This window comes from Streptomyces sp. NPDC050704 (genome assembly GCF_040654355.1).
Lineage (GTDB): Bacteria > Actinomycetota > Actinomycetes > Streptomycetales > Streptomycetaceae > Streptomyces.
Window position 1 is genome coordinate 1 of the sequence record NZ_JBFAHW010000041.1, and the last position, 57,671, is coordinate 57,671.

Sequence of the window (57,671 nt, forward strand, 5' to 3'; positions counted from 1 at the left end):
TCTACCAGGGGCGCCGTGCCTGGGCGTCCGGCCGGCGGGAGGGCTGAGGGGGTTAGGGGCGCGGGGCTGTGACATCTGCGGCTCCGCCGCGGGGCGCGCCCAGCCCCCACCCACCCGCACCCGACGCAACACACCCCGCGGGGTCTGGGGCGAAGCCCCAGGGGACGGGACGGGTAGGGGCGGCGGGGGCAAGGAAAGTCCGGTCTCAACCCTCCCTCGCGCGCCTAGAACACCACCAACGCCCGTCCCCCCTTCCCCGCCAGCATGTTCTCGAAGGCCCCCGGAATCCCCTCCAGAGCGATCCGTTCGGTCACCAGCGCGCTCAAGTCCAGCCGCCCCGCCCGGACATGCTCGGCGAGGACCGGCAGGTCCCGGGACGGGTCCGAGTTGCCGTACACGCAACCCGCCAGGGTCCGGCCCCAGTGGAAGATCTCCAGCGCGTTGAAGGAGACCTGCTGATCCTTGCCGCCGATGCCGACGACAGTCGTCCGGCCACCCCGCCGGGTGGACTCCCAGGCGGCACGGATCGTGACGGCACGGCCCACGCACTCGACGGCCACGTCGACACCCTGCTTGCCAGTGAGACCACGGATCTCACGGGCGGTGTTCTCGGAGGCGACCACGTACTCGGTCGCCCCGGCCTCGCGGGCGAGGGACTCCTTCTCGGGCGACACGTCGACCGCGACGATCGTCGAGGCACCGGCGATCCGCGCCGCCTGAAGCGCGGCGAGACCCACCCCGCCGACCCCGAACACCGCGACGGTCTCGCCGCGTTGGACCCGGGCGGAGTGGTGGACGGCCCCGTACCCGGTGAGCACGGCGCAGCCGAGCAGGGCCGCCTCGGGCAGCGGAATCCCGGCCGGCGCGGGCAACACACACGCGTCGGCCACCACGGTCTCCTCGGCGAACGCGGCGACGTTGAGACCGGGGTACAGGTCGCTGCCGTCGGAGGAGCGCCGGGCGTACACGTTCCCGGCCCCGACCAGCGCGTTGGCGCAGAGCCAGACCTCGCCCAGCGAGCAGGCGTGGCAACTCCCGCAGGAGGGCGCCCAGTTCAGCACCACCGCGTCGCCGGGCGCGACCTGCGTGACCCCCTCTCCCACCGAGACGACCGTGCCCGCTCCCTCGTGCCCGAGGACGGCCGGCACCGGCACCCGCATGGTGCCGTCGGACAGGGAGAGGTCGGAGTGGCAGACCCCGGCGGCGGCAAGGCGCACCCGCACCTGACCGGGGCCGGGCTCCGGCAGCTCGATCCCGGTGATCTCCAGCGGAGCCCCGACGGCGGGCAGGACAGCGGCACGAATACGAGCCATGACGTATGACGCTCCCTTGTCGGCTGGAACTGTCGGCTAGAACTGGAGGGACTTGGTCTGCAGGTACTCCGACAACCCGTGCGAGCCGAGCTCACGGCCCACCCCGGACTGCTTGTAACCGCCGAAGGGGGCAAGGGGGTTGAAGCGTCCGCCGTTGATGTCGACCTGACCGGTGTCGAGGCGCCGCGCGAAGGCGACGGCTTCCGCCTCCTCGCCGGCCCAGACCGCGCCGGCGAGCCCGTACACCGTGCCGTTCGCGATCCGCAGGGCGTCCGCCTCGTCCTCGTAGCGGAGGATCGAGAGCACCGGCCCGAAGATCTCCTCCTGGGCGACGGTCATCTCGGGGGTGACATCGGCGAGGACAGTGGGGCTGACGAAGTACCCCTGCTCGCGCGGGACTTCGGGTCCGCCCGCGACCAGCCGCGCCCCCTCGGCCACGCCCTTCTCGATGTAACCCCGCACGCGCCGCTGCTGCTTGGCGTTGACGAGAGGGCCGATGCGCTCGCCGTACTTGCCCGCGGCGGCCGCGGCCAGCTCGACCGCCTCCTCGTACTGCGACGTGTGCACCAGCATGCGGGTCCACGCGCTGCACGTCTGGCCGGAGTTGGACATCACGTTGGCCACGCCGACGTTGACCGCCCTGGCGAGGTCGGCGCTCGGCAGGATGACGTTGGCGGACTTGCCGCCCAGTTCCAGGGCCACCCGCTTGACGGCCGCGCCGGCCGTCGCGCCGATCTGCCTGCCGACGGCCGTCGAGCCGGTGAAGGAGACCAGGTCCACGCCCTCGTGGGCGGCGAGCGCCTGGCCCGCGACCGGGCCGAGACCGGTGACGAGGTTGAACACCCCTGCCGGGACCCCGGCTTCATGCACCGCCTCGGCGAAGAGCTGGGCGGTCAGCGGAGTGTCCTCGGCCGGCTTGAGGACGACCGTGCAGCCCGCCGCGAGAGCCGGGGCGACCTTGGCGACGATCTGGTGCAGGGGGTAGTTCCAGGGCGTGATCGCGCCGACGACGCCGACCGGCTCCAGGTAGACGGTCGAGCTCCCGGCCTTCTCCTCGAAGGCGTACGAGGCGGCGAGGTCCGCGTACGTACCCGCGACCGCGATCGGCAGTCCGACGTGCACCGCCTGCGAGAGCTTCAGCGGTGAGCCGAGTTCGGCGGTGACGGTCTCGGCGATCTCGTCCTTGCGGGCGACGAGGACGTCCCGCAGGGCGGCGATCCGCGCGGCGCGGTCGGCGGGCGGGGTCGCGGCCCAGGCCGGGAAGGCGGCGCGGGCGGCCCGTACGGCGGCGTCGACGTCCTCGACGGTACCGGCCGGTACGTGGGCGATCACCTGCTCGTCGGCCGGGTTCACGACAGCGATCGTGTCCGTCCCGGCGGCGGGGCGCCAGTCGCCGTCGATGTACATGCCGTCGTGTGCCTTCATGCGTTCCTCCCGGGAGGGGCGTCGTCGTCCGCCACCCAAACTAGCTGTCGTCCGGCCCCCAAACTAGCGGTGTTAGTTTTTCGACACCAGGCCCGGGAGGAACACCGGCACAGTCACACGGGCGAAGCCGCCGGGCTTCAGAAGTCCGCGCGTGTCCGCTCGTCCAGCCTCGCCACGGACTCCTGTCCGAACTCCTTCTTGTAGGCGTTCCGGATCCGTTCGATCCCGGGGTCGGCCGCCCGCGCCCGCCCGGCGGGATACAGCAGGATCAGCTCGTACGACCGCTCGCGCTCGATGGTGCCGTGCGTGTCCCGCCACTGCCCGCGCCCGTCCTGCACGGTGAGCCCGTCCGGGAAGGCGGGGGTGACCTGCCGGTCGACGAAGGCCAGGAACTGCCGGTCGGTGACGGCCGGGCCGCCGTCGGGGCGCTCTGTGCCGAAGAAGAGCCGGGTCTCGACGTACGCCTCGCCCCGGGCCGCCTGCTGGGCGGGACGGGTCTGGCGGGGCATCTCGTCGGTGAGCGCGGCGTACGCGGCCGGGGTGCCGGCGAACAGCAGGGCGGAGGCCGTCGCGACGGCGAGGCGGGTGCGGGTGGTGGTGTCCGTGATCATGACCGCATGCCTAGTGGGACTCTCCCCCGGCTCCGGCAGGCGCGCCGGGACCGGGCGGCGTCGTTCACCGGGCTGGTCGAAGAACGGCCCGGTTCGGCCCGGTTCGGCCCCGTTCAGCGTCGTTCAGCGCCGTTCGGGGTCCGGTGCCGACGCCTTACGTCCGTCGCTCTCGACCTGTTCCGCCGGATCCGCCAGGCCTTCCGGGTCTTCCCGGTCCTCCGGGTCCGACTCAGCACCCGTACGACCCTGGCGCAGCCCGAGCCCCGAAGCAATGAGCAGCAGCGCCCCGAGCATCACGAACGGTGCGGCCACGCCCGCGACTCCGGCGATCAGGCCGGCGGCGGCGGGGGCGGCGACCTGGCCGAGCCGGTTGCCGGTCAGGCGCAGGGCGAGGGCCGTGGAGCGGGCGTCGTCGGGGGCGGCCTGGACGACCGTGGTCATGGACAGGGGCTGGCCGACGCCCAGGCAGAAGCCGAGCAGGGCGAGCATCACGGCGAGGGCCCAGACCGGCACGGGCAGCGCGATGCCGGCGCACAGGACGGCCGCCAGCAGACAGGTCGTGGTGAGCAGCGCGGCCCGGCCGAGCAGCCGCAGCATGGGTGTCATCACCAGGCGGCACGCGATGGTCGCCGCCGCGCGCAGGCTGAGCAGCAGGCCGATCACGGCCGGCGAGATGCCCCGGTGCTCGCCGACCACCGGCAGGTAGGCGGTGAGGATGTCCGTCGCGGACAGCACGGCGAGGCTGATGAAGATGCCCGCGGGTACGCCCCGGGTACGCAGGATGCGGTGCACGGGGATGCGGTCGCCTTGCCCTGTACGGGACTTGGGCGGCGTGCGGTGCTCGATGCGCCAGAGGGAGACGAACGAGAAGGCGGCCACCGCGCCCGCGACCAGCAGGGCGAGGGCGCTGGTGCCCGCCATGTCGGGGCCGCCGATCAGGGCGCCCGCGGCGATCGGTCCGACCAGTTGGCCGAGCGAGGCACCGATGGTGAAGTGGCCGAAGTTGCGGTCCTGTTCGTCCGGTGCGGACTGGCGGGCCACCAGCGACTGGGCGCCGATCACGAAGGACAGGTGCCCGAGGCCCATCACACCGCTCCAGGCCGCCATCGCGGCGAGGGAGTCGGCCGTACCGCTGAGGGCGCAGCCGCCGGCTATCAGGACGACGCCGGCCGGGAGCAGCGGGGCGCACCTGCCGTGGTCGGTGCGGCGGCCGAGCGGTACGGCCGCGAACAGCGGCAGCAGCGCGTACACGCCCGCGATCACACCGATCGCGCGCTCGTCCGCGCCCAGCGCGAGGGCCCGGTAGGAGACGGCGGGCCGCGCCATCGACACCGCCCCCTGCGCGAAGCTGAAGGCGATGACGAGGCGGAGCAGCCAGCCGCGGTTCCCACCGGGCCTCACAGTGACACCCTTCGTCGGATGAAGCCGAACTCCCAGGAGCCGGGGCTCAGATGATGCCGAACAGGATTCCCGCACCGAGGATCACGAGCGAGGTGAGCGCGGCCCACTTGACCACGAACTTGGTGTGGTCGCCGAACTCGACCTTGGCCATGCCGACCAGTACGTACACGGCCGGGACCAGCGGGCTCGACATGTGCAGCGGCTGGCCGACGAGTGAGGCGCGGGCGATCTCCAGCGGCGAGACGCCGTGCGCGGCTCCCGCCTCCGCGAGGACCGGCAGGACACCGAAGTAGAAGCCGTCGTTCGACATGAAGTAGGTGAGCGGGAGGCTCAGGAATCCGGTGACGATGGCCATGTGCGGGCCCATGCCGGTCGGGATGCCGTCGACGAGCCATTTCGCCATCGAGTCGACCATGCCGGTGCCCTGCAGGACTCCGGTGAAGACGGCGGCGGCGAAGACCATGCCGGAGACGTTGAGGACGTTCTCGGCGTGGGCGCCGAGGCGTTCCTTCTGGTCGGGCATGTGCGGGAAGTTGACGGTGAGCGCGAGCGCGGCGCCGAGGATGAACAGGACCGGGATCGGCAGCAGCTCCATGATCATGGCGGTCAGGAGGGCCACCGTGAGCAGTGCGTTGAACCAGTACAGCTTGGGGCGCAGCGTCGGGCGGTTGGGGTCCAGGCCCTGGAGGCGTACGTCGTCGTTGTCTTCGTCGGCCTCGTCGTCGGAGGCGTCCGTGCCGGAGCCCGCGCCGCCGGTGGCCTTGGTGGTACGGCCCTTCGCGTCACCGGAGCCGCCGGAGGCACCCGCACCGGCGCCGACCAGCACCGTCTCGGTCACCGTCTCGGTCTCGACCTCGGCCTTCTCGGTGGTCTCCTGCTTCTTCTCCTCCTCCAGGACCTCGGCGAGGCTCAGCACGCCGAGCCGCTTGCGCTCGCGGCGGCCGAGGACGTACGAGAGGCAGAAGACGAAGACCAGGCCGACGGCGAGCGCCGGGATCATCGGGACGAAGATGTCGCCGGCGTCCAGCTTGAGCGCGGTGGCGGCGCGGGCGGTGGGGCCGCCCCAGGGGAGGGTGTTCATGACGCCGTTGGCGGTGGCGGCGACGCCGGTCATCACCACGAGGCTCATCTTCAGGCGCTTGTACAGCGGGTACATCGCCGAGACCGTGATCATGAAGGTGGTCGAGCCGTCGCCGTCGAGCGAGACGATCGCGGCGAGCACGGCCGTACCGACGACGATCCGCAGCGGGTCGGCCTTGCAGAACTTCAGGATGCCCCGGACGATCGGGTCGAAGAGGCCGACGTCGATCATGACGCCGAAGTAGACGATGGCGAACATCAGCATCGCGGCGGTGGGCGCCAGGTTGCCCACCCCCTCGATGACGTAGTCGCCGAGATTCGCACCCTTTCCGACGAACACACAGAAGAGTGCCGGGATCAGTACGAGCGCCGCGATCGGCGACATCTTCTTCATCATGATCAGGACCAGGAAGGTCGCGATCATGGCGAAGCCGAGGATGGTCAGCATGAATGGATACCTAACGTTCGCCTTTGAACAGCCACCAGGGCCGGCGGTTCGAGTGACGTTAGGGCGGCCACGCAAGTCTTAACAAGATGTTGACACGCGAGCAATAAGCGCAAAACTCCTGGTCAAAGCATTGTGCCTGTTGGCGCGATATCGATGGGTACGCCATTGAGGACCGCCGTGCCCGACAGCGGGTCGAGCAGGCTGCCGTCCAGGAGCTGGTTGACGTTGACTCCCGGGTCCGCGGCGGCGTGGGTCAGCCGGGTGCCGGGCCGGTCGTGTCCCCAGCCGTGCGGCAGACTCACGACCCCGCGCCGTACGGCGTCCGTCACCTCGGCGGGGGCGACGACCTCTCCCCCGGCGCCCTTGATCCGCACCGGCGCCCCGTCGGTGACGCCGAGACGTTCGGCGTCGTCGGGGTGGATGTGCAGGGTGCAGCGGTTGGTGCCGCCGGTGAGGGCGGGGATGTTGTGCATCCAGCTGTTGTTGGAGCGCAGGTGCCGGCGGCCGACGAGGACGAGGCCTTCCGGGCGTCGGCGCAGCGCGTCCCGGAGGCGCGGGAGGTCGTCGGCGAGCGGCCGCGGCAGCAGTTCGACGCGGCCGCTGCGGGTCTTGAGCGGCTGCGGGAGGCGCGACTGGAGCGGCCCGAGGTCGATGCCGTGCGGGGTGTCCAGCAGCTTCTCCAGGGTCAGGCCTTCGCGGCGTACGCCGAATCCTTCGCCGTACGGGCCCAGGCGCAGCATCATGTCGAGGCGCCGCTCGGGGCCGCTCTCGCCGGTGAGCTGTGCGGCGAGTTCGCTCGGGTCGCGGCCGTGGACCGGGGAGTGCGGTTCCTTGACGGCCTTGCCGAGGGTCTGGCCGATGACCAGGTCGTCGACCGCCGAGGGGTCGGCGCCGTGCATGCCGGTCGCGGCGAGGACGAGCCGGGCGAGGATCTCGGTCTCGGCCATCCGGCCGGGCTCCAGCGGGACGGCGGCGCGGGTGTAGCGGACCTGGTTGCGTACGGCGAGGGTGTTGAAGGCGAAGTCGTGGTGCGGGCTCTGCGAGGGCGGGGGCGGCGGCAGCACGACGTGGGCGTGGCGCGAGGTCTCGTTGAGGTACGGGTCGACGCTGACCATGAAGTCGAGCGAGCCGAGGGCTTTGTCGAGGCGGTCGCCGTCCGGTGTGGACAGGACGGGGTTGGCGGCGACGGCGATGAGGGCGCGGATGGGTTCGCCCTCGGCGGTGGCGGTGTCGATCTCCTCGGCGAGGGCGGCGATCGGGAGCTCGCCCTTGGCCTCCGGGTGGCGGCTCACGCGGCTGTGCCAGCGGCCGAGCGCGAAGCCGCGGCCCGGTCCGGCGGGGCGGGGCGTCTTGTCGGTGGCGGCCTGCGGGAAGAGGGCGCCGCCCGGCCGGTCGAGGTTGCCGGTGAGGATGTTCAGGATGTCGACCAGCCAGCTGGCCAGGGTGCCGTGTTCGACCGTGCAGCTGCCGATGCGACCGTAGACGGCGGCGGTGGGCGCGGCGGCCAGCTCACGGGCGAGCGCCCGGATCGTGCCGGCGTCGACGTCGCAGGCCTCGGCGGCGGCCTCGGGTGTGAAGTCCCGTACCGCCTCGGCGAGTTCGTCCAGTCCCTGCACCAGCTCGGTGAGCTCGCCGAGGTCGGTGAGCTTCTCCTCGAAGAGGACGTACGCCATCGCCGCGAGCAGCAGCGCGTCGGTGCCCGGGCGGATGGCGACGTGCCGGTCGGCGAGCTTGGCGGTGCGGGTGCGGCGCGGGTCGATGACCGTGAGGGTGCCGCCGCGCGCCTTGAGCGCCTTGAGCTTGCCGGGGAAGTCGGGTGCCGTGCACAGGCTGCCGTTGGATTCGAGGGGGTTGGCGCCGATCAGCAGCAGGTGGTCGGTGCGGTCGAGGTCGGGTACGGGGATCGCGAGCGCGTCGCCGTAGAGCAGGCCGCTGGAGACGTGCTTGGGCATCTGGTCGACGGTGGACGCGGTGAAGATGCTGTGGGTGCCGAGTCCGGCGAGCAGGACGGGCGGATAGAGACCGCCGGCCATGGTGTGCACGTTCGGGTTGCCGAGGACGGCTCCGACGGCGTGCGGCCCGTGCCGCTCGACGATCGGCCGCAGTCCGGCGGCGACCGCGTCGAAGGCCTCTTCCCAGGTGGCCTCGCGCAGCTCGCCGTCCTTGCGGACGAGTGGCGTACGCAGCCGGTCGGGGTCGGAGTCGGCCGCCCCGAAGGAGGCGCCCTTCGGGCAGATGAACCCCTGGCTGAACACGTCGTCGCGGTCCCCGCGGGCGCTGGTGACCCGCGTGCCCTCGATGGTGAGCGTCAACCCGCACGTGGCCTCGCAGAGGGGGCAGATGCGCAGGGCCGTACGGGAGTCTGTGCTGGTGGACACGGGTCCTCCGGAGGGGGGCGGCGACGGTGACGCGCGGACTGGGCTCCGAGCATACCGACCGGTATGCCCGGAGGGGAGGGGCGCGGAGGGTCACGTCGGAAATTCGCCGGTCGTTCGGCCGCGGGTCCGTCGTTCGACTGCGGCCGGTTCAGCCGCGGGCTTGTTCGTTCGGCCGCGGGTCGGTCCAGCCATGGTCGGTCCGTTCAGCCGTGGTCGGTCCGTTCAGCCATGGGCCGGGTTCGGCTTCGGGATCAGTCGAGCGACCGTGCCAGGTACGCCCGGAGCAGTTGTCGCGTCTCCTCTATGACCTGTTCGTCACCCGCCGGATCGAGGCGGAAGGCGAGCTGGACGAGGGAGTCGGAGGCCTCGACCGCGATGAGGAAGGTGCGGCGGAGGTCGTCGTCGGGTTCGCGGTTCAGGAACGCGGAGAGCAGGTCGGTGAGGCGGTCGGCGACGCGGGTGTTGGGTTCGGCGTCGCGGTTGCGGGTGCCGACGGGGATCTGGTTGCCGAAGTCGACGAGGGAGAAGCCGGGGGCGGTGCGCTTCATGGCGAGGTACTCGTCGAGTACGGCGTCCATGGCCACCCGCCAGCCCGCTCCGCCCGCGGTCTCCTGGAGGCGCTGGGTGACGCGCTCGGCGTATCGGTCGAGGTTGCGCTGGGCCAGCGCGTCGGCCATGGCGCGCTTGTTGCCGAAGAAGCGGTAGACGGAACCTATGGGCACGCCGGCGCGCAGGGCGACCGCGCGGGTGCTCAGGTCGTCGTAGCCGACCTCGTCGAGGAGGTCGGCGCAGGCGTCGAGGATACGGGTCAGTCGTTCCGCGCTACGGCGCTGGACAGGCGCACGGCGCAGCGATGTCGCGTTGGGCACAGGCTTCATGATGCCTTTCCGCCGGGATCCGGTGAACCTCGCCCACCAGTACGAATGTCGGTGCCCATGACACTCATCCGGAACGTGGATCCGGTCAGGGTGTGCGTCGTGTACGTCGGCCCGCTCGACTCCGCGGAAGTCGGCACAGTCGGCTCCTTGGAGGTCGGCCCGGGCGACTCCGTGGAGGTCGGCCCGGGCTCGGACGCGGTGATGTCCGCGGTGCTGCCGACGGGTTTGCCGTCGACGGCCCACACCGTGTCGTCGTCGGCATGCAGGCGCACGGTGATCTGGTGCGTGCCGCGCGGGACGAGGTCGCCGGCGATGTGGTGGATCCGGTCGCGGAGCGTGGCGAGGGGGCGGCCGTCCAGGCGGAGGAGTGCGTAGCCCCGGCCGGGCTCGGCCGTCTTCTTCGTACCGGCCGGCGAGAAGCGGAAGTCGTGGACGGTCAGCCGGACGTCCCAGCCGTTGTCGCCTGCGTCGGGGTGTATCTCGATCGCGACGTCCGGTGCGTCCTGCTCGTCGATCTCACGGTAGTTCCGCCCTTCCTCGTCCGTGTCCTCCAGCACCTTGCCCACCGGCGACGGTTTCACTCCGTCGCCCTCACCCTCCCGCGCGTCGCCGGAACCGCAACTCGTCGCTCCGACGAACAGAGCACCGAGCAGGGCACAGACCGCGAGCGCAACGAGGAATCCGCGCGTCCACGACATGCCGGGGAGATTAGAGCACCGCACTGACAGTCGGATCCCCCTGGAGGCGGGTTCTTGGCCGGTACAGCGGTCTTGGCGCGATCCGCGGTCCTGGCGCGATCGCGTGGTTCCCCTCTCGTGCACGTCTTGCGCGCGGAAAAACTGAATCCTACGGTGATGCATAGGAATCAGGGACAAGGGAGCGATCATGAGCGGGGACGTGCGGAAGACCGCCGAGGAATCGCGGAAGACCGCCGAGGCACTGACGTATCTTTCCGGTTTCGGCAACGAGCACAGCTCGGAGGCGGTGCCCGGCGCGCTGCCGCACGGCCGCAACTCTCCGCAGCGCGCCCCGCTCGGGCTGTACGCGGAGCAGCTGAGCGGTACGGCGTTCACCGAGCCGAGGGCGCAGAACCGCCGCTCGTGGCTCTACCGGATCCGCCCGTCGGCCGCCCATCCCGCGTTCGGCCGCACCGGTAACGGCGCCCTTCGCACGGCGCCCTTCACGGAGACGGTGTCCGACCCGAACCGGCTGCGCTGGAACCCGCTGCCGGAGCCGCCGGCCGGCACGGACTTCGTCGCCGGCCTCTGGACGCTCGGCGGCAACGGCGACGCGGCCCAGCGCACCGGCATGGCCGTGCACCTGTATCACGCCAACTCCTCGATGCGGCGGGTGTTCAGCGACGCGGACGGCGAGCTGCTGATCGTGCCGGAGCGCGGTGGGCTGCTGCTGCGCACCGAGTTCGGGCTGCTGCATGTGGAGCCAGGACATGTGGCGTTGATTCCTCGTGGGGTGCGCTTCCGTGTGGAGCTGCTGGACGCCTCGGCCCGGGGTTATGTGTGCGAGAACTACGGGGCGCCCTTCCAGCTCCCCGACCTCGGCCCGATCGGCGCCAACGGCCTCGCGAACGCCCGGGATTTCAGGGCTCCGGTCGCCGCCTACGAGGACGATGAGGACACTGCGGGGCCGGTCGAGGTCGTCAACAAGTTCTGCGGCAACCTCTGGACGGCGACGTACGACCACTCGCCGCTGGATGTCGTCGCCTGGCACGGCAACCATGTGCCGTACGTCTATGACCTGCGCCGGTTCAATGTGATCGGCACCATCAGCTACGACCACCCGGACCCGTCGATCTTCACGGTGCTGACCTCGCCGACCGACACCCCGGGGCTGGCCGGCGTCGACTTCGTGGTGTTCGCGCCGCGCTGGCTGGTGGGCGAGGACACGTTCCGGCCGCCGTACTTCCACCGGAACGTGATGAGCGAGTACATGGGACTCATCGAGGGCGCGTACGACGCGAAGACGGCCGGTGAAGGGGGATTCGTGCCCGGCGGGGGCTCGCTGCACAACATGATGTCGGCGCACGGTCCCGACCGGGAGACCTTCGACCGGGCAAGCGCCGCCGAGCTGCGGCCGCAGAAGGTCGACGAGGGTCTGGCCTTCATGTTCGAGACGCGCTGGCCGGTCACCGCCACCCCGCAGGCGGCCCGTGCCGAGCATCTGCAGCCGGCGTACGACGAGGTGTGGCGGGGCCTCCAGCGGCACTTCCGGCCGGCCGACCGGGCCTGACCGCCGGTGACGGCCCGTTGCACTGAACGCCCGCGACCGGTACGGATACCCTCGTGACCTCCTTCGCCCCGGACTCGATCGTCCTGAACCGCAAACTGCCGCTCTGGTATCAGGTGTCGCAGTCCCTGCGCGCCTCGATACTCGGGCGGTCGCCGCAGGATCCGCTGCGGCTGCCCACCGAGGAACAGCTGGCCGGGCACTACGGGGTGAGTGTGCTGACCATGCGGCAGGCGCTCAAGGAGCTGGAGGACGAGGGGCTGATCACCCGCCATCGCAGACGCGGCACGTTCATCGAACCGGGCGCCACGCGGGGTGCGCCGGTCCGGCTGCTCGGCTCGGTGGACGCGATCGTGGCCCAGCAGTCGGGCATGACCACGAAGCTGCTGGACCACGGGAGGGAAGCCGTGTCGGGCGAACTCGCCGAGTACTTTCCGGACCTGGCGGAGGTGGCGACGTACCACCGGCTGCGCAGCGACGAGAAGACGGGCGAGCCGACCAACCACGCCCGCAACTACGTCCGTCCCGAGCTGGCGGCGCTGATCGACCCCGAGGACCTGGTCCGCTGGCCCATGACCAAGGTGCTGCGCGATGTCGTGGGGGCGCGGATCAGCCAGATCACCGACACCGTCGAGGCGCGGCTCGCGGACCCGGAGACCGCGCGGCTGCTCCAGGTCCCGCTGCTGAGCCCGATCCTGCACTACACGGGCATCGTGCACGGCGAGGACGGCCGAGCGCTCGACGTGGCCCGCATCCAGTACCGGGGCGACCGCTTCTCCTTCACGGTCACCCTCGACGCCCACTGAGAGCCTGTGTCTGAACCCCCGTCGTCCGCGCGGAGCGCGGGCGCAGCGGCGGTCGGTGCGTGCCCTCGGCGTCCTGCGGCGCCGTGCGGCGAGGGCACGCACCGGGCGTCGGGGCGCAGGCGGGGGTTCAGACACAGGCTCTCAGCATGGGGGACGAGATCGCCGCTCCTACGCCGGGAGCCGGCCCACGTCGTACGATGCCGAGCGTGACGCACGACGACGCTCCGCTGCTCGCGGACCTCATGCCGTGGTCCGTCGCACCGCCCCGGCTGGGCCGCGGGTGGCCGACGGCACCCGACCCGGCGTCCCTGAAAGCGCGGTGGGACGCCTTCGTGAAGGCCGAAGGGCCCGAGCGCGAGGCGCTGTTCGGCGTCACGCGCGCGCGGACCCTGCACTCGGCGGTGGCGCAACTGCCGGGCCAGTCCTCCGGAACGGGCCGGCTGGCCCGCGCGTCGGGCCCCTGCGCCGAGCCGGTACGGGTCCTGCACGGTCCGTTCGACGAACAGTGGCTGATCCCCGACAACCGGCTGATCGACGCGGCCCGGCCGGAGTTGTGGCGGGTGGCGGACGAGCGGCAGGTGTTCGCGGTGGAGCAGCCGCCCGCACCCGAAGGGCCCGTGCTGCTCGCCGTGTCGGTCCTGCCGGTGATCACGCCCCCGTCGAAGACCGTCCCCGCCGCCCGCCCCGGCCGCGTCCGCCCCCTGTACCGACGTCCCGGCGGCCTCGAACCCAACCTGGCGCCCGGCCTCACCGACCACCTGGCCAAGCGCCTGGGCCACTCCCCCGCCCCGCTCGACATCCTCGCCTGGACCGTCGCGACGGCACGGCCCGGGCCCGCCGGACACGCCGTCCCGCTCACCGCCGACCCGGGACTCTGGGCGCGCGGCACCGAGTTGGGCCACCGTCTGCTGCGGCTGACGCGCCGCGACGGCGAACGCCCCAAGCTCCCGGGCGGCCGCCGGCCCTACGTCCGGGCCCCGCTCCCGTCCCGCCCGCTGGAGCTGCGCTACGACCGCGACGAGGAGACCCTCCACCTGGACGAGGGCCTGATCTCCCCCGTACCGCCCACGGCCTGGGACTTCGAGGTGGGCGGCGTACGTGTACTGGACCAGTGGTTCACCGCGCGAGCCGGTCAGGCGGAGCCGGGCACCCTGGAGGCCGTCCGCCCCACCGGCTGGCCGCAGGGCTGGACCTCGGAGCTGCTCGAACTCATCACGGTGCTCGCGCTACTGGCCGAACTCAGGCCCGAACAAGCCGAGTTGACCATGGAGACACCGATCACCGCGGCCGAGCTGCGCAAGGCGGGCGTACTTCCGGTGCCGGACGCCGCACGTCGGCCCGCCTCGGTGCTCGACCACCACGAGGAAGGCCCGGAGGGGCAGTTCGCGCTGCTCTAGTGCCGCGGCACCGGCCGCCGGGGTCAGCGCCTGGGATCGAAGCCGTCCAGCACGCGCTCCAGGGCCTGCCGGAACACCGCCTCCAGGTCGATCGGCCCGGCGTCCTCCGTGAACGCCGCGGCCATGTGCGGATACGCACCGGTCGCCACCTGGCTGCCGAGATAGGCGAGGCGGACCGCGTTCTCCTGCTCCTCCGACCAGGGCAGCGAGCGGGTGCGCTCGGCGGTGGCCAGCTCGTTCCCGACGTATGTCGTCACGACGCCGTTGAGCATCGCGATCAGCTGGAACTTCGTGCCGTAAGGCCCTTCGAACGAGTCCAGGCAGGCCAGACAGTGCTCCAGATAGCGCAGGGCGTTGGGGCTGAAGCCGTACACCGGTGACATCAGTGCCGGCATCCAGGGGTGGCGGAGCATGAGCGCACGGGTCTGCCGGGCGACCCGGAGCATGTCGGCACGCCAGTCCCCCGAGGGCTCCCACAGCTCGTGCTCACCGCCGACGGCGTCGACCATCAGCTCGTACAGGTCCTCCTTGCGCGGCACGTAGTTGTAGAGCGACATCGTGCCGCAGCCCAGTTCGGCCGCCACCTGCCGCATCGACACCGCTTCCAGCCCCCGCGCGTCCGCGATCCGCACCGCGGCCACCGCGATGTCGGCGCGGGTGTACGCGGGCCGCGGTCCACGGCCCGTTCGCTCGGGGCGGGCCCAGATCACTTCGGGTACGTCCGCATGTGCTGCCATCGGTGTCGCCAGCCTGCCTTCGGTGGATCCGTGTCGCCACCATCCTAGTTACGTACAGCGTACGTAGTGCGGTATGGTCACGCCATGACTACTACGTACGCTGTACTTAGTGAGGGTCTGGAGAAGCGCTACGGCTCCCGAGGGGGTGTGGTCCGTGCCCTGCGAGGGCTGGACCTGGCGGTGGCGCAGGGCACGGTCTGCGGGTTGCTCGGGCCGAACGGCGCGGGCAAGACCACCGCGGTCGGACTGCTCACCACGCTGCTGCGACCCGACGCGGGGTCCGCGCGCGTCGCCGGGCACGATCTCGTACGCGAGCCGGACGCCGTGCGCCGCGCGATCGGTGTCACCGGGCAGAACACCTCGGTCGACGGCGACCTCACCGGGCGCCAGAACCTGCGGCTGTTCGCGAGGCTGCACCGGATGCGCGGTCCGACGGGCCGGGCTCGCGCCGACGAACTCCTCGACCGTTACGGGCTCACCGAAGCGGCGGACCGGCCCGCGTCCACCTACTCCGGCGGTATGCGGCGCCGCCTCGACCTGGCGGCGAGCCTGCTCACCCGCCCCGCGGTGCTGTTCCTCGACGAGCCGACGACGGGGCTCGACCCGCACAGCCGCAACCAGATCTGGGACACCGTGCGCGCGCTCAAGGCCGAGGGCACGACCGTCCTGCTCACCACGCAGTATCTGGAGGAGGCCGACCAACTCGCCGACGACATCGTGCTCGTGGACCGGGGCAGGGTCGCGCACACGGGCGCGCCCGCCGAACTCAAGGCGCTGATCGGCTCGTACGCGGAAGCGGTCGTCGCCCACCCGGACGCGATGGCCGGTGCCGCCGCCGTCCTGGATCAACTGACCGGCGCCGAACCCGACTTCGACCGGGAGCGGCGTGCCGTCGGCGTGGTCACCACCGACCCGACGCTCACCCTTCCCCGCCTCGTACGCGAACTCGACGCCGCCGGTGTGCCGTTGCTCGACGTGAGCCTGCGCCCGCCGACGCTGGACGACGTCTTCCTCCGCCTGACCGGAGGCCGGACCGAAGGCCCGACCGACCGCAAGGAGCTTGTCCCATGAGTCACATGAGTCCCATGAGCACGTTGGCGTACGACGGCACGGCGATGCTGGGCCGCCATCTGCGGCGGATCCGGCACAACCCCGGGCTGCTCATCCTGACCCAGACCATGCCGATCACGATGCTGCTGTTCTTCGGCTACGTCTTCGGCAGCGCCCTCGCGACGCCCGGCCCGGAGTACCGCTCCTTCCTCGTGCCTGGGCTGCTGGTGGCGACGGCCGCCAACGGGATCATGACCGGGATGTTCCAGGCCGCCCAGGACTCGCACCGGGGCGTGATGAACCGCTTCCGTACGCTGCCGATGAGCCGGGCCGCCGTGCCGTTCGGACAGGTGGCCGCCGACCTGGTCGTCACCTTCGGCGGCATGATGCCGCTGATGCTGGTCGGGCTCGCGGTGGGCTGGCGGATCGAGGGGTCGGCGCTCGAAGCGGCGGGCGCCGTCGGGCTGTTGCTGCTCTTCCGGTTCGCCACGACGTGGATCGGGATCCTGCTGGGGCTCGCCTCGGGGAGCGAGGAGGCGGCCGGTCAGCTGGGCGGGGCGACGTTCATCCTGCCGCTGCTGTCGAACGCGTACATCCCCACGGACAATCTGCCCGGCTGGCTGCGCACGACGGCCGAGTGGAATCCGATCAGCGCGGTGACCACCGCGATGCGGGACCTGTTCGGGAACGCGCCGGTGCCGGCGGACGGCGCCTGGCCGGTGACGCACCCCGTCGCCGGGTCGCTGGCCTGGTGCGCGGTTCTCATCGCGGTGTTCCTGCCGCTCGCCGTCCGCCGGTACGCGCGCGGCGGACGGTGAGCGGCGCCGTCACAACCCTCGTAACCCCTGACCCTCGTAACTCCTACTTCTGCGGGGACAGTTCGGGTCCGAGTGAGGAGAACTTCTCCTGGGACACCACCCGCTTCGGCGGCCAGGTGATGTTCTCCGGCGGCCACTGCTGGCCGGTCTTCCTCAGGAACCACTCCGGCGGCTCGTACATGGGCGGTTCATAGCCGTCGGGCAGTGCCGTCTTCCACTCGACGCCCTTCGTACGGTTCGCGAACTCGTCCTTGATCGCCTTGAGCCGGGCGGGCTGGGTGAGCAGGTCGACGGCGGTGGCCGCGAGGTACTTCGCGGCGGCGACGACGGCGGCCTGGCCGGGAGCCGCGGCCGCGCAGGCGGCCGTGGACCAGGTGTGCATCTTGGTGCCGATGGGGGCGAGGGCGGCGCCCATGGACACGGTCGGCACGTTCCAGCTGATGTCGGCGACGTCCGTGGAGCCGCCGCCCATGAACACCGGGTTGGGCGCGGTGAGTTCGGCGATCTCGGTGTGCATGCCCTTCTGCGGCAGGCCCAGGGACTCCTGGAGCTCCTTCGCCAACGTGTGGGCCTCGTCGGTGAATTCGGGCGGCCCGAGCTGTTTCATGTTGGCGTGCAGCAGCTCGGCGAAGGACTTGGACGGCAGCTGGTTCCAGCAGGCCGAGGTGACCCGGTGCCGCACCTTCGTCTGCGAGGCCATGGCCGCGGCCTGCGAGACGGCGACGACCTTGTCGAGCAGCACCTGGACGCGGGCGGGGCTGCCCTCGCGTACGTAGTAGGAGATCTCGGCTATCTCGGGGGTCACGTTCGGGATGTCGCCGCCGTTGTTGATCACCCAGTGCAGGCGGCCCGACGGGGCCAGGTTCTCCTCGCGCAGGAACTCGGACATCGTTGCCATCATCACGGCGGCGTCCAGCGCGCTCTTGTTGCCGAGCGGGGTGCCGCCGTGTCCGGCGACGCCGAGGAAGGTGAAGGTGACCGCGGTCATCGCCGAGTTGGAGCCCCAGCCGGTGGCGTTCGAGGTCGACGGGTGCCAGTCGAGGAACGCGTCGAGGCCCTCGTACACGCCCTTGCTGACCGCGTACGTCTTGCCGATCAGGGTCTCCTCGGCGGTCGAGCCGAAGAACTTCACCGTGACGGGGAGCTTGTGCTTCTTCGCGGTCTGAGCGACGGCCGCGGCGGCTGCCGCGGCCGCCGTGCCGAGCGCGCTGTGTCCGCAGCCGTGGCCGGGCCCGTAGCTGGGTGCGAACGGATCATGGATGTACTCGCGGGGGTCGTGGTGGCCGACGCCCTTGCTCTGCGAGAGGCCGGGCAGCGCGTCGTACTCGCCGCTGAAGCCGAGGACGGGTCCGCCCTCGCCGTACGAGAAGGTCGCGGTGAAGGCCGTCGGGAAGCCCGCCGTGCCGAACTCCACGTCGAATCCGGCCCGTTCGAGGAAGTCGGCCTCGGCGATCGACGACTTCCACTCGCGCAGGCTGAGCTCGGCGTTCTCCCAGATCTCGGAGTTGAGTCCGGTGATCCGGCCGCTCTGGGACTCGATCCAGTCCAGTGCGGCCGTCTTGGCCGGGCTGTCCTCGGCGAGGCCCTCGGGGGCTTCGTACGTGCCGTCGGCCGCGTCGGCCTCGTCGGCCGATGCGGCCATCGCGGGATCGGCCTCGGCCGTCATCACGGCCGTCGTCACACCCGCCGCACCCAGCAACTGCATGATGCGGCGGCGGCTCAGGGCCTGGCCGTTCGGGGTCGCCGTCTCGTGTTCATGATGATCGTGCAGGTCACACACGCGCACCTCCGGGGGTGAGGATCGCTGTATCAACCACAGGGAACGTGCAAACGATCAGCAACCCTGGCCCCGAAAGATTGCCCCGTCAACATCCGTGTATGACAAAGCTGTTACGCACGGGCCATGATCCGTCGCATGGAACCACTCCCGCTGCCTCCGGAAGCCCTTCCCCTGCCGCTGGAAGGCATCACCGTCGTCTCCGTCGAGCAGGCCGTCGCGGCGCCCTTCGCCACCCGGCAGCTGGCCGACCTCGGCGCCAGGGTGATCAAGGTCGAGCGCGTCGACGGCGGTGACTTCGCCCGCGGTTACGACACCGCGGCGGCCGGACTCGCCTCGCACTTCGTGTGGTGCAACCGCGGCAAGGAGTCCCTCGCCCTCGACCTGAAGGACCCGCGCGGCCTGGACGTCGTACGCCGTCTCGTCGCCGGCGCCGACGTCTTCGTGCAGAACCTCGCGCAGGGCGCGGCCGCCCGGCTCGGCCTGGACGCGGCCACCCTGTGCGCGCGGCACCCGAGGCTGATCGCCGTGGACATCTCGGGCTACGGGGCCTCGGGTCCGTACGCCGACAAGCGGGCGTACGACATGCTCGTGCAGTGCGAGGCGGGTCTGGTGTCCGTGACCGGGACAGCCGACCAGCCGGTGAAGGCGGGGATTCCGGCGGCCGACATCGCGGCGGCGATGTACGCGTTCTCCGGGGTCCTCGCGGCGCTGGTGCGGCGCGGGACGACGGGCCGCGGCGGGCCCGTGGAGGTGTCGATGCTGGACGCGCTCGCCGAATGGATGGGGCATCCGCTGCACCATGCGATGCACGGCGGAACTCCCCCGGCGCGCACGGGTCTCGCGCACGCCGTCATCGCACCGTACGACGCCTATCCGACGGCGGACGGCGGCCGGGTGCTGCTGTCGGTGCAGAACGACCGGGAGTGGCGGCGGCTGGCCGAACAGGTCGTGGGACGGCCGGAGCTGGCGGCCGATCCGGCGTACGCGACGAACGCGGCCCGGGTCGAACACCGGGAGCGTACCGATGAGTTGGTCGGGAAGGCTCTGGCGGCGCTGACCGCGGACGAGGCGGTGGCGCGGCTCGAGGCGGCCGGGATCGCGTGTGCGCGGCTGCGGGACGTACGGGAGGTGGCGGAGCATCCTCAGCTGGCGGCCAGGGACCGGTGGCGGGAGGTGGACTCGCCGGTGGGGCCGCTCAGGGCGTTGCTGCCGCCGATCACGCTGCCGGGCGGGGGCGAGGCGCGGATGGGGCCCGTACCCGCGCTCGGGGAACACACCGGGGCGCTGCTGCGTGCCGTGGGGATGACGGACGATGAGATCGCAGCACTGCGCCGGGACGGTGTGGCCGCCTGAGCGCGAGTCGGGCTCCTGTTCGGTGTCGGTCGCCTCTCAGCGACCGGGGCCGCTTCTCAGCGGCCGCCGAACAGGGAACGACGCAGCCGGCGCAGCGGTGCGAAGAGCGAGACCCGCCTCACTCGCGCGCCCCTGCCGGTGCGGTCGTGCGCGGTGTCACGCGTGGTGAGCTCGCGCATCAGGTCCGTCGCCTCGGCCGACTCGCGCTGAGGGATGGCGGGGCCACCCATCACCGAGAGATGGCGGTCGAGGCGCGAGCTTGTCGCGCTGCTGCCACACGTGATCGCAGGGACTCGCGCCCTGCCACGCACTGTTATCTGTTCCATGTCACTCCCCACCCATACGAGGGCACCCGGCCCGGGCAGGTTAACCCTATCGCTCCCTCATCACACTCGTGTATCCCGGGCGCAGGATTCACCTCCCCTGCAAGGCTGTTGACGATTACTCTCCGAATCCGACTGATTCCAGGGCGAGTTGGACAACTGGTGCGGTTGTGGGCTGCGTGGAGCCGCCAGGCGGTTCGACGGTGACAGCGAGTGAGGTCGCGTCCGTATTCAGTTCGGCGGCGACCAAGGGCGTGTCGCCGTCGAGGAGTCCCAGGGAGCGCGGTTTCACCTCTGGTCGCATGAGCCACAGTTGATGAACCCTTCCGTTCGAAGGTGCGCCCAGGCCCGCGGCGGTCACCACGGCGGTGCGCTGCGAGGCGGACGCGACGACGCCGATGCCCTGGCCGCCGGCGTCCCGGCCGGCGGTCGCCCGGGCGTCCGGAGCGGCGAGAACGTGTGCGATCTCACGTGCCTGGGCCTGCTGTTGGTCGAGCTGGTCCTGGGTGCGGGAGGCCTGCATCCCGAAGAGGGCGGCGACGACGAGCGCCGCGGCGGCCGTGGTGGAGGCGAGCGGGACGAGGAACGGCGAGAAGCCGGAGCGACGCGCCCGCGACTGCGGCCGCTGTGCGTGTGCGCGCGGCTGCGGTTCCCCGAAGGCCGTCTCCTGCGGGGTCTGCCGCACGGCCATGAGGACCCGGTCGCGCATCGCGGCCGGGGCCGGGGCGGCCGTGGACCAGGCGAGCCTGACCGCGTCCTCGCGCAGGGCGCGCACCTCGGCGGCGCAGCTGCCGCAGCGCTTCAGGTGCTTCTCGAAACGCTTGTGCTCACGGGGCTCCAGGGCGTCGAGTGCGTAGGGGGCGGCCAGCGAGTGCAGGGCGCGGCGCCGGAAGACGGTGGTCATGCGACACCTCCCAGGCAGTCGCGCAGCCGCGTGAGTCCGTCGCGCATCCGCGTCTTGACGGTGCCGAGCGGTAAGGAGAGCCGTTCGGCCACTTCACGGTACGTGTAGCCGTCGTAGTAGGCGAGGGTGACGGACTGGCGTTGCAGTGCGGTGAGCCGGTCCAGGCAGCGGCGGACCCATTCGCGTTCGAGGCCCGCCTCCACCTCCTCGGCGACCTGGTCGAAGGCGGGGCCGTTGGCGCGCCGGGCCATCTTCAGCTCGCGTTCACCGGCCGCGCGGGCGCTGCGCACCCGGTCGACCGCCCGGCGGTGGGCGAGGGTGAGGACCCATGCGAGGGCGCTGCCCCGGCCGGGGTCGTAGCGTGCGGCGGAGCGCCAGAGTTCGAGGAGCACCTCCTGGGCGACCTCCTCCGACTGGGCCGGGTCCCGCACCACGCGACGCACCAGTCCGAAGACCGGCCCGGACACCAGTCCGTACAGATCCTCGAAGGCCTTCTGGTCGCCTCCGGCCACGAGCACCAGGAGTTCGTCCGCCTCCACCACCCGTTTCCCCCCTCTCCGGCCTGAACGGCCCGTCGTATCCCCACGTATTCGGCGCAGGAACGTCTTCGGATGGGGTTACGGATCAACTGCTTGAAAACGCGGGTGAATCCGAGACCAATCCGTTCCCCCACCGGCTCCGAATGACGTGCATCAGGCAACAGGCTCCGACGCGGCACGAGCGCGAAGGCAGACCACTCGACAGGTCGCTTCCCGCACACATCTCCGCCCGGACAACAGCTTTGGGACAGAGGACGGACGGCATGACACCTAAAACCAGCAGGATCGTGGGACGCAGGAGCCTCGCGACCCTTGTCTGCGGTGCGCTGGCCACCGGTGGGCTAGCGGCCGCCGGCGTGACCGCGCTCGGACCGGTATCGGCGAGCGCCTCAAGCCACCGGGAGGCCCCGCTGATCTCGGGGACACCACAGTTCGACAACACGGACCTGTACGCGTTCGTGAGCCCCGACCATCCGGACACGACGACCCTCGTGGCGAACGTGATCCCGTTCGAGGAACCGGCGGGCGGGCCGAACTTCTACACGTTCGCGGAGGACGCCCAGTACGACATCCACATCGACAACGACGGGGACGCGCAGGGCGATCTGCTGTTCCGCTACACGTTCAAGACACAGGTCAAGAACGACAAGAGCTTCCTGTACAACACGGGGCCGGTCGAGAGCCTCGACGACCCGGACCTCAACATCACGCAGACGTACGACATCGAGCTGCTCAAGCTCAAGGACCAGAAGCTCGTCAAGCGGACGTACATCGCGGACGACGTGCCGGTCGCGCCGTCGAACGTCGGCCAGGCGTCGATGCCGGACTACGGCAAGCTGCGCGACCAGGCGATCCATGAACTCGCCGGTGGCACCAAGACGTTCGCGGGGCAGGCGGACGATCCGTTCTTCGCGGATCTGCGGGTATTCGACCTCCTGTACGGCGGGAACCTGTCGGAGGTCGGCAACGACACGCTCAAGGAATACAACGTCAACTCCATCGCCCTGCAGGTGCCGAACGACCTGATCCAGGAGTCGGCCGAGCAGCCGATCGTCGGTATCTGGTCGACGACGCAGCGCAAGAGCGCCTCGGGTGAGTACCGGCAGGTCTCGCGGCTCGGCATGCCGCTGGTGAACGAGGTCGTCAACCCGATCAAGGACAAGGACAAGTTCAACGCGTCCGCGCCGTGGAACGACGCCGACTTCCTGAAGAACGTCACCGAGCCGGAGCTGCCGAAGCTCATCGAGGCGATCTACAAGATCCCGGCCCCGGACGAGCCCAGGAACGACCTGGTGGACGTCTTCCTGAAGGGCGTACCGGACCTCAACCAGCCGCCGCACGTCACGCCTTCGGAGATGCTGCGCCTCAACACCTCGATCAAGCCGGCGGCCAAGCCCAAGCGGCTCGGCGTGCTGGACGGCGACACCGCGGGCTTCCCCAACGGGCGTCGGCTCACCGACGACGTGATCGACGCGTCGCTGCAGGTCGTCGAGGGTGAACTGCTGGGCGCCAAGAACGACTTGGGCGACGCGGTCGACAAGAACGACCAGGAGTTCGAGAAGGCGTTCCCGTACGTGGCCGAGCCGACCTCCGGATCGCGCGGGCCGCTGGCCAAGGGAACCGACAGCACCAAGGGTGACGTACGCAACCAGATCGGCGACGCCCTGACGCCCGCTGGTGCGAGCGGCAGCGGCGGGGACGACACCACGCTGATCGCCGTCTCGGCGGTGTCGGGCGCGGCCGGGTTCCTGCTGATCGGCACCGGCGTCATGTGGTGGCGCAGCCGCCGTCGGGTGAGCGGCTACTACTGACCCACCCCACCGACTGGCGCGGCCCGCGCAACCCCGTCCCCCACGGCGCGCGGGCCGCGCCGCTCATCCGTGAACTTCCGCTTCCACCGAGGCGATTTCCACCAAGGCGATTGAGGAGAGGGCATGTCCCCGCGTACGAACGACGACGCGCAGCAGAGGGATCGCGCCGACGAGGCCCCGCCGCACGACGGCGAGGACGCCCCGCGTCGGGATGGCGGGGCCGCCCCGGAGGGGAATGTTTCGGAGTCCGGCCGGCGGCGGACGCTGCGGCTCGCGGCGTGCGCCGTCGCCCTCGCCGTCGCGATGACCGCGGGGGCCGTGGCGCTGGGGGCCCGGGACGACGGGGACGTCGGTACGGTGGCGTCCGCGCCCGCCGTCGCACCCGAACTGCTGGCCAGCGGGAGCCTGGCCTCAAGCATCTCCGCGCTCCAGTCCCATCTGAAGGCGCAGCCCAAGGACTTCACCGGCTGGGCCACCCTGGGCGTCGCCTACATCGAGCAGGCGCGCACCAACGGCGACCCGTCGCGCTACCCGCAGGCGGAGCGGGCGCTGGAGCGGTCGCTGAAGCTGAGCCCCGACAACGACCCGGCACTGGCCGGCCGGGCGGCGCTGGCCGCGGCCCGGCACGACTTCCCCGACGCACTGCGGTACGCGGAGGAGGCGCTCGGCCGGAACGCGTACAACGAGCGGGCGCTGTCGACCCGGATCGACGCCCTGGTCGAACTCGGCCGCTACAAGGAGGCGTCGAAGGCCGCCGACGAGGCCGACGCCCGCCGCCCCGGCATCCCGGTCTTCACCCGGTACGCCTACGTACGTGAGCTGCGCGGCGACGTACCCACCGCGCGGCGCGTCCTGGAACAGGCGCTGGCGAATGCCACGGCTCCCGGGGACATCGCGTACGTGGCGACCGCGCTCGGCCAACTCGCCTGGCGCGAGGGCGAGTACGAGACCGCGCTGAAGCACTACGAGCGGGCCCTGCGCGCCGACGGGGCGTACCTCCCGGCGCTGGAGGGCCGGGCCAGGGCGCAGGCGGCGAACGGCGACCGGGCGGCCGCGATCCGGGGCATGGAGGACATCGTGGACCGCTATCCGCTGCCCGGCCCGCTGGTGGTCCTCGGCGAGCTCTACGAGGCCCGCGGCGGCGAGGGCGACAAGGCGAAGGCCCGCGACCAGTACGCCCTGGTGAACGCCTGGACCGCGCTGGCCCGCGCGAACGGGGTCAACGCCGATCTCGACACGGCCCTCGCGGCGGCGGACCACGGCGACCGAGAGGCCGCCCTGCGCGCCGCCCGCGACGAGTGGAAGCGCCGGCAGACCGTCCACACCGCGGACGCGCTCGCCTGGGCCCTGCACGTCAACGGCCGGGACAGCGAGGCGCTGCCCTACGCCCGCCGCGCCACGGCCACCGGCTACCGCGACGCGACCTTCCGCTACCACCGCGGCATGATCGAACAGGCCACGGGCGACAAGAAGGAAGCCCGCGCCAGCCTGTCGTCGGCCCTGAAGCTCAACGCGGGCTTCTCCCCAGTGGGGGCGAAGAAGGCCGAGAAGGCGCTGACTGCGCTGGGCGGTGCCAAGTGAGCGCCCTGGCCCCGCGCGGCCCCCGAGCCTCCCGCGTCCGGCTCGCCCTGCGCTCGCACCGTCGCGCGTTCGCCTCCTTCACGGCCGTGCTCGTGGCCGCCTGCGCGCTCGTACTGATCCCCACCGGCACGGCGGCGGCCCATCCGCTCGGCAACTTCACCGTCAACCGGTACGACGGTCTCGTCGTCGCCCCCGAAGAGCTGCGGGTCGACCACGTGGAGGACCTCGCGGAGATCCCGGCGACCCAGGCCCAGCCCGCGATCGACAAGGCCGGCATGGGAAGTTGGGCCCGGGAACGGTGCGAGACGGCGGCCGGGAAGAGCCGGGTCACCGTGGGCGGGAAGGCCCTCGCGCTGGCCGTCGGTGAGAGCCGCGCCCTCGTGCGGCCGGGGCAGGCGGGGCTCAAGACCCTTCGGGTGGAGTGCCGTTGGACGGCTCCGCTGCCGGCGGAGAACGTATCCGTGCGCTTCCACGCCGCCGTGGACGACGGTCCCGGCTGGCGCGAGGTCACGGCGCGCGGCGACCGTATGACCCTCACCTCCTCGGACGTTCCCGAGAAGTCCGTGTCCCGCGAACTGACCAGCTATCCCCAGGAGTTGCTGTCGTCGCCGGAGGACACCGCGACCGCGTCGCTGCGTGCCGGGCCCGGCGGCCCCGCCCTCGCCGAGGCCGACTCGGACGCCCCCGCCTCCTCCGTACTGCCGCGCGGCGCCGACCGCTGGACCCGCGCACTGGACGACCTCGTGGCCCGCCACGACCTGACCTTCGGCTTCGCCGCGCTCGCCCTCGGCATCGCCGTGCTGCTCGGCGCCCTGCACGCCCTCGCCCCGGGCCACGGCAAGACGATCATGGCCGCCACGGCCGCCGCCCGCGGCAACGCCACGATGCGCGACGTGCTGCCGCTCGCCGCCTCGGTGACCGTCACCCACACCCTCGGCGTGGTCGCCCTTGGCCTCCTCGTCACCGCCGGTTCGGCCGCCGCGCCCTCCGTCATCGCCTGGCTGGGCGTGACGAGCGGCGTCATCGTGACGGTGGCCGGCGCGACCCTCGTACGACGGGCTTGGCGCCAACGGGAACACGGGCATGGGCATGGGCATGGGCACGGCCACTCTCATGGACACGGGCACTCGCACGGACACAGCCACGGACACAGCCACGGGCACGGCCACGGCGATGTCGCCGTCGCGAACGCCAGCGACGAGCACGGTGACAAGCAAGGGCACGACCACGGCTCCCCCCACAGCCACGACCACGGACACGAGCACCCACATCCCCACACTCACCCGCACCCCCACAGCCATCCGCACCCCCACACGCACTCCCACTCCCCCTCTCTCAAACTCAAGGACACCGTTCTCCTCGGTTTCGCGGGCGGGCTCGTCCCCAGCCCTTCCGCCGTCGTCGTGCTCGTCGGCGCCGCCGCGCTCGGCAAGGCCTGGTTCGGGCTGCTGCTCGTGCTGGCGTACGGGGTAGGGCTCGCGCTCACCCTCACGGCGGCCGGGTTCGCCGTGGTCAAGGTCGGCGGCCGGGTCGCGAAGGCGATCGAGAACGGCGCCCGGTGGTCGAGCGGCCGGATCGCGACCCTGCTCCGGCGGGGCACTCCGCTCGGATCCGCGTTCGTGGTGGTGGCCCTTGGGGCTGGATTGGTGTTCAAGGGGGCGGCAACCGCGCTCGGTTGAGCTACTTTTGTTCTGAATCGTGCGGATGCGAATGGGGGGCGACCGTGTCCGAAGATCCGGGCAGTGAACGAGTGATCGCGGGGCGCTACCGTCTGCTCGCGCCGCTGGGTGAGGGCGGGATGGGGACAGTGTGGCGCGCCCGCGACGAGGTGCTGCACCGCGAGGTCGCAGTCAAGGAGGTGCGCGCCCCGGCCGGGCTGCCGACTCCCGACGTCGAGCGGTTGTACGCCCGGCTGGAGCGCGAGGCCTGGGCCGCCGCCCGCGTCGCGAACCGCAACGTGGTGACGGTCTACGACGTGGCGATGGAGGGCGGCCGCCCCTGGATCGTGATGGAACTGGTCCGCGGTCTCTCGCTCTCCGACGTCCTGGACGCCGAGGGCCCGCTGTCGCCGCAGCGCACCGCGCACATCGGCGCGGAGGTGCTCGCCGCGCTGCGGGCCGCCCACGCGGCGGGGGTCCTGCACCGCGACGTCAAGCCCGGCAACGTACTGATGTCCAACGACGGCCGGGTCGTCCTCACCGACTTCGGCATCGCCATGGTCGAGGGCAGTTCGGCGCTCACCATGACCGGCGAGGTCATCGGTTCTCCCGAATTCCTCGCCCCCGAGCGGGCGTTGGGGCGCAGGCCGGGCCCCGAGTCCGATCTGTGGTCGCTCGGCGTTCTCCTCTACGCGGCGGTCGAGGGCAACTCGCCCTTCCGCCAGAGCACTCCGCTCAGCACCCTGCGCGCGGTCGTCGACGAGGAACTGCCGCCGCCGCACCGGGCGGGCCCACTGGCCCCGGTCATCGAGGGCCTGCTGCGCAAGGACCCGGCGGACCGTCTGTCGGCCGAGGCCGCCGAACGGGACCTGCGGCTCGTCGCGGCGGGCGGCACGCCCAGCACGGGCGGTCCCGCGTACGCGCCGACCGTCGCCGCACTGCCACAACCGGCCCCGACCCCACCGATGCCCACGCCCTCGGTCCACACCCCGCAGCGGACCCCGACCGGGGCGACGACCACCACCGCCGAGCCCGCCCATCCCCGGCGAGCCACGATGGTCGTGATCGCGGGCCTCGCCGCCCTCGCGTTCGCGCTCGCGGGGCTGACGTACGCCCTGGTCAACCAGGACGACGGAGGAGGCGGGGGCACCAACGGCGGCACGTCCGAAGGCGGCACGAGCGGCAACGGCGGCACGTCGGGCGGTACGTCGGACGGCAATGACAACGGCGGGAACAACGAGGGCGGCACCGACGGCGGGACGACCAGCGAGAGTTCCGGCACGAACGGCGGCTCGACCACCGGCGGCGGCCAGACGACCAGCGCCCCGCCCGAACAGTCCGTGAAGGTGACCGTCACAGGTTCGAATACCGACTACTCCGGTGTCTGTCCGCCGCCCGGCGCGGAGGCGCCCACCTTCACGGCGACGTTCACGGTGGGCGTCGTGCCGACGGAGGTCGAGTACCGCTGGGTGACGGAGAACGGCGAAGTGTCCGACCCGGGCTGGAAGACCCTCTCGTTCCCCGCGGGCGGCGACAGGACCAAGCAGAACACGGTCCGCGTGACGACGTACGACGAGTCGGGGACGTATCAGAACGAGATCGGCGTGGAGGTCCGCGAGCCGAAGCAGGCGACGTCGAACCGGGTGCCGTTCTCGGTGGCCTGCGAAACGGAGACCCCGACGGACGAGGCCTCCGCTTCCACATCGCCCTAGACGACATCTCCCTAGACGACGGCGACAGCCACAGCGATGACGCCGAACGGCATGGTCAGGCCGCCCCGTTGAGGACCGGCAGATAGCCGCCGGACTGGCCGGCCGCGGTCGGGTGGTAGGACTCGCCGATGTTGAGCAGGTTGAGGCTGTGCAGCCAGGGGCTGCCGGAGCAGATCTCGTGGCCGGTGAAGGTGGGCCGTACGTCGCCGAAGGCGAAGCCGTGGTCGGCGGCCCGCTTGGCGATCGCGCTGTCCAGATAGTCGGCGGCGTTGTTGATGGCGGCCCGTTCCGTCTCGGAGAGGCCTGCCACGCAGCCGCCGTTCAGCTTGTAGAAGCGGGGGTAGCCCAGGACGACCACCTGGGCCGACGGGGCCTTCGCGCTGATCGCCGAGTAGACCGTGTCGAGCTTGCCGGGCAGCGTCGAGTCGACGTACGCCTTCGCCGTGTCGATGCGGGCGAGGCAGGCGCTCGTGGGCTGGAGCACACAGGTCGTCATGACGTCGACGAAGCCGGCGTCGTTGCCGCCGACGGTGATGCTGACGAGCCCGGTGCCGGCGCCGAGCGGGCCCAGCTGGTTCGCCAGAACGTCACCCGTACGAGCGCCCGAGCAAGCCGTGAAGTGGAACGACGAGGGTGAATGCGCGGCCGCCCAGAGGGACGGATACGCCCTCGTGCTGCGCTTGCAGTCGCCGCTGGAACCGATGTAGCCGCCCGCGCCGACGCCGGACGAGTAGGAGTCTCCGAGGGCCACATAGCCGGTGGCGGCGGGTTGTTGGGACGCCTGGGCCGTCGTAGCCCCGGTGAGGGCGAAGGCGGCCGAGAGGAGGAGCGAGGTCACGTATGCCGTAAGTCGGGAACGTCTCATGGAACCTCCCTTTAGCAGGATCTCTGCCTCAACTTTCGTAGCACCGTCCTCAGTTGACAGGAAGTGTCCATGCCAAGACCTTTCAGGACTTACCCCGACCTCCCCGTCGCGTTCACGCCGCGTTCTATTACGTGTTCATGACGGCGCCATGACAAAGCGTCAACCCTCTTGAGCTACGCCTGTAGATCGATCACGCTGCTGTATCAGCCGGTAGCGGAACGCGACGTTCCCGGTCGTGTACGCGATCACGCGCACACCCCCCACACAGTCGTGCGCCCCCACCCCGGCGCACGCTGCCTATGAGGAGGACTCCCTCGTAATGGCACACCTGCGTAGCAAGAAGATCCGGATCGCCGCGATAACCTCCGTGGCCACCGCCGCCCTGCTCGGCGCCGTCACCGCGCTTCCCGCCCAGGCCGCACCGGCCGAGGGCCGGGTTCTCGCGGCGGACTCCCCCACCGCCGTGAAGGGCAGTTACATCGTCACGCTCAAGGACGGCGCGGGCATCAAGGCCGCCTCGGCCAAGGGCAAGAGCCTGGTCACCGGGTACGGCGGCACGGTCAAGAAGACGTTCGGTGCCGCGCTGAACGGCTACACGGCGAACCTCTCCGCGACCGAGGCCAAGAGACTCGCCGCCGACCCTGCGGTGGCCAGGGTCGAGCAGAACCAGACGGTGCACCTCACCGACACCACGCAGTCCAACGCCCCATGGGGCCTGGACCGCGTCGACCAGACGTCACTCCCGCTCTCCGGCACGTACACCTACCCGGACTCGGCGGGCACCGGCGTGACCGCGTACGTCATCGACACCGGCGTGCGCATCACGCACTCGGACATCAGCGGCCGGGCGACGTACGGGTACGACGCCGTGGACGGCGACACCACGGCCTCGGACGGCAACGGTCACGGCACGCATGTGGCCACCACCATCGCGGGCTCGACGTACGGTGTCGCCAAGAAGGCGAAGATCGTGGCGGTCCGCGTGCTCGACAACGCGGGCTCCGGCACCACCGCGGGCGTCATCGCGGGCATCGACTGGGTGACCGCGAACCACAGCGGGCCCTCGGTCGCCAACATGTCGCTCGGCGGCGGCGCCTCGACCACGCTGGACAGCGCCGTGTCGCGGTCCATCACGAGCGGCGTGACCTACGCGATCGCGGCGGGCAACAGCAGCGCCAACGCCTCGTCGTACTCCCCCGCCCGGGTCGCCGCGGCGATCACGGTCGGCGCCACCACCAACACGGACGCCAAGGCCAGCTACTCCAACTTCGGCTCCGTGCTCGACATCTTCGCCCCCGGCTCGTCGATCACGGCGGGCTGGTACACCAGCGACACCGCGACGAACACCATCTCCGGTACGTCGATGGCCACGCCGCACGTCGCGGGCGCGGCCGCCGTCTACCTCGCGGGCCACACCTCGGCCACTCCGGCCCAGGTCTCCACGGCCCTGGTGAACGGCGCCGTCACCGGCAAGGTCACCAGCCCGGGCACCGGCTCGCCGAACCGGCTCCTGAAGATCGTCCCGTAACACCGGACGGCTCGACCCGTTCAACCCGCTTGATCTGAACGCCCGTTCCTCGGAGGCTGCCGGCGGCGCCTCCGGGGAACGTGTGCGTGGTGCGTGTGCGTGGTGCGGCGGAAAATGCGTGTGAACGTCTTCCGCATCTTGACTGCTCCCGGCCCGCTGCGCCACATTGAAGCCCGGCATCCGGCGCGTCGGGGGGCAAAGTCGCCAATGCAGACCTTAGGTAGCAAGCCATCTCCATCAGAGCCATCCTCACCAGACCCGTCTTCATCGGGCGGTGACAAGCGGCCGCGGCAGGATCCGGGGAGGGATCTGCTGACGCTGCTTGCGGGCGCCGCCGTGGCGATCGCGGGGGTCGGTGCGGTACTCGCGCTCGCCGACCTGGACTCACCTCTGCGCGCGCCGTTCACGCTCTTCTTCCTGCTCGCCGCGCCGGGCGCCGCGGTTGCGGCGGCTTTGCGCGGACTGGAACCGTTCGGCCGTGTAGTGGCGTCTTTGTCGGCAGCAGTAGCGGTCAACCTCCTGGTCGCCCAGGGCATGCTCGCGGTGCACCGGTGGTCGGCCCGTGGCGGAATCGCGGCCGTGGCCGCGCTCAGCTCCCTCATTCTCCTGCTGGTCCTGGTACGGCGGCTGCGCGGCCGTACGGTGAGAAGACGGGCTTCCTGACGTGAATATCAGCGTGTACCGCCCCGGCGAACTGACCTCCGCCGACCGGACGGCGTGGACCGCTCTTCAGTCCAAGGCGCATCTGCACGGCTCGCCCGAGCTCGCGAACCCCTTCCTGTCACCGGAGTTCACGCTCGCCGTGGGACGCTGCCGGCGCGGCGTGCGGATCGCCGTCGCCAGGGAGGACGGCGAACCCGCGGCGTTCTTCCCGTTCCAGAAGTCCACCACCGGCGTCGGCCGGGCCATCGGCCTCGGCGTCTCGGACTGCCAGGGCGTGGTCCACCGGCCCGGCTTCACCTGGGACGCGCGGGAGCTGCTACGGGCCTGCGGGCTCTCGGTGTGGGAGTTCGACCACCTGGCGGAAGGCCAGGCGCCGTTCGAGGCGGGCACCTCCGGCACCTTCCCTTCCCCGGTCATGGACGTCGACCAGGGATACGAGGTGTATCTGGGCCAACTGCGCGCCCAGTCACCGAAGTTCACCAAGACGACGCTCGCCAAGGGACGCAAGCTCGGCCGCGACCACGGCGAGGTGCGCTATGTGCACGACGAGCGTGATCCCCAGGCGCTGCGCACGCTGATGGCGTGGAAGTCGGCGCAGTACCGCAGGACCGGCCGCAACGACCGCTTCGCGCACGACTGGATCACCCGGCTGGTGCACCAGCTCTTCCACACCCGTTCCGAGTCGTCCGCCGGAATCCTGTCGGTGCTCTACGCCGACGACAAGCCGGTCGCCGCGCACTTCGGACTGCGCTCCGAGCGCATCCTGGCGTGCTGGTTTCCCGCCTACGACCCGGCGTTCTCGAAGTACTCCCCCGGCCTTGTCCTGCATTTGCGCATGGCCGAGGCGGCCGCCGCCGACGGCATCGCCTATTTGGACCTGGGCCGGGGCCAGAAGGAATACAAGGACTCCCTCAAGACACGCGAACTCGCCGTGTCCGAAGGGTGGGTCACGCGCCGCCATCCGGTGGCGCTCGGACACCGGGCGCGACGCGCCCCGGTCCGGGCTCTGCGGAACGCGGTGCTGGCACGGCCGGAGTTGTTCGAGCCGGCCGACAAAATGCTCAAACGGATGGGCAAAATCCGTTCGGGCAGTCAGGTAACGGTCAAAACAACAAAAATGTGAGACCACGTTCCAGGTCTTGCCATAGGGGCTCAATCATCAATAACGTCGTACATCCACCCGCATCGGACCATCAGTGCACATGCGATCTAGGGGAGGGCTCAAGATCGCGACGACGGCCCGGCGCGGGGCGCGGTAGGGGGGTGCCGTGCTCGGTGACCACACCTGTGCCGAGTCGTGCCGCGAGACCGACTGTGCCAGTCGGCCAGCTTTGCCAACTCGCCCGGCATGCACGGAGATCCATTCCGGCATGCCGTAAGTGAGAAACCCCCCTTTCGAACCGGACAAAGAGCCGGACCGCCCAGGGGCGGGCGGTCCACCGGACGAGAGGGATCAGACTCATGAGTTCTATTCTGCGACCGGCGGTTTCGGGACAAGATCCATTCACAGCCAGCGAGTACCGACCGGTCTCCTCTCACCTGGCCATAGCGCCACCGGTGAGCATCGTGATTCCCGCCATGAATGAGGCGGAGAATCTTCCCTACGTCTTCAAGACATTGCCCGGCTGGATCCACGAAGTGGTTCTCGTCGACGGCAATTCCACCGACAACACCGTCGAAGTCGCCCGTGAGCTGTGGCCGGACGTCAGGGTCGTCGAGCAACGCGGAAAGGGTAAGGGCGACGCCCTGATCACCGGTTTCGCGGCGTGCACCGGCGACATCATCGTCATGGTCGACGCGGACGGCTCGGCCGACGGCAACGAGATCGTCAGTTACGTCTCCGCGCTGGTCTCCGGCGCGGACTTCGCCAAGGGGTCGCGGTTCGCCAACGGCGGCGGCACGGACGACATGACGCCGATCCGCAAGCTCGGCAACTGGGCGCTGTGCACGATCGTCAACCGCAAGTTCGGCGCCCGCTACACCGACCTCTGCTACGGCTACAACGCCTTCTGGCGGCACTGCCTCGACAAGATCGACCTCGACTGCACCGGTTTCGAGGTGGAGACCCTGATGAACATCCGGGTGGTCAAGGCAGGGCTCAAGGTCCAGGAGATCCCGAGCCACGAATACCTGCGGATCCACGGCACGAGCAATCTGCGAGCCGTGCGGGACGGGCTCCGGGTGCTCAAGGTGATCCTCAGGGAGCGCTCCAACCGGCGCTCACTGCGTCGTCAGCACGCCGTGGCGCTCAACTCCGCCCGAGGAGAGGTGTCTTGAGAACTCCGGACATCTCCGTGGTGATCTGCGTCTACACCGAGGACCGCTGGGAGGACATCCTGGCGGCGGTCGACTCGGTGCGGGCGCAGTCCCGGCCCGCCCTGGAGACGCTCCTGGTCGTGGATCACAACCAGGCGCTCCTGGACCGGCTTTCGAAGGAGTACAAGGAACCCTCGGAGGTGCGGGTGCTCGCCAACGCGGGCCCTCGCGGCCTCTCCGCGGGCCGCAACACCGGCATCGCCGCCTCGTACGGCGACGTCATCGCCTTCCTCGACGACGACGCGGTGGCCGAGCGCGACTGGCTGCACCACTTCGCCGAGGGGTACGAGGATCCGCGGGTGATGGCGGTGGGCGGCCGTACGGTGCCGATCTGGGCGTCGGGCCGCCGGCCGGCCTGGTTCCCCGAGGAGTTCGACTGGGTGGTGGGCTGCACGTACAAGGGTCTGCCGCCCGGCCGTGTCCAGGTGCGCAACGTGCTCGGCGGCAACGCCTCGTTCCGGCGCACGGCCTTCGACGCGGCGGGCGGTTTCGCGACCGGTATCGGCCGCGACGGCGACAAGCGGCCGCTGGGCTGCGAGGAGACGGAGCTGTGCATCCGCCTCACGCACGCCAGGCCGGACGCGATCCTGCTGATCGACGACCGCGCGGTGATCCACCACCGGGTGCCCGAGGTGCGCGAGCACTTCGCGTACTTCCGCACGCGTACGTACGCCGAAGGTCTGTCGAAGGCCCTGGTCGCCCGAAGTGTCGGAGCGGACAAGGGACTTGAGTCCGAGCGCCGCTACACCACGCGCGTGCTGCCCGCCGGGGTCGCGCGCGGACTGCGCGACGCGGTGCTCGCCCGCCCGGGCGGCGCGGGCCGGGCGGGCAGCATCGTCGCCGGAGTGCTGGCGGCGGCCGGCGGGTACGTTGTCGGGAGCGTCCGGGCACGCAGGGGCGGAGCTGTGTTCTCAGCGGCCCCGGTGGTCCCGGTCACGGAGATCGAGGACGGCCCCGGACGTGAGGGGGCGGCAGCATGAGGACCATGCGGACCATGGGGACAGGGCCTTCGCCGATCGCGGTACGCCGCGGGACGGCCTCGCGCGCACGCCCCGGGTACACGCACGCGCGCGAGGGGGGCGAAGCCGTATGAACGCGCCGGTGCCGATCTTCATGTACCACTCGATCGCCGAGGCGCCGAACGAGGCGACGCGCGCACTGTCCGTCGCGCCCGAGGCGTTCGCCGAGCAGATGACGCTGCTCGGCGACCTGGGATGTACGCCGATCAGCACGGCCGAGCTCGCCAGGAGTTGGCGATCCGGTGGCCCGCTGCCCAGGCGGCCCGTGCTGGTCACCTTCGACGACGGCTACGAAGGCGTGCACCGGCACGCGCTGCCCGTGCTCGCCAAGCACGGCTTCGCGGCCACGCTGTTCGTCTCGACGGGCTGGCTGCGCGGCGCGTACGACACCGGCGGCGCCCTGGACGAGATGCTCGACTGGGACCAGGTGCGCGAACTCGCGGACGCGGACGTCGAGATCGGCGGGCACAGCCATACGCATCCCCAGCTGGACCAGCTGACCGACGACGCGCTGCGGTTCGAGGTGCTGCGCTGCAAGGAGATCGTCGCCGACGAACTGGGGACGCGGCCGGTGTCGTTCGCGTACCCGTACGGCTACTCCAGCCGCCGGGTGCGCCAGATGGTGCGCGAGGCGGGCTTCGGGCAGTCGCTCGCCGTCGGCAACAGCCTCGCGCGGCGCCGCCAGGGACCGTACGCGCTGCGGCGCGTCACCGTGCGCCGCTCCACCGGGATCGACGAGTTCGAGCAACTCGCCGAGGGCCGCGCGATCGCCCGGATCTTCGCCAGGGACCGTGCCCTCACCAAGGGGTACGCCATGGTCCGCAGAGCACGACAGGCTCGCCGGAAGGCCATCCGTTCCCGTGTCTGACACGACCACAGCCCAGGCCGACACGGCCACGCCCGAAGCGCCCGAGCGGCCCGGGCGCCGGCTCCGCCTGCCCGGCCTCGGCGGCAGGTCCTCCGGAGGCAGCCCGCTGTTCCGGAACGCCTACGCCCTGATGCTCAACACCGGGATCTCCGCCGTGCTCGGGCTCGGCTTCTGGCTGGCCGCGGCCCGCTACTACTCCGAGGACGCGGTCGGCCAGGGCTCCGCCGCGATCGCCGCGATGAAGCTCCTCGCGGGCCTCACCGCGGTGACACTGACGGGCGCCCTCGCCCGCTTCATCCCGGTCGCGGGGCGCGGCACCGGGCGGCTCATCTTCCGTACGTACGCGGGCAGTTCGGTGGTCGTGGCGCTGGCCGCGGTCGTCTTCCTGCTGACCCTGGACCTGTGGGGGTCCTCCTACCGCTTCCTGCACGGCCCGCTCAACGGCCTCGGTTTCATCCTGGCCGTCGTCGCCTGGTCGCTGCTGACGCTCCAGGACGGGGTGCTGACCGGGCTGCGGAGCGCGCTGTGGGTGCCGGTCGGCAACACCGTGTTCTCGGCGGTGAAGCTGGTGCTGCTCGTGGTGTTCGCCGCGGCGATCCCCACGACGGGTGTCTTCGTGTCGTGGGTCGCCGCCATCGCGGTGTCCGTGCTGCCGCTGGGCTGGCTGGTGTTCCGGCGCCTGGTGCCCCGGCACACCAAGGCGACCGAGGACCAGGCGGAGCCGCCCACGACGAGGGAGATCGGGCGGTTCCTGGCGGGCGACTACACCGGATCGCTGTTCTCGCTCGCCGTGGTGTACCTGGTCCCGGTGATCGTGGCCGCGCAGGTCAGTTCCGCCGACAACGCCTACTTCTACATCGCGATCACCATCGGCGGCACCGTCAACCTGCTCGCCATCAACATGGGGGCGTCGCTCACCGTCGAGAGCTCGCACGACCCGGCGCGGCTCGCCGCGAACACCCGGGCCGCGCTGCTCCGGATGACGCGGATCATGCTGCCGGTGGCCGGGGTGCTGTTCTTCGGGGCGCCGCTCGTGCTCGGCGTGTTCGGCCAGGGGTACGCGGACGCGGCGACCCCGCTGCTGCGCTGGTTCGCGGTCGGCGGCGTGCTGCGGGTCGTGATGGAGACGTACTTCGCGGTGCTGCGCGCCCAGAGCCGGACCGCCGGACTCGCCTGGCTGCAGGGCCTGTTGTGCCTGCTGGTACTCGGGCTGACGCTGATCCTGCTGCCCCGGATGGGCCTGGTCGGCGCGGGTATCGCGGAGGTCGCCAGTCTCGCGGTGATCGTGGCGGTGGCCGCGCCCAGGCTGTACCGGATCATCCGGACCGCGCCGGCCGCCGCGTCCTCGGACACCGCGGACGCCGCCGCACCCGACGGGGACCTGGCGGACCTGGGCACCCGCGAGGCGCCGGCGTCGAAGCAGGGCGAGCCGAAGAAGGGACGCGGCCCGGCCTGGGCGCAGAAGCTCGACTCGGACACGCTGGCGCTCGGCGTACAGCTCGACTTCGACCACATGGAGCGGCGGCCGGACGTACGGCCGGGACCTGGGACGCCGCCCACCGGGACGCCGTCGGTCAAGCGGCCGAACGTACGGCACGGGCCCCGACCCGACCACCGCCCGACCTGGGCACTCAAGACACCCCTCCAACTGCCCGCCCCACGCGTGGAGGTGGGCCTGCCCGTCGAGGAGCGGGAACCCGGCTCGGAGACCTCCCTCGCACCTGCCGAGGCCGGGGTGGACGCCCCGTTCGAGCCACGCGTGGGCGGAACCTCGAAGGCGGCGGGCGCACGCGAGGGGAGCGCGTCCCGGCCCGTACGCGCGGGGAGCACATCGGAGCTCGCCAGTGAGGCGGATGCGCCTCCCGGCCCCGCCGGACCACCGGCGTCCTGGCGGGAGCGGCTGCGGCCGACCCGGCCGGGTGTGCTGCTCGGCTCTCTCCTGACGGCCGCGCTCATCCTGTACTGGGTGCCCGCGTCCGCCCTCGACGAGCGCGATCTCGACCGGATGGGCGGGCTCGGCCTGATCTCCGTCCTGCCGACACCCACGCTGGTCGGGGCCGCGCTGCTGGTCACGGTGTTCGCCTCGCTGCTCTGGCGCGCCCGTGAGCACCGGGCCCTGCTCATGGTCACGCTGCTGGCCACCGTGGTCTCGCTGCACGCGCTGCCCGCGGTGATCGAGACCGAACCGCGGTTCGCGACGGCCTGGCAGCACCTGGGGTTCATCGACTACATCGACCGGACCGGGTCCGCCGTGCCCGACCTGGACGCGCGCTGGAGCTGGCCCGGCTTCTTCGCGGCGGCCGCGTTCGTCGCACAGGCCGGCGGCGTCAGCGACTTCACCGAGGTCATCCGCTGGTGGCCGCTGACCATGCAACTCCTCTATCTGGCCCCGCTGTTCCTGCTCGTACGCCATATGCGCGCGAGCTGGCGGGCCAAGTGGACCGGCATCTGGATCTTCGTGCTCAGCGGCTGGGTCGGCCAGGACTACTTCTCACCGCAGGGCTTCACCTACCTCCTCTATCTCGTCTTCGTGGCGATCCTGCTCGTCTGGTTCCGGGCACCGCGCGTGCTGTGGACCAAGGCGCGGCCCGGCGAGCTGGAGGTCGAGCCGACCGACCGGCGGCAACGGGCCGTGCTGCTGATGGTGCTCATCGGGCTGTTCATGGTGACCGTGCCGGCCCACCAGCTCACGCCGTTCGTGATGCTGGGCGTTCTCACCATCCTCGTCCTGGTCGGCCGCTCCGAACTGCGCGGACTGCCCATCCTGTTCGGCGTCCTGGTCGCGGTCTGGGTGGGCTTCCTCGCCGAGCCGTACTGGTCGGGGCACTTCGACGAGCTGTTCGGCGGGGTCGGCGGCGTGGGCGGCAACGTCTCGTCGTCGGTCTCCGGCCGGATCGAGGGCGGCAGTTCGACCCACAAACTCGTCCTCTACGCGCGCGTGGCGCTGGCCGGCGGTGTGATGGCGCTGGCCTGCTGGGGCTGGTTGCGACGACGCGACCACAAGTACCGCGAACGGTCGCTGCTCGTCCTCACCTTCGTCCCGTTCCTCGGCTTCGGCATGCAGTCGTACGGCGGCGAGATGGCGCTGCGCGTCTTCATGTTCGCCCTGCCCGGAGCGGCCCTGCTCGCCGCACTCGCGCTCTTCCCGCGCACCGGCGTCACCGCGAAGGAACGCGACCGCGACCGGGTGAGCCTCGCCCCGCTCGCCGCCCTGATGGCCGGCCTCGTCCTGATGGGCGGCTTCCTGGTGGCCCGCTGGGGCAACGAGCCGTTCGAGCGGATCCGGCCGGGCGAGGTCGCGGCCATGGAGTACGTCTACGCGCACGACAAGCCGACCGCACGGCTGCTGTGGCTGAGCGACGACACGGTGAACACCGTGACGCCCTCGATGCCGTGGGGCGCCCGGGACATGGAGAAGGTGGAGTACGTGCCGACGCTGGCGCCCACCGACCCGGTCCTGGTGTCCGGCCTGGTCAAGTCGCTCAAGGACGCGGGCCCGAACTCGTACCTCATGATCAACCGCAGCCAGGTGGTCTATCTCCAGATGGACGTGGGCTACTCGAAGACCTGGGAGCCCCGGCTCATCCGCAACCTCGACAACCGGGAGGAACTGCGCAAGGTCTTCGTCAACGAGGACGTCACCATGTACACGCTGCGCAAACAGCCCGAGGGCGAGATCGCGAAGGCCGACCCCGGGCCGATCGGACCCCAGGTGACCTGGACCCCCTGGTCGGTCGTCGGGGCACTGGCGGCGATCGCACTGATCGTCCTGCTCACAGCACGCGAGGTGGTACGGGTGGCCATCCGCCCGAGCGTGCGGCAACTCCGCTGGCTGCAGAGCAGCTTCTGGTTCTCCCTACCACTGCTGGCGGTGCTGCTGGCCTCACTGATCCAACGGTTCCTGACGATGGCTTGAGGCGGGCCCGGGCCCCGTCAGGGGCGCGGCCCGTCAGGGGCGCGGGGAACTGCGCGACCAGCCACAACGAACCCGCAGCCAACACCGCGCCCCAACGGAACGCCTATCGACTGAGCCACTTCACCTCGTACGCGTCCAAGTCGAGCCGCTCACCATCAACATCCGCACTGATCCTCCGGTCCAGGGTGTTCACCACGACGACGGCCTCGTCGTCAGCGAGAACCCGCAAATCGGGGGCGGCGTCAGCGGCGACGGACACCCGCTCGTACTCAGTGCCGGGCGGGAACTCCTTCGCGAAGCGGGAGACGAGATCGAGCATCGGCATCGGCTTACCCCCGTCGGCCCGGTCGGTCGTCGTCCACAAACAACCGGCGCACTCGGCGCCCTTCTCCTTCTCCGGATTCCAGTAGAAGGCGGAAGTGGTGCCACCGCGAGCCATCGCGATCAGACCGGACGCCTGGACGGCCACACGCCGCGGCTCGGACCAGTCGTCACGGTCGTCGTCGGCGTCGGCCGGCTCCACGTAGTACTCGGCCCACCACAGCGGCAGTTCACCGGTCCGCTCGCGCACCCAGCGGCTGACGGCCGTGAACTTCTCGGTGGCCGCGAACTCGTCCGGCAGCAGCTCGTCGTCCTTGGTGTAGCTGGACCCGTCGACGACGACGAAGTCCGCGCCCGCCTTGTTCTCGTTCCAGTACTCGAAGGCGTCGAGCACCCGCTGGTCCGCGGTGCCCCAGGCGCCCTTCAGCGTCGGCGAGGCGTCTTCCTTCTGCCGCGGGTCGAGGCTGTCCATCACCAGGTAGGGCCCGCCGACCTGGATGTCCTCGTCGACCTTCTTGAGCGCCTTGTGGACCAGGTTGTACAGCTCGGTGTAGCCCTCGTAGTCCCAGCGGGCCTCTCCGTTGTTCCAGAAGCCCTTGAACTCGTTCCAGACGATGAAGTGGCGTACGTCCGGATAACGCTTGGCGACGGTCGCGGCGAGCGCCGCGTAGTCCTTGTAGTGGGCGCGGTCCGGGGCCGTCTCCAGAGCCTCCTGGCTCCAGTCGGTGTTGCCGGAACCGGACTTGCCGCCCTTCATCCAGTCCGGCGCGCAGCACAGGGTGACGACCGGCGTGCCGCCCGACTTGCGGACGAAGTCGATACGGCGGTCCATGTCCTCGAAGTCGTAGCGCCCCTTGACCGGCTCGGGGTTGTCCGAGCCCCAGCCCATGATGTGCTGGATCTGCGGGAGCGGCTGCTCGCCCAGGCGTTCCTCGACCCGCTTCGTGGCGGCGCCGGGGCCCTCGTCCGCGCTGAACTGGGTGTGGGTGAAGCCCCAGCCCACCTCCGGTTCCGTCTCCTCCGGAGGAACGGCGGGTGTGCCATACACCTTGTCCCCGTCGGGGGTCGTGCCGGCGTCGCTCCCGCCGTCCCCGGGCAGCGTGTTGAGCAGGGTCAGCACCAGGGCCAGAGCGGCCAGGCCCACGCCGAGCAGAGCGGTGAACCGCCACCGCCGTGCCCCCGAATTCCACCCATGACGTCCCATCAAGGGCAACAGTAACGGCGCCGGTGGGCGGTAGGACAGGTTCCGTACAACGGGGAAACCGGATGCGTCGGGCGCCCGCGTGACGGATCATGTCGGCATGTCTGCCAACCCACACGACGCTCTGCCGATCCGGCTCAACGTCGACGACAGCGACTCACCGTCGGACGTCGTCGACGCGCTGTTCCTCGGCCGCTTCGCGACGGGCGAGCAGCCGCACTCGCACGCGGCGAACATCGACCGCGTACGGTCCGGGGCGACGCTTCTGCCGCCGGGCGCCCGTGTGTTGCGCTCCGCGCGCGACGACGACCGCAGCGCCACGCTCGCCGAGGGGGACGGCTGGACGGTGCTGGTGTCGCGCTGGAACCGGGGTGCCGACGTCACGGTCACCGCGACCAGCGAGGAGCTGGCCGAGAAGGTGCTCGGCCAGGCCACGGACGGCGCGGCCGACGAGCCCGAACCGCAGCCGGAGAACGTGACGATGGGGTTCTGGTACGTGTCACCGCGGCGCGGGCCGCACCGCACGACCCGGCAGATCTCGGCGGGCACGTGGGAGGAGGTCCGGCCGAACTACACCGCACCGGTCGCGGACGCCATGGACCAGCTGATGAAGACGGGTCCCGGGGACATCTCGGGCCGGCTCCTGCTGCTCCACGGGCCGCCCGGTACGGGCAAGACCTCCGCGCTGCGCACGCTGGCACGCTCGTGGCAGGACTGGTGCCAGGTGGACTGCGTCCTGGACCCCGAGCGGCTCTTCTCCGACGTCGGCTATCTCATGGACATCGCGATCGGCGAGGAGGACGGCTCGGGGAAGGGCCGCTGGCGGCTGCTCCTGCTGGAGGACTGCGACGAGCTGATCCGCGGCGAGGCCAAGCACACGGCCGGTCAGGCGCTCTCGCGGCTGCTCAATCTCACGGACGGCCTGCTGGGCCAGGGCCGCAACGTGCTGGTGGGCGTGACGACCAACGAGGACCTGGAGCGCCTGCACCCCGCGGTGGTCCGCCCCGGCCGCTGCCTCGCCCGCATCGAGGTCGGCCCGCTGACCCGCCGCGAGTCCACCGCCTGGCTGGGCACCGAGGAGGGCGTGGGCCGCGAGGGGGCGACCCTCGCCGAGCTGTACGCCCTGCGCCGGGGGACGTCACCGACTTCGGTACCGGACCAGCGCGAGGGCGCGGACGCGGGGCTGTACCTGTAACCACCCGGTGCTTCCATGGGGGTATGACCCTGTTCGTCGGAACGTCGGGTTGGCAGTACAAGGACTGGCGCGGCGTCGTGTACCCGGCCGGGGTGCCCGTGCGGCTCTGGCTGGAGGAGTACGCGGCGCGGTTCGCCACGGTCGAGAGCAACAACGCCTTCTACCGGCTGCCGTCGCGGGAGACCTTCGAGGCCTGGCGGGAGCGCACCCCGCCGGACTTCGTCGTCGCCGTCAAGGCGAGCCGCTTCCTGACCCACGTAAAACGGCTGCGGGACCCCGCGGAACCGGTGCACCGGCTGATGAGCCACGCCGCCGGACTCGGCGACCGGCTCGGACCCGTGCTGCTCCAGCTTCCGCCCACGCTGCGTGCCGACCCCGTCCTCCTCGACGACTGCCTCGCCCGTTTCCCGGCCGGCACCCGGGTCGCGGTCGAACCGCGCCACGACTCCTGGTGGACCCCCGCGGTACGCGACGTACTCGCAGCACGGGGCGCCGCGTTGTGCTGGGCCGACGTCCTGGCCCGTCCGGTGACTCCGCTGTGGCGGACGGCCGACTGGGGATATGTGCGCTTCCACGCCGGACGCGCCCGACCGTGGCCGCACTACGGTCGGCGGTCCCTGCTGACCTGGGCACGGCGGATCGCGGACACCTGGGCCGACGGCCACGAGGTGTACGCGTACTTCAACAACGACCCGCACGGCGCGGCGGTCCTGGACGCGACGGAGTTCGCCCGAGCGGCGACGAAGACGGGCCTGACCGTCACCCGCACCCCGCGGACCACGAGGGAACCGAACCCTCAGTCCCCGTAGGCCGCGCGCAGCGCGTCCCGTACCGCGTCGAGCGCCGCCCGCTCGGAGAGGCCGAGGCGGCGGACGCGCTCGGCGTAGGCCTGGGCGGCGGTCGCGGCCTCCCGCTCGGCCGCCGAGCCCGCCGCGGCGACGAACGTTCCGTTGCGCCCCGGGTCTCGATGACCCCGTCCGACTCCAGCGCCCGGTAAGCCTTGGCGACCGTGTTGGCCGCCAGACCGAGTTCGTCGGCCAGCCCCCGCACGGTCGGCAGCCGGTACCCCACCGGCAGCGCCCCGGCCCGCGCCTGCTCGGAAATCTGGGCGCGCACCTGCTCGTAGGGCGCGACCCCTGCCCCGTCATCGATGTCGATCTTCAGCGTCACGCAGTGATTGTCCCGCACCCGTCGGAAAATGAGAGGCACCCGACCACACCCCACGCGTAGCGTGCGACGCCATGACTGTGATCGTTCGCGACTTCCGCGCGGCAGACGCCGAAGGCTTCGCCCACATCCGGCGGCTGGCACTCCCCTTCATGCTCTCCACCCCCGAGTCCGTCGCCTACGACGTCGCACACGCCCATCCCGACGCCCACTTCCAGCCGCTGGTCGCGGAGGAGGACGGCGAACTCCTCGGCACCGCCCAGGTCGGCCTCGCGTACGACAGCCCGCAGCCCGGGCAGGCCTACCTGAACGTGTACGTGCACCCGGACCGCGAGGGCCGCGGCGCGGGCTCGCTGCTGGTGAGGACCGCCGAGGAACGCCTCGCCGCCCTGGGCGCGACGAAGCTCTTCTCCTTCGTCACGGACGAGCCCGCGAACCGCGCCTTCGCCGAGAAGCGCGGCTATCGCGCGAGCCGCTCCGCGCACTTCCTCCGCCTCGACCTGGCGCACGGCACCCTGCCACCGCTCCAGGAGCCGCCGGCGGGCGTCGAACTGCGCACGGCCGCGGACTTCGCGGACGACCCGCGTCCGCTGTTCGACCTGGACGCGGAGACGCTCCTGGACGAACCGAGCGACATAGGGCACGAGTTCACGGACTTCGAGGCATGGCTGCGGGAGACCTGGCACCACCCCCTCCTCAGCCACGAGCTGACCTCGGTCGCGGTCGTCGACGGCCGCCCCGCCGCATTCAGCGCCGCCCGCACGGACGGCGGCACGCGCTACGGGACCGTCATGACGGGTACCGCCCGCGCCCACCGCGGCCGCGGCCTCGCCAAGCTCGCCAAGAACGACTCCCTGCACCGCGCCCGCGCCACCGGCTTCACGGAGGCGTTCACCGGCAACGACTCGGGCAACGGCCCGATGCTCGCGATCAACAAATGGTTCGGCTACGAGATCTGCGCCACGGAGGTACACCATGTCCGCGAACTCGCCTGAGTCCGCGAACCAATCGGCCCGGACGGACCAGGCTGCCCGGACGGACCGGCCGGACCGGATGGACATCACGCTGGTCAAGGCGGGCCGCACGAAGATCCGTTACCCGGCCGAACTGCTCCACGACGACGGCACCCACGTCACCGTCCGCGCACCCTGGGCCGGCGCCGGAGTCCGCGACTTCGGCTTCGTACGCTTCGAACCGGGCGACGTCTTCACCGAGCACTACTGGCGCGACCGCTGGTACGCGGTGAAGGAGGTCCGCGACGGGGACGGCTCGCTGAAGGGCTGGTACTGCGACATCACCCGCCCCGCCGAGGTCTCCGAGGGCGAACTGGTCGTAGAGGATCTCGACCTCGACCTGTGGCGCTCCGCGGACGGCGGGACCGTACTGCGTCTGGACGAGGACGAGTTCGCGGCGAGCGGCCTGGAGACCACCGACCCGGAGGCCGCGTCGGCCGCCCTGGCAGCCCTGGACGGGCTCGAACTCCTCGCCCGCGAGGGCGACTTCGAGGCTCTGCTCACCTAGCCCGCAGTCGCCTGGCCCGCAGTCCCGCACCTCACCGCCCGCCTCGCCCGCGCCGCTCAGGGCAGGGCGATCACCGCGTACCGCTCGTCCTCCACCTGCCGCCCCCACAGCAGCGGGTCGTCCGACAGCCGCTCCACGCGCACGTCCTGCGCGAGGGGCGTGAGCAGCCCGGTCAACCGGTCCGCGGATATGCCGACCGGGCTCACGGTCCCCCACACGCCCTCTATGAGGACGAGCCGTCCGCCGGGCCGGAGGAGCCCGCGCCAGTGCGCGAGGACCCGGCCGGGGTCGGGCAGCGTCCACAGCACATGGCGGACGAGGACGACGTCGAACCGCTGCTCCCCGACGGGCGGGGCGGCCGCGTCACCGACCAGGAACGCCGCGTCACGGCCGGCCAGCTTGGCGCGGGCGAGGTCCACCATGCGGGGCGAGAGGTCGACCCCGGTGACCCGGTGCCGCGCCTCGGACGCGAGGAGTGACAGGCTGCCGGTGCCGCAACCCAGATCGAGCACGTCACAGGGGCGTGGCGGCAGCCAGCCGCGCAGCCTGGCCGCCCAGGCCTCGCGCACGGCGGGGTCCCGCAATCCGTGGTCCGGCTCGTCGTCGAACGTGGCGGACTCGGCGTCCCAGTCGACGCCGGACCGCTCTTCACTGGCCCTGTCACTCGTCATGCGCCCAGCGTGACACCCGCCACTGACAACGGGACTTCAGGCGGACCGGCAAGCCACCGCACCGGGCGACCGCCGGGCCATCACCGAACGGCCGGCAGACGACGGCCGGGTGACCGATGACCGATCCGACAGCGCAAACGTGACAACCGCCACTGACAAGCGGCCCACCGATGAGTCACTCTCCCGGGAACGGTCTACCTCCATGAAAACGTGGAACCCGGTAGACGCAAGGAGGCAGCCATGCGCCGTGTAACCGTGCAGAAGCCCCTGAGGAAGTCGGACTCCCGCCGAGTGCGGGAGGACGCGGACGAGCGCCCCGCCGAGCGTCCGGAGGTCCGAAAGGACATCCAACGCACCTGGTGGCCCGACGGGTGAGCCGGCCGAGCCCGACAGTCCGACAGCCAGTCCCGGAACCAGTCCGAGAACCTCTTGCCCAGCCCCGGGCAGTCATGAGATCCGTCACGGCGCCAGCTGCTTCCGGTAGAGCAGACGGTCGTACTCCCCGTCCACTCGACGCTCCGTGAGTTCGTACCCGTACTTCGGATAGAGCTTCTGGTTCTCCCACATCATCGCGTTCGTGTAGAGCCTCACCTCGGGCAGTCCGAGCGCACGCGCGTGCGCGTCCACGAACGCGAGGAGCCGCCGCCCCACGCCCTGCCCGTGTGCGTCCGGGTGGACGGCGATGCTGTCCAGGAACAGGTGGTCCTCGTACGCCTCGACGACCACGAGCCCGCTCACGGGCTCCCCTGTGACGAACACCCGTCCCGCCGCGATGTCGGCCGCGTGGTCCGCCTCCATGGGCTGCGGCACCACCCCGATGCGCTCGATGTAGTGGTGGTAGGCCGCGTCGGTCACGGCCTTCACGGCGGCTGTGTCGGACGCGACGGCGAGGCGGATCTCCGGGTCGCGCGGGGTGTCTGTCATGGCTGGCACGGTACCCACCTGATGGCAGCGGGCGACTGGTTCGCCGACGCCGTGGGACGAGCGAGGGCCGGCCGACCCTCCGGTCGGCCGACCCTCGGGCTAGGAGAGGCAGGTGGTTGGGGTGGCGTGTGCCGGATCGAGGGCGTTCGTCACCTCGTGGAACGCGATCCGGTTGAAGAGCCCGAGCCCCGCGTGCTCGGAGAGGTCGACCGCGCACAGGTCCTGGACCAGGACGTTGCGTACGTTCGGACCGTCGAGGTACTGCGAGCGGTACGGCGTGACCACCTGGTCGTACTTGGTGGCGATGACCGTGTACTGGACGCCGGGAACGGTGTCGCCGCCGGCGTTGAGTCTGGTCAGGAAGGCGGAGCCGGGCGTCTGGTCGGCGAGGGCCGGGGTGGCCTTGGAGAGCAGGTCGCCCGCACCGGGGAAGTACGGCAGCAGGTTGGCGAGGCCGCCCAGGGTGGTGCCGTGGTTGTTGGGAGCGATACCGACGAGGGCGTTCACCTTGGCGGCCCCGCCGAGGAACTTCAGGTAGTGGCGGGGCATCAGACCGCCCTGCGAGTGGCCCACGAGGTCGGTCTCGGCGGTGCCGGTCGCGGCGAGCACCTTGTCGACGAAGGTCCGCAGCTGCTCTGCCGACTTGTCGATGGGGCCGAGGGCGTGGAAGAGCGGGACGCCGGGCAGTTGGCCGTAGTCGAGGGAGTAGACGCAGTAGTCGCGCTTCACCAGGTAGGGCGCGAGGCCCAGCCAGTTGTCGACGGAGTTCGCGAAGGTGCCGTGGACGAGGACGACGGGACGGGGGTGGGCCGCGGAGGGTTTGCAGGAGTAGTCGTTCCAGCCCCTGCTGGGTGCGGAGCCGGCCTGCGCGGTGGCGGCGGGGACGACGGTGACGGCGGTGGTCAGCAGCAGTGCGGCCAGCGGTCTGAACACACGTTTCCAGGGCAGCATCGGGTGATCTCCTTGCGGCTCAAGGGAGTTGCGACGGCGTACGCCCTGTGATCCGGATCACGAGGATGCTGTTCTTCTGCCAAGTTACGGGCGAGTAGTAAAAGTGTGAAGTTACGCGTCAGTAAAAACTTCCAGTGATAGCCGAGGGAGTCGGGGACACTGACGCGTACTGATGAACCGTCACCAGGCGGGCCTGATGGGACCGTAGGGCGTAATGCGATGCAAACGGTCGCGCAATGCCCGGACCTCACCCTCGCCGAGCAGTTCGACCCATGGCCGCACGGCCTCCGCCGCGGCCTCCTCGGCGGCGCGCGTACAGTCCCAGCCGCGCTCGGTCAGCACGACCAGCCGGGCTCGCGCGTCGTCGGGATGCGGCCGCCGCTCGGCGTATCCCTTGCGGACGATCTCATCGACAAGTTGACTCGCGGCCTGCTTGGTCACGCCCAGATGGGCGGCCAGCTCGGTGACCGTCGCCCCGCCGGGCGCGAGCCGGGCGAACGCGAAGCCGTGCGCGGGCCGCACCCCTTCGAAGCCCCGGGCCACAACACCCTCGTGGATGCGCTGCGTGAGCTCGCCCGCCACGGCGAGCAGGGCGGCGGACAGGGCCATGGCCTCGGAGTTCTGCACGCATGCATTGAACACCCTTGACGAACTGGTCAAGCTACTTGACTATTAGTCCACATGGTCAAGCAGCTTGACCATGTGGCTCCACCCCTTACCGCCCACCCATGCCCGGAGGCAGCCTTGCCCGTCATCCGCTCGTCCGAAGCCGTCGTCCACGAGATCCACGGCGTCCGCTTCGTCTCGTACGCCACTCCCCTCAGCGGGAGCAAGGAACTGTGCGCCTGGCGGGGCGAGATCCCCGCGGGCACGAAGGCCCCCGCACACACCGTCAACCGGGAGGAGATCTTCCACCTCCTCTCCGGCGAACTACTGATCACACTCGACGGCCACACCGACCGAATCACCGCGGGCGACACAGTGATCATCAACCCCGGAGCAACCCTCACCGTCGAAAACCCGACCGAAGCCCCCGCAACCTCCTGGGTCACCACATCCATCGGCCTCCAGGCCAAGCTGACCGACGGCACGACCATCACTCCCCCATGGGCCAACTGACCTGCTGGGGGCACACCCCGTCAGGGGCGCCCCATCAGGGGCGCGGGGCGAGTGCCCCGCAAGGGGCGCGGGGCTGTGTCTATATGCGGCTCCGCCGCGTGGCGCGCCCAGCCCCCACCAACCCGCACTTTCCAATGGACCCGCAGCTCCAATACGGCGCCCCCGCGGAGCGTCACGAGGCCAACACCCCCGGCATGACCGCCCGCGGTCCGAACTTCGCCCGAACCCGGTCCGCCACCTCCTCGATTCGACGCGCCTTTTCATCCACCGGGTCGAAGGTGAGCTGATAGGAAGCCTGCTCGGCAGGGTCCAGACCCTCGGCGCGCAGCACGATGCCGCGAACCCGGGCACGTTGCAGACCAAGCGCCTCGTACATGCGATACGCGGCACCGGTGAGCGCCGAGGAGTGCGCGGTCGGCTCCGGAAGGGTGCGGCTGCGAGTGGTCGTGGACCGGTCGGCGTAGCGCACGGTGAGAGTGAGCGTGCGGCACACCTTCTCCAGGGCGCGCAGCCGGGCGCCCAGCTCCTCGGCGGCCGAGAGCAGGGCACGCCGATGCCGGTCCGGGTCCAACTCGTCGCGCTCGAAGGGCCGTTCGGCGGCGAGAGAGCGCGAGACGGCGTTCGGTACGACCCGGTCGCGGTCGACGCCCCGCGCCTTCTCGTGCAGGTCGCGGCCGGTACGGGCACCGGTGAGCCGTTGCAGGGTGGACAGCGGGGCGGCGGCGACCTTGCCGAGGGTGTCCAGGCCGTACTCGCTCAGGGTGCGGGCGGTGGCGGTGCCGACGCCGGGCAGCGCCCGCACCGGCTGCCGGTCCAGGTACTCCGCGAGGGCGCCGGGCTCCTCGGGCACCACGCGGGTCGTCCCGGGGACGGCTTCCCGCAGCGCCATCCGCGCGAACATCGGCCCCGGGCCGGCCCCGATCGCGCAGTCGACCCCGTGCCACGCGAGCGCCCGTACCCGTATCAGCGAGGCCAGTTCCACGGCGTCCCGGCCGAAGTACCGCTCGGCACTCCGCAGGTCCACCAGTGCGCCGTCGGGTGGCAGCGCTTCGACGACAGGCGTGAACTCCTCCAGCGTTCCGAGGAGGCGGGGCAGGGCGGCCTCGTACATCGGAGGCAGCCGGAAACGTACGCAAAGGATGGTCATCCCGCACTCCCCGGGTTCACCGGACACCTCGAACCGTCTCGCCACCGCATCAGGGGCAGAGCTTTGCCGCCGGGCCCGCCGATGCGGAGGAATCGGACGCGGACGCTTCGTGGCACGCCGCCCACCTCCATCTGCCGGGATAGCTCACCCGCCTCACGAGCAGTATATCGAACTTAATTCGAACACCGCAGTTCTCGTCTTGAATCTGCTCGTCTTGAATCTGCTCGACGGACACGCCGTTCCGTCATGGCATGCCCAGGCGCTGTCGGTAGGACGGGAGCGGGCCGGCGTTCGCCAGGACCGCGGCGCAGGCGGTGTCGGTGGCGCAGTCCTGGCCGGAGCTCCGGGGACCTCCCGCCGTTCGAGCCATTCGGGCATGGCGTCGTCCCAGAAGTTGCCGCGGTTGCTCCCCTTCTGGTCGGGCGGGACCACCCCCATCAGGCCGCTACGACGCCCCGACGTTCGCAGAGAACTGCGGCCGGTCGTCGATGTCACTGAAGGTCAACTCCGGATCGATGAACAAGTTCGGGTTCACCGATCCGACATTCATCAAGACGTTCCGGGTTCTGGACGGCGACGCCTACACCCCCGGATCCGGGCGGGGACCGCTTGGGTCAGTGAACCGGGCTCCAGTGCTCGGCGGCATCCGTCAGCCAGGACCCCTGAGGACGGTCCCAGATCAGGCAGCCCCACACGACGCCGGGCACATCGGAGCTCATCAGGTTCGCAGGCCCTACGTTCAGCGTGCGGTGAACGCTCTCCAGGTAGGCGGCCATCGACGGGTAATCGGGCGTGCCGGCCAGGTTGTCCTCGAACGACCACTGCCCGACACCACGGGCGCCGATGCAGGAGCCCTGCAGTTGAGCGTCCTCGTCGTCCCCCGTGAGCCAGGGAACCACCTCGGCGCCCCAGAAGTCCTTCATCCCAGGCCCGGGAAGGCGCGGCCTCAGCGCCTTGGCCGGCGACAGAAGCAGCCCGTCCGGGAAGAACGCCCCGGAGAAGACCTCGCCCTGCTCGTCGGCCTCGATGTCCTGGTGCTCCACACCACCGCACAGTCGCCACAACTGCCGAAGTTCAGCGGGAAGTTCAAAGCCGAGGCGTTCGCGGAGAAGAGTATCGGCGCGCTCGATCTCAGCCTCGGACGCGGGCGGCAGGAGTGAGGCGTGCGAGAGGGGTGCGTGTTCGGCGAGCCATGCGGTGATGTTCCGCCAGGCCGCCTCGACGCGGGCCGGGTCGGTGTTCTGTTCCACAGGCATGCGGGCAACCGTAGTGCAGGACGATGGACGGGACGACTGCCTCATGGTCGGTGCGGAGGTACCGGTGCGGACCTGGCGAAACCACGGTCCCGGCGCGGCCGAAGGCCCTCACCACCGGACCGACCCGACAGTCACAGCCACCGGCGTGAGCGACATTCGCGCGAGAGGCACTGTGCATGAGGTGCCGTTCGCCTCGACGTATGAGTCCGTCCGCGGCCCGTCGCCGCGGGCAGGAAGAACCCGGCCGGCAGCACGTTCACTTCAGCGTCCGTCTCCGCGACCGACAGCTCAGCCGGCACCTTCGAGACGGTCTCCCGCGTGATCCCCAACCGCGACAGGTCCACTTGAGCAGCCTCCAGCCTGAGCGCCGACTCCGCGGCCTCTGCCCGCAGTTCCCCGACCCGCCGCCGAGCCGCGGCCGCCCGGCCAAGCCACGAACTCGTAGGTGCCACCACCGGAATCGGTCCGGATCAGTGTCCGACGCCCGCGCCGGTACTTCTTCGGCAGCTGGGCCAGGGCGAGTTGGGTCGTGGCGATGTGGTCGATGGCAGTGTTGCTGCCCGCGTTGCCGGGCCGCAGCAGAGCAGTGACCGGCTACCCGCTGCCGTCTCGGCCGTGGTCGACGAAGGCCGTCAGCGGGTGGTGCCCGAACCCCGTATCCCTGTACCCGTAACGCGGGAACCGCACCCGGCCTGGACGGCTGCCTGCTCGATGTCGGCGACAGCGCGTTCCGGCTCGTCGAGGTCCTGGGCGCCGGCGGCAACGGGTCCAATGGTGCGTAGGTGCGCAGGACGCGATGGCCCGCGGTGAGGCCGGCTTCATGTCTCGTGACACACGTATCAGCCCGCGGAACCCGGGCTCTGGTGCCACAACTTCCTTCCGCTCGCGGGCCCTTCGCCCGCCGGGCGCAGATCCGCCCACGGATTCATCTCGTATCCCGTGGGCAGCTGGATTCGACGACCGCCTGCCGAATCTCCGCCCCGGGAACCGTCCTCGGCCCCGCCGTCCCCCTGCGGTTCCGCCAGTCGCAGCGCCACTCCGTCCAGCCCCTCCGCGTCGCGCAGTTCCACCAGGTCGGCGAGGTTCCAGGCGGCCGCCCCGACCACGCTGAGGCTGCGCGGGCCGCGGCGCTGCACCACGCCGCGCACGAGCAGCAGCCAGGAGTGGAAGACGGTGTGCGCGCACGCGTCATGGGAGTCGTCGAAGAAGGCGAGGTCGACCAGGCCCGTGCCGTCGTCCAGGGTGCTGAAGATGACCCGCTTGCCGGAGCGGATCGGCGGCGTCTGGGTGGCGGCCTTGGCGCCCGCGACCAGGACCGTCTCACCGTGCCGCGCCTCGCGCAGTCGGCGCGCCGACACCACGCCCAACTCGTCGAGGAACGCCCGGTGATCGTCCATCAGGTTGCGCGAGGCGTCCATGGAGAGCACGCCCAGTTCGGCGCTGAGCTTCTCCGCGTCGTCGAGGTCGGGCAGCCCGGCGGAGGCGGTGTCCCGGCCGCCGGACAGAGGGAGTTGGGCCCCGCGCGCACTTCGCGCGCCCCGGTGAAGTTCCGTCAGGTGCAGTTGCAGGTCACGGCGGTTGGCGCCGAACGCGTCCAACGCGCCGACCTGCGCGAGTCGTTGGGCGAGAGGCCTGCTCGGCCGGGCCCGCTCCCAGAAGTCGAGCAGCGAGGCGTACGGCTGCCCGTCCGCGACCCGGGCCGCCTCGGCCTCGCTGATGCCGTGCACGTCGGAGAGCGCCAGCCGCAGCCCCCAGGCCTTCCCGGACTGCTTGGACTCCTCGGAACCCCCTGAACCCTCAGAACCCTCAAAACCGGACACCAGTTCGATACAGTGGGCGACCGCGGACCGGTTCACGTCCAACGGCAGGATCGGCACTCCCCGCCGCCGCGCGTCCGCGAGCAGCAGCCGCTTCGGATACATCCCGGGGTCGTGCGTGAGCAGCCCGGCGTAGAAGGCCGCCGGGTGGTGCGCCTTCAGCCACGCCGACTGGTACGTCGGGACGGCGAAGGCGACCGCGTGCGCCTTGCAGAAGCCGTACGACCCGAAGGCCTCGACGATCTCCCAGGTGCGGGTGATCGTCTCCGCGTCGTATCCCCTGGCGGCCGCGTGCTGCGCGAACCAGAGCCGGATCCGCCCCTGCGACTCGGGGTCGGACAGCCCGCGCCGGATCTGGTCCGCCTCGTCGCGCCCGCAGCCGGTCATGATGTCGACGATGTCGATGATCTGCTCGTGGAAGACCACCACCCCGTACGTCTCCTTCAGCGGCCCTTCCAGGTCCCGGTGCGGGTAGCGGACCGGTGCCCGGCCGTGCCGCGCCGCGATGAACGGCCGCACCATGTCGGCCGCGACCGGCCCGGGCCGGAAGAGGGAGATGTCGACGACGAGATCGTGGAAGGTCGCGGGCTGGAGCCTGCCGACCAGGTCCCGCTGCCCCGGCGACTCGATCTGGAAGCAGCCCAACGTCTCGGTGGACCGGATGAGTTGATACGTCGCCGGGTCGCCCGGTGGTACCGCGTCCAGGTCCACGGCGGATCCCGTCGCCCGCTCCACCTCGGCCACCGCGTGCGCCATCGCGGACTGCATCCGCACGCCCAGCACGTCGAGTTTGAGCAGCCCGAGGTCCTCCACGTCGTCCTTGTCGAACTGGGCCATGGGGAATCCCTCGCCGCTGGTCGGCATGACCGGCGTACGGGAGAGAAGTGAGGCGTCCGAGAGCAGGACCCCGCACGGGTGCATGGCGATTCCTCGCGGGAGGGCGTCCAGCGCCTCGACCAGCTCCCACAGCCGCCCGTACTTCGCCCCTTCCCGCTGGAACTCCCTTGCCAGGGAGCGCAGTTCGGGCAGTTCCTCCAGTGCCGCGCGGGCGTCGCGGGCGCGGATGTGTGGGAAGGACTTGGCGATGCGGTCGATGTCGGCCGGGTCCATGGACAGGGCCGCGCCCACGTCCCGTACCGCATGGCGCACCCGGTACGTCTCGGGCATCGCCACGGTCGCGACCCGCTCGGTGCCGAACCGGTCGATGATCGCGCGGTAGACCTCCAGCCGGCGCGCCGACTCCACGTCGATGTCGATGTCGGGCAGGGCCGCGCGGCGCTTGGACAGGAAGCGCTCCATCAGCAGCCCGTGTTCGACGGGGTCGGCGTGCGCGATGCCGAGGAGGTGGTTGACGAGCGAGCCGGCGCCGGAACCGCGCGCGGCGACCCGGATGCCCATCGTCCGTACGTCGTCCACGACTTGAGCGACCGTCAGGAAGTAGGAGGCGAAGTTGTGGTGAGCGATGATGTCCAGTTCCTGGTGCATCCGCTCCCAGTAGGTCCGGGCCTCGGAAGAACGGTCGTAGCCGCGCCGCGCCATCCCCGCCGCCGCCCGCGAGGCCAGTACGCGCTGCGCGGTGCGGCGTCCGGCGCCGACCAGGTGCGGCTCGGGGAAGTGGACGGCGCCCATGCCGAGGTCGTCCTCCGGGTCGACGAGGCACTCCTCGGCCGTGGACCGCGTCTGTTCGAGCAGGCGGTACGCGGTGTCCCGGCGGTAGCCCGCGGCCTCGACGACTCGTTCCGCGGCGCCGAGCATGGCGGCCGCGTCCTTGAGCCAGCTCTCGCCGCTGTTCAGTCCCTTACGGGGATCGACCGGCACGAGCCGGCGGGCGGCGTCCAGGACGTCGGCGACCGGGCCCATGCCGGGGTCGGCGTACCGGACGGCGTTGCTGAGCACCGGCCGCACCCCCTGTTCGGCGGCGAGGCCGACGGTACGGGCGGCCAGTCGCAGAGAACCGGGCCCGGTGCCCGCACGGCCGTGCCAGACCGCTTCGAGGCGCAGGGCGTCGCCGTAGACCTCCCGCCAGAGCGCGAGCAGTTTCGCGGCCCGGTCGGGACGTCCGGCGGCCAGTGCGCGCCCCACGTCGGAGGCGGGGCCGAGCAGCACGGTCAGGCCTTCGGCGTGGTTGTCCGCCCAGGGCAGCAACGGCTGGCCCTCGCCCGCATGCGATGCAGTAACGATTCTGCAGAGGTCGGCCCAGCCCGCCGCGCCATCCCGGGCGAGGAAGGTGACCCGGGGTGTCGACTCATCGATGAAGGCACCGCCCCGCACCGGAGCCCGGCGCCGCTCTCCCCGCACGGGCCCCCCGACCGCGAGCTCCGCACCGAACAGCGGGCGCACCCCCTGGGCGGCGCAGGCCTTGGCGAAGCGGACCGCGCCCGCGAGGGTGTCACGGTCGGTGAGCGCGAGCGCGTCCATGCCCCGCTCGGAGGCGCGCTCGGCGAGGCGTTCCGGATGGGAGGCCCCGTAGCGCAGGGAGAACCCGGAAAAGGTGTGCAGATGCGTGAAGCCCGGCACCGCGCACCTCCACTCTCACACTCTCCAGGGGCCCCCACACCAGCCCTCGAACATTTGTTCCCAACTCCCCCACCCCCACCATAGACCAATTCTCGAACTCCTGTACGACATCCGTTCGGGCCCCTCCCACCTGCGCAAACGCCCGCCGACCCGGACCGTGAGGGCATGGCAGAGACAGCTGGCGCCCCGGTCCGGTCCTTCCTCAACGAGGTGAGGGACGCGGTCACACCGCGGGCCACGCTGCTCGTCCTCGGCGTGCTCGCCCTGCAGCTGCTCTTCATCGCCTCCTACGTGGGGGCGCTGCACCATCCGAAGCCGAAGGACGTCGCGTTCGGAGTGGTCGCGCCGCGGGCCGCGGCCGAGCAGGCGGTGGCCCGGCTGAAGCAACTTCCCGGCGAGCCCCTGGACCCCCGCGCGCTCGCCGACGAGGCGACGGCGCGCAGGCAGATCCTGAACCGCGACATCGACGGCGCCCTGCTCATCGACCCGGCCGGCACCACCGACACCCTGTTGGTCGCCTCCGGCGGCGGCAAGGTCCTCTCCAACACGCTGATCACGCTCATCACCGCCACCGAGAAGGCCGAGCGGCGCACGGTGCGGACCACCGACGTGGTTCCGGCCGCCGCACAGGACGCCAACGGACTCACGCCCTTCTACCTGGTCGTGGGCTGGTGCGTGGGCGGCTACCTCTGCGCGTCGGCACTGGCGGTCAGCTCGGGCGCCCGGCCCGCCAACCCGCGGCGCGCGGTGATCCGGCTCGCCGCCATGGCCCTGGTCGCGACCGCCGGCGGACTCGGCGGCGCGGTCATCGTCGGGCCGGTCCTGGGGGCCCTGCCGGGGAGCACGGCCGCCCTCTGGGGGCTCGGTGCACTGATCACCTTCGCGGTCGGAGCGGCCACGCTCGCGCTCCAGTGCGTCTTCGGGATCATCGGCATCGGGGTGGCCGTGCTGCTGGTGGTGATCGCGGGCAACCCGAGCGCGGGCGGCGCCCTCCCCCCACCGATGCTGCCCCCCTTCTGGCACGCGATCGGCCCCGCCCTGCCCCCGGGCGCGGGCACCTGGGCAACCCGCTCGATCGCCTACTTCAAGGGCAACGACGCCACCGCCTCACTGCTGGTGCTCTCGGCATGGGCGGCCCTGGGAAGTACGGTCACGCTCGTCGCGGGTTCCCTACGGAAAAAAGCCCAGCCCCATCGCCTTTAGGGGCGCGGGGAACTGCGCGCCAAGCCACGACGAACCCGCAGCTTCCCCCCACAACGCGAGAACCCCGCCCCCACCAGATCGGCGGGAACGGGGCTCTCCACGCAACGGAACCGTCAGCCGATCTCAGTACCCGTCGCCGACAGCGCCTCGGTCACCGGCTGGAAGAACGTCTCCCCACCCGAGGAGCAGTCCCCACTACCACCGGACGTGAGTCCGATGGCGTTGCTCCCCGAGAACAGCGACCCGCCACTGTCACCGGGCTCCGCGCAGACGTTCGTCTGGATGAGCCCGTTCACGATGTCACCGCTGCCGTAGTTCACGGTGGCGTCAAGACCGGTGACCGACCCGTCGTGCACCTGGGTCGTGGAACCGCTCCGAACGACCTCCATACCCACGGTGGCCTCCGCCGCGCCCGTGATCTCCTGCGCGGAACCGTCGTAGAGGTTCACCTCGCTCGGGTGGGCCACGTCCGCGGTGTACTTGACCAGGCCGTAGTCGTTGTCGGGGAAGCTGGAGTCCGCGTTCTCCCCGATCACGGTGCCGGACGAGTCCGACCAGCTGGTGATCCCCTCGGTGCAGTGCCCGGCGGTCAGGAAGAACGGCTCCCCGCCCTTGACCACGTTGAAGCCGAGCGAGCAGCGGCCGCCGCCACCGGTGATCGCGTCACCGCCGGCGATGAAGGGCTTGAACTCCCCCTTGGTGGTCTTGAGTTCGGCCTTGGCACCGAGTGCGTCGACGACCTTGGTCAGCTGGGCCATCTTCGCGCCCTTGACCGTACGGTCCGCGGTGACGACGACCTTGTTGGTGGCCGGGTCGGTCGCCCACGAGGTGCCGGGGATGGTCGCGTCCTGCTTCAGCGTCGTACGGGCGGTCTTCAGCTCGGCGAGGGAGTTCTCGACGATTCTGGCCTTGGCGCCGGCCGACTCCACGGCCTCGGCCGCGGCCTTGTCGAGCACGTTCACGACGAGGTTCTCGGCCTTCGCGTCGTAATACGTTCCCGCCGCGTCCGTACCGAGGTCCTTGCCGAGCGTCGAGGCGAGCTTTCCGGCCGCCGTGATCGACAGCGTCCGGGGCTCGGGCGCGGGTGCGCTCTCACTCGCGTTCGCAGTCTGGAAGGTGACTCCCGCGGCGACCAGTGCGGCGATGCCCGCACCTGCCGCGGCGGCCCGCCGCTTGGGTATGCGTCGGTGCTTCAAGTTACGTCCTCCTGTGGGGGGTCGGACGCGGCGGTTATGGGGA

The 57,671-nt window shown here is 71.0% G+C and carries 47 protein-coding genes and 2 pseudogenes (1 of these 49 running past the window's edge); 24 read left to right on the forward strand and 25 right to left on the reverse strand.

The annotated features are described in order from the left end of the window. Positions 1 to 224: 224 nt before the first annotated feature. The 8 genes from AB0I18_RS24105 to AB0I18_RS24140 form a co-directional block, all read right to left on the reverse strand. Positions 225 to 1,313 (reverse strand): Zn-dependent alcohol dehydrogenase, encoded by a 1,089-nt coding sequence (locus tag AB0I18_RS24105; protein ID WP_363107626.1) that lies wholly within the window; start codon positions 1,311 to 1,313, stop codon positions 225 to 227. 36 nt (positions 1,314 to 1,349) lie between these two features. Continuing rightward, positions 1,350 to 2,738, reverse strand: a complete 1,389-nt coding sequence (locus AB0I18_RS24110) for an aldehyde dehydrogenase family protein (RefSeq protein WP_363107627.1) — start codon at positions 2,736 to 2,738, stop codon at positions 1,350 to 1,352. A gap of 137 nt (positions 2,739 to 2,875) precedes the next feature. Next, entirely contained in the window at positions 2,876 to 3,349 is a 474-nt protein-coding gene (locus tag AB0I18_RS24115; RefSeq protein ID WP_363107628.1) for a DUF3574 domain-containing protein, read from the reverse strand. Between the two features lie 123 nt (positions 3,350 to 3,472). Continuing rightward, complete coding sequence (locus AB0I18_RS24120) at positions 3,473 to 4,750, reverse strand: MFS transporter (RefSeq protein ID WP_363107629.1); 1,278 nt, start codon at positions 4,748 to 4,750, stop codon at positions 3,473 to 3,475. 46 nt (positions 4,751 to 4,796) lie between these two features. Continuing rightward, positions 4,797 to 6,278, reverse strand: a complete 1,482-nt coding sequence (locus AB0I18_RS24125) for a citrate:proton symporter (protein ID WP_363107630.1) — start codon at positions 6,276 to 6,278, stop codon at positions 4,797 to 4,799. 122 nt (positions 6,279 to 6,400) lie between these two features. Continuing rightward, positions 6,401 to 8,656: a molybdopterin oxidoreductase family protein gene (locus AB0I18_RS24130; RefSeq protein ID WP_363107631.1), complete on the reverse strand. Its 2,256-nt coding sequence runs from the start codon at positions 8,654 to 8,656 to the stop codon at positions 6,401 to 6,403. A 251-nt stretch (positions 8,657 to 8,907) separates the two neighbouring features. After that, positions 8,908 to 9,534: a TetR/AcrR family transcriptional regulator gene (locus tag AB0I18_RS24135; RefSeq protein ID WP_363107632.1), complete on the reverse strand. Its 627-nt coding sequence runs from the start codon at positions 9,532 to 9,534 to the stop codon at positions 8,908 to 8,910. Continuing rightward, complete coding sequence (locus AB0I18_RS24140) at positions 9,531 to 10,232, reverse strand: nuclear transport factor 2 family protein (protein WP_363107633.1); 702 nt, start codon at positions 10,230 to 10,232, stop codon at positions 9,531 to 9,533. The genes AB0I18_RS24135 and AB0I18_RS24140 overlap by 4 nt, the downstream gene beginning before the upstream one ends. A gap of 187 nt (positions 10,233 to 10,419) precedes the next feature. Between AB0I18_RS24140 and hmgA the strand changes: the two genes are divergently transcribed. The 3 genes from hmgA to AB0I18_RS24155 all read left to right on the forward strand — a co-directional run bounded on the left by hmgA (position 10,420) and on the right by AB0I18_RS24155 (position 13,981). Further along, complete coding sequence (hmgA, locus tag AB0I18_RS24145; protein ID WP_363107634.1) at positions 10,420 to 11,781, forward strand: homogentisate 1,2-dioxygenase; 1,362 nt, start codon at positions 10,420 to 10,422, stop codon at positions 11,779 to 11,781. A 53-nt stretch (positions 11,782 to 11,834) separates the two neighbouring features. Further along, positions 11,835 to 12,584: a GntR family transcriptional regulator gene (locus tag AB0I18_RS24150; RefSeq protein WP_363107635.1), complete on the forward strand. Its 750-nt coding sequence runs from the start codon at positions 11,835 to 11,837 to the stop codon at positions 12,582 to 12,584. A 197-nt stretch (positions 12,585 to 12,781) separates the two neighbouring features. Next, the gene (locus AB0I18_RS24155; RefSeq protein WP_363107684.1) at positions 12,782 to 13,981 is read left to right on the forward strand and encodes a type ISP restriction/modification enzyme; all 1,200 of its coding nucleotides are present in this window, start codon (positions 12,782 to 12,784) and stop codon (positions 13,979 to 13,981) included. A 23-nt stretch (positions 13,982 to 14,004) separates the two neighbouring features. On the opposite strand, the gene AB0I18_RS24160 is transcribed toward AB0I18_RS24155, so the two are convergent. Then, positions 14,005 to 14,718: a TetR/AcrR family transcriptional regulator gene (locus tag AB0I18_RS24160; RefSeq protein WP_363107636.1), complete on the reverse strand. Its 714-nt coding sequence runs from the start codon at positions 14,716 to 14,718 to the stop codon at positions 14,005 to 14,007. 84 nt (positions 14,719 to 14,802) lie between these two features. On the opposite strand from AB0I18_RS24160, the gene AB0I18_RS24165 reads away from it, so the two are divergent. Together AB0I18_RS24165 and AB0I18_RS24170 are read left to right on the forward strand one after the other, a co-directional pair. Then, entirely contained in the window at positions 14,803 to 15,789 is a 987-nt protein-coding gene (locus tag AB0I18_RS24165) for an ATP-binding cassette domain-containing protein (RefSeq protein WP_363107637.1), read from the forward strand. A 5-nt stretch (positions 15,790 to 15,794) separates the two neighbouring features. Then, positions 15,795 to 16,586 carry an ABC transporter permease gene (locus tag AB0I18_RS24170; protein WP_363107685.1) on the forward strand — a complete coding sequence of 264 codons (792 nt, stop codon included), beginning with the start codon at positions 15,795 to 15,797 and terminating at the stop codon, positions 16,584 to 16,586. Positions 16,587 to 16,629: 43 nt separating this feature from the next. Here AB0I18_RS24170 and AB0I18_RS24175 read toward each other — a convergent pair whose 3' ends face one another. Beyond that, positions 16,630 to 18,366, reverse strand: coding sequence for an amidohydrolase (locus AB0I18_RS24175; protein ID WP_363107638.1), 1,737 nt, complete (start codon positions 18,364 to 18,366; stop codon positions 16,630 to 16,632). 135 nt (positions 18,367 to 18,501) lie between these two features. Here AB0I18_RS24175 and AB0I18_RS24180 point away from each other — a divergent pair, with 135 nt between their 5' ends. After that, entirely contained in the window at positions 18,502 to 19,719 is a 1,218-nt protein-coding gene (locus AB0I18_RS24180) for a CaiB/BaiF CoA-transferase family protein (protein ID WP_363107639.1), read from the forward strand. Between the two features lie 56 nt (positions 19,720 to 19,775). Here the strand turns inward: AB0I18_RS24180 and AB0I18_RS24185 are convergent, their stop codons facing one another. The 3 genes from AB0I18_RS24185 to AB0I18_RS24195 all read right to left on the reverse strand — a co-directional run bounded on the left by AB0I18_RS24185 (position 19,776) and on the right by AB0I18_RS24195 (position 21,485). After that, entirely contained in the window at positions 19,776 to 20,045 is a 270-nt protein-coding gene (locus AB0I18_RS24185) for a hypothetical protein (RefSeq protein ID WP_363107640.1), read from the reverse strand. A 115-nt stretch (positions 20,046 to 20,160) separates the two neighbouring features. Next, complete coding sequence (locus AB0I18_RS24190; RefSeq protein ID WP_363107641.1) at positions 20,161 to 20,946, reverse strand: anti-sigma factor; 786 nt, start codon at positions 20,944 to 20,946, stop codon at positions 20,161 to 20,163. Further along, positions 20,943 to 21,485: a sigma-70 family RNA polymerase sigma factor gene (locus AB0I18_RS24195; protein ID WP_363107686.1), complete on the reverse strand. Its 543-nt coding sequence runs from the start codon at positions 21,483 to 21,485 to the stop codon at positions 20,943 to 20,945. The genes AB0I18_RS24190 and AB0I18_RS24195 overlap by 4 nt, the downstream gene beginning before the upstream one ends. A gap of 263 nt (positions 21,486 to 21,748) precedes the next feature. Between AB0I18_RS24195 and AB0I18_RS24200 the strand changes: the two genes are divergently transcribed. The 4 genes from AB0I18_RS24200 (at position 21,749) to AB0I18_RS24215 (ending at position 28,247) form a co-directional block, all read left to right on the forward strand. Then, positions 21,749 to 23,296, forward strand: coding sequence for a DUF4331 domain-containing protein (locus AB0I18_RS24200; protein ID WP_363107642.1), 1,548 nt, complete (start codon positions 21,749 to 21,751; stop codon positions 23,294 to 23,296). A gap of 123 nt (positions 23,297 to 23,419) precedes the next feature. Then, complete coding sequence (locus AB0I18_RS24205; protein WP_363107643.1) at positions 23,420 to 24,877, forward strand: tetratricopeptide repeat protein; 1,458 nt, start codon at positions 23,420 to 23,422, stop codon at positions 24,875 to 24,877. Positions 24,878 to 24,924: 47 nt separating this feature from the next. Continuing rightward, the gene (locus tag AB0I18_RS24210; RefSeq protein ID WP_363107687.1) at positions 24,925 to 26,556 is read left to right on the forward strand and encodes a sulfite exporter TauE/SafE family protein; all 1,632 of its coding nucleotides are present in this window, start codon (positions 24,925 to 24,927) and stop codon (positions 26,554 to 26,556) included. Between the two features lie 44 nt (positions 26,557 to 26,600). Next, positions 26,601 to 28,247 carry a serine/threonine-protein kinase gene (locus AB0I18_RS24215; protein ID WP_363107644.1) on the forward strand — a complete coding sequence of 549 codons (1,647 nt, stop codon included), beginning with the start codon at positions 26,601 to 26,603 and terminating at the stop codon, positions 28,245 to 28,247. A 55-nt stretch (positions 28,248 to 28,302) separates the two neighbouring features. On the opposite strand, the gene AB0I18_RS24220 is transcribed toward AB0I18_RS24215, so the two are convergent. Then, positions 28,303 to 29,112: an SGNH/GDSL hydrolase family protein gene (locus AB0I18_RS24220; RefSeq protein ID WP_363107645.1), complete on the reverse strand. Its 810-nt coding sequence runs from the start codon at positions 29,110 to 29,112 to the stop codon at positions 28,303 to 28,305. Positions 29,113 to 29,431: 319 nt separating this feature from the next. Between AB0I18_RS24220 and AB0I18_RS24225 the strand changes: the two genes are divergently transcribed. The 7 genes from AB0I18_RS24225 (at position 29,432) to AB0I18_RS24255 (ending at position 39,422) form a co-directional block, all read left to right on the forward strand. After that, positions 29,432 to 30,640: a S8 family peptidase gene (locus AB0I18_RS24225; protein WP_363107646.1), complete on the forward strand. Its 1,209-nt coding sequence runs from the start codon at positions 29,432 to 29,434 to the stop codon at positions 30,638 to 30,640. Positions 30,641 to 30,976: 336 nt separating this feature from the next. Next, positions 30,977 to 31,303, forward strand: a complete 327-nt coding sequence (locus tag AB0I18_RS24230; RefSeq protein WP_363107647.1) for a hypothetical protein — start codon at positions 30,977 to 30,979, stop codon at positions 31,301 to 31,303. Position 31,304: 1 nt separating this feature from the next. Beyond that, positions 31,305 to 32,426, forward strand: a complete 1,122-nt coding sequence (locus AB0I18_RS24235; RefSeq protein WP_363107648.1) for a GNAT family N-acetyltransferase — start codon at positions 31,305 to 31,307, stop codon at positions 32,424 to 32,426. A gap of 338 nt (positions 32,427 to 32,764) precedes the next feature. Continuing rightward, positions 32,765 to 33,580, forward strand: coding sequence for a glycosyltransferase family 2 protein (locus tag AB0I18_RS24240; protein ID WP_363107649.1), 816 nt, complete (start codon positions 32,765 to 32,767; stop codon positions 33,578 to 33,580). Next, on the forward strand, positions 33,577 to 34,599 hold the full coding sequence (locus tag AB0I18_RS24245; RefSeq protein ID WP_363107650.1) for a glycosyltransferase family 2 protein: 1,023 nt from the start codon (positions 33,577 to 33,579) through the stop codon (positions 34,597 to 34,599). The genes AB0I18_RS24240 and AB0I18_RS24245 overlap by 4 nt, the downstream gene beginning before the upstream one ends. Before the next feature lie 109 nt (positions 34,600 to 34,708). After that, a complete protein-coding gene (locus tag AB0I18_RS24250; protein WP_363107651.1) occupies positions 34,709 to 35,506 on the forward strand; it encodes a polysaccharide deacetylase family protein in 798 nt (265 codons plus the stop codon). After that, positions 35,499 to 39,422 (forward strand): polysaccharide biosynthesis C-terminal domain-containing protein, encoded by a 3,924-nt coding sequence (locus AB0I18_RS24255; RefSeq protein WP_363107652.1) that lies wholly within the window; start codon positions 35,499 to 35,501, stop codon positions 39,420 to 39,422. Before AB0I18_RS24250 ends, AB0I18_RS24255 begins: the two co-directional genes overlap by 8 nt. Before the next feature lie 103 nt (positions 39,423 to 39,525). Here AB0I18_RS24255 and AB0I18_RS24260 read toward each other — a convergent pair whose 3' ends face one another. Then, positions 39,526 to 40,947, reverse strand: coding sequence for a xylan 1,4-beta-xylosidase (locus tag AB0I18_RS24260; RefSeq protein ID WP_363107653.1), 1,422 nt, complete (start codon positions 40,945 to 40,947; stop codon positions 39,526 to 39,528). 97 nt (positions 40,948 to 41,044) lie between these two features. Between AB0I18_RS24260 and AB0I18_RS24265 the strand changes: the two genes are divergently transcribed. Together AB0I18_RS24265 and AB0I18_RS24270 are read left to right on the forward strand one after the other, a co-directional pair. Further along, entirely contained in the window at positions 41,045 to 42,139 is a 1,095-nt protein-coding gene (locus tag AB0I18_RS24265) for a DUF5925 domain-containing protein (RefSeq protein WP_363107654.1), read from the forward strand. A 23-nt stretch (positions 42,140 to 42,162) separates the two neighbouring features. Further along, positions 42,163 to 42,948 (forward strand): DUF72 domain-containing protein, encoded by a 786-nt coding sequence (locus tag AB0I18_RS24270; protein ID WP_363107655.1) that lies wholly within the window; start codon positions 42,163 to 42,165, stop codon positions 42,946 to 42,948. On the opposite strand, the pseudogene AB0I18_RS24275 reads toward AB0I18_RS24270, so the two are convergent. After that, a pseudogene (locus AB0I18_RS24275) lies at positions 42,936 to 43,309 on the reverse strand (GntR family transcriptional regulator). The gene AB0I18_RS24270 and the pseudogene AB0I18_RS24275 sit on opposite strands and share 13 nt — an antisense overlap. Positions 43,310 to 43,380: 71 nt before the next feature. On the opposite strand from AB0I18_RS24275, the gene AB0I18_RS24280 reads away from it, so the two are divergent. Further along, entirely contained in the window at positions 43,381 to 44,301 is a 921-nt protein-coding gene (locus AB0I18_RS24280) for a GNAT family N-acetyltransferase (RefSeq protein ID WP_363107656.1), read from the forward strand. Between the two features lie 58 nt (positions 44,302 to 44,359). After that, positions 44,360 to 44,827: a DUF402 domain-containing protein gene (locus tag AB0I18_RS24285; RefSeq protein ID WP_363107688.1), complete on the forward strand. Its 468-nt coding sequence runs from the start codon at positions 44,360 to 44,362 to the stop codon at positions 44,825 to 44,827. A gap of 56 nt (positions 44,828 to 44,883) precedes the next feature. Here AB0I18_RS24285 and AB0I18_RS24290 read toward each other — a convergent pair whose 3' ends face one another. Next, positions 44,884 to 45,498 carry a class I SAM-dependent methyltransferase gene (locus AB0I18_RS24290; RefSeq protein ID WP_363107657.1) on the reverse strand — a complete coding sequence of 205 codons (615 nt, stop codon included), beginning with the start codon at positions 45,496 to 45,498 and terminating at the stop codon, positions 44,884 to 44,886. A gap of 240 nt (positions 45,499 to 45,738) precedes the next feature. Here AB0I18_RS24290 and AB0I18_RS24295 point away from each other — a divergent pair, with 240 nt between their 5' ends. Further along, entirely contained in the window at positions 45,739 to 45,873 is a 135-nt protein-coding gene (locus tag AB0I18_RS24295; RefSeq protein WP_363107658.1) for a hypothetical protein, read from the forward strand. An 84-nt stretch (positions 45,874 to 45,957) separates the two neighbouring features. On the opposite strand, the gene AB0I18_RS24300 is transcribed toward AB0I18_RS24295, so the two are convergent. The 3 genes from AB0I18_RS24300 to AB0I18_RS24310 form a co-directional block, all read right to left on the reverse strand. Beyond that, a complete protein-coding gene (locus AB0I18_RS24300) occupies positions 45,958 to 46,422 on the reverse strand; it encodes a GNAT family N-acetyltransferase (protein WP_363107659.1) in 465 nt (154 codons plus the stop codon). 99 nt (positions 46,423 to 46,521) lie between these two features. Further along, complete coding sequence (locus AB0I18_RS24305) at positions 46,522 to 47,373, reverse strand: alpha/beta fold hydrolase (RefSeq protein ID WP_363107660.1); 852 nt, start codon at positions 47,371 to 47,373, stop codon at positions 46,522 to 46,524. A gap of 180 nt (positions 47,374 to 47,553) precedes the next feature. Next, positions 47,554 to 48,000, reverse strand: a complete 447-nt coding sequence (locus AB0I18_RS24310) for a MarR family winged helix-turn-helix transcriptional regulator (protein WP_363107661.1) — start codon at positions 47,998 to 48,000, stop codon at positions 47,554 to 47,556. Between the two features lie 117 nt (positions 48,001 to 48,117). On the opposite strand from AB0I18_RS24310, the gene AB0I18_RS24315 reads away from it, so the two are divergent. Then, on the forward strand, positions 48,118 to 48,492 hold the full coding sequence (locus AB0I18_RS24315) for a cupin domain-containing protein (RefSeq protein ID WP_363107662.1): 375 nt from the start codon (positions 48,118 to 48,120) through the stop codon (positions 48,490 to 48,492). Between the two features lie 172 nt (positions 48,493 to 48,664). Here the strand turns inward: AB0I18_RS24315 and AB0I18_RS24320 are convergent, their stop codons facing one another. From AB0I18_RS24320 to AB0I18_RS24335, 4 genes and pseudogenes are all read right to left on the reverse strand, one after another. Further along, positions 48,665 to 49,639: a hypothetical protein gene (locus AB0I18_RS24320; protein ID WP_363107663.1), complete on the reverse strand. Its 975-nt coding sequence runs from the start codon at positions 49,637 to 49,639 to the stop codon at positions 48,665 to 48,667. Between the two features lie 614 nt (positions 49,640 to 50,253). Beyond that, positions 50,254 to 50,895 carry a hypothetical protein gene (locus tag AB0I18_RS24325; RefSeq protein WP_363107664.1) on the reverse strand — a complete coding sequence of 214 codons (642 nt, stop codon included), beginning with the start codon at positions 50,893 to 50,895 and terminating at the stop codon, positions 50,254 to 50,256. A 426-nt stretch (positions 50,896 to 51,321) separates the two neighbouring features. Beyond that, positions 51,322 to 51,549: pseudogene (locus AB0I18_RS24330) on the reverse strand (transposase); the annotation flags it as partial. 185 nt (positions 51,550 to 51,734) lie between these two features. Further along, the gene (locus AB0I18_RS24335) at positions 51,735 to 55,229 is read right to left on the reverse strand and encodes a DNA polymerase III subunit alpha (RefSeq protein ID WP_363107665.1); all 3,495 of its coding nucleotides are present in this window, start codon (positions 55,227 to 55,229) and stop codon (positions 51,735 to 51,737) included. Between the two features lie 165 nt (positions 55,230 to 55,394). On the opposite strand from AB0I18_RS24335, the gene AB0I18_RS24340 reads away from it, so the two are divergent. Next, positions 55,395 to 56,432, forward strand: a complete 1,038-nt coding sequence (locus AB0I18_RS24340) for a DUF3533 domain-containing protein (protein WP_363107666.1) — start codon at positions 55,395 to 55,397, stop codon at positions 56,430 to 56,432. 113 nt (positions 56,433 to 56,545) lie between these two features. Here the strand turns inward: AB0I18_RS24340 and AB0I18_RS24345 are convergent, their stop codons facing one another. Beyond that, a protein-coding gene (locus AB0I18_RS24345) for a S1 family peptidase (RefSeq protein ID WP_363107689.1) crosses the window boundary here: on the reverse strand, positions 56,546 to 57,671 show its 3' portion. 47 nt of this gene lie beyond the right edge of the window; 1,126 of the gene's 1,173 nt are visible here — the last part of the coding sequence; the start codon falls outside the window, past its right edge; it ends in the stop codon at positions 56,546 to 56,548.

Coding starts and splice junctions, on each gene's coding strand:
- AB0I18_RS24105 (WP_363107626.1), bottom strand. CDS start 1,313: ATGGCTCGTATTCGTGCCGCTGTCCTGCCCGCCGTCGGGGCTCCGCTG.
- AB0I18_RS24110 (WP_363107627.1), bottom strand. CDS start 2,738: ATGAAGGCACACGACGGCATGTACATCGACGGCGACTGGCGCCCCGCC.
- AB0I18_RS24115 (WP_363107628.1), bottom strand. CDS start 3,349: ATGATCACGGACACCACCACCCGCACCCGCCTCGCCGTCGCGACGGCC.
- AB0I18_RS24125 (WP_363107630.1), bottom strand. CDS start 6,278: ATGCTGACCATCCTCGGCTTCGCCATGATCGCGACCTTCCTGGTCCTG.
- AB0I18_RS24135 (WP_363107632.1), bottom strand. CDS start 9,534: ATGAAGCCTGTGCCCAACGCGACATCGCTGCGCCGTGCGCCTGTCCAG.
- AB0I18_RS24140 (WP_363107633.1), bottom strand. CDS start 10,232: ATGTCGTGGACGCGCGGATTCCTCGTTGCGCTCGCGGTCTGTGCCCTG.
- hmgA (WP_363107634.1), top strand. CDS start 10,420: ATGAGCGGGGACGTGCGGAAGACCGCCGAGGAATCGCGGAAGACCGCC.
- AB0I18_RS24155 (WP_363107684.1), top strand. CDS start 12,782: ATGCCGAGCGTGACGCACGACGACGCTCCGCTGCTCGCGGACCTCATG.
- AB0I18_RS24160 (WP_363107636.1), bottom strand. CDS start 14,718: ATGGCAGCACATGCGGACGTACCCGAAGTGATCTGGGCCCGCCCCGAG.
- AB0I18_RS24165 (WP_363107637.1), top strand. CDS start 14,803: ATGACTACTACGTACGCTGTACTTAGTGAGGGTCTGGAGAAGCGCTAC.
- AB0I18_RS24170 (WP_363107685.1), top strand. CDS start 15,795: ATGAGTCCCATGAGCACGTTGGCGTACGACGGCACGGCGATGCTGGGC.
- AB0I18_RS24180 (WP_363107639.1), top strand. CDS start 18,502: ATGGAACCACTCCCGCTGCCTCCGGAAGCCCTTCCCCTGCCGCTGGAA.
- AB0I18_RS24185 (WP_363107640.1), bottom strand. CDS start 20,045: ATGGAACAGATAACAGTGCGTGGCAGGGCGCGAGTCCCTGCGATCACG.
- AB0I18_RS24190 (WP_363107641.1), bottom strand. CDS start 20,946: ATGACCACCGTCTTCCGGCGCCGCGCCCTGCACTCGCTGGCCGCCCCC.
- AB0I18_RS24200 (WP_363107642.1), top strand. CDS start 21,749: ATGACACCTAAAACCAGCAGGATCGTGGGACGCAGGAGCCTCGCGACC.
- AB0I18_RS24205 (WP_363107643.1), top strand. CDS start 23,420: ATGTCCCCGCGTACGAACGACGACGCGCAGCAGAGGGATCGCGCCGAC.
- AB0I18_RS24220 (WP_363107645.1), bottom strand. CDS start 29,112: ATGAGACGTTCCCGACTTACGGCATACGTGACCTCGCTCCTCCTCTCG.
- AB0I18_RS24225 (WP_363107646.1), top strand. CDS start 29,432: ATGGCACACCTGCGTAGCAAGAAGATCCGGATCGCCGCGATAACCTCC.
- AB0I18_RS24240 (WP_363107649.1), top strand. CDS start 32,765: ATGAGTTCTATTCTGCGACCGGCGGTTTCGGGACAAGATCCATTCACA.
- AB0I18_RS24250 (WP_363107651.1), top strand. CDS start 34,709: ATGAACGCGCCGGTGCCGATCTTCATGTACCACTCGATCGCCGAGGCG.
- AB0I18_RS24260 (WP_363107653.1), bottom strand. CDS start 40,947: ATGGGACGTCATGGGTGGAATTCGGGGGCACGGCGGTGGCGGTTCACC.
- AB0I18_RS24265 (WP_363107654.1), top strand. CDS start 41,045: ATGTCTGCCAACCCACACGACGCTCTGCCGATCCGGCTCAACGTCGAC.
- AB0I18_RS24270 (WP_363107655.1), top strand. CDS start 42,163: ATGACCCTGTTCGTCGGAACGTCGGGTTGGCAGTACAAGGACTGGCGC.
- AB0I18_RS24280 (WP_363107656.1), top strand. CDS start 43,381: ATGACTGTGATCGTTCGCGACTTCCGCGCGGCAGACGCCGAAGGCTTC.
- AB0I18_RS24285 (WP_363107688.1), top strand. CDS start 44,360: ATGGACATCACGCTGGTCAAGGCGGGCCGCACGAAGATCCGTTACCCG.
- AB0I18_RS24290 (WP_363107657.1), bottom strand. CDS start 45,498: ATGACGAGTGACAGGGCCAGTGAAGAGCGGTCCGGCGTCGACTGGGAC.
- AB0I18_RS24295 (WP_363107658.1), top strand. CDS start 45,739: ATGCGCCGTGTAACCGTGCAGAAGCCCCTGAGGAAGTCGGACTCCCGC.
- AB0I18_RS24300 (WP_363107659.1), bottom strand. CDS start 46,422: ATGACAGACACCCCGCGCGACCCGGAGATCCGCCTCGCCGTCGCGTCC.
- AB0I18_RS24305 (WP_363107660.1), bottom strand. CDS start 47,373: ATGCTGCCCTGGAAACGTGTGTTCAGACCGCTGGCCGCACTGCTGCTG.
- AB0I18_RS24320 (WP_363107663.1), bottom strand. CDS start 49,639: ATGACCATCCTTTGCGTACGTTTCCGGCTGCCTCCGATGTACGAGGCC.
- AB0I18_RS24325 (WP_363107664.1), bottom strand. CDS start 50,895: ATGCCTGTGGAACAGAACACCGACCCGGCCCGCGTCGAGGCGGCCTGG.
- AB0I18_RS24340 (WP_363107666.1), top strand. CDS start 55,395: ATGGCAGAGACAGCTGGCGCCCCGGTCCGGTCCTTCCTCAACGAGGTG.